Annotated in this window: 54 protein-coding genes and 1 pseudogene (1 of these 55 running past the window's edge); 21 read left to right on the forward strand and 34 right to left on the reverse strand. The window is 74.0% G+C overall.

What is annotated here, in order from left to right:
* From C8054_RS32115 to C8054_RS25160, 4 genes and pseudogenes are all read right to left on the reverse strand, one after another.
* A pseudogene (locus tag C8054_RS32115) lies at positions 1 to 2,201 on the reverse strand (hypothetical protein); the annotation flags it as partial.
* Between the two features lie 47 nt (positions 2,202 to 2,248).
* Entirely contained in the window at positions 2,249 to 2,569 is a 321-nt protein-coding gene (gene cutA / locus C8054_RS25150; RefSeq protein ID WP_107160928.1) for a divalent-cation tolerance protein CutA, read from the reverse strand.
* Between the two features lie 56 nt (positions 2,570 to 2,625).
* On the reverse strand, positions 2,626 to 3,648 hold the full coding sequence (locus C8054_RS25155) for a 1-acyl-sn-glycerol-3-phosphate acyltransferase (protein WP_107160930.1): 1,023 nt from the start codon (positions 3,646 to 3,648) through the stop codon (positions 2,626 to 2,628).
* Positions 3,648 to 4,481: a patatin-like phospholipase family protein gene (locus tag C8054_RS25160; protein WP_107161051.1), complete on the reverse strand. Its 834-nt coding sequence runs from the start codon at positions 4,479 to 4,481 to the stop codon at positions 3,648 to 3,650. Before C8054_RS25160 ends, C8054_RS25155 begins: the two co-directional genes overlap by 1 nt.
* Before the next feature lie 175 nt (positions 4,482 to 4,656).
* On the opposite strand from C8054_RS25160, the gene C8054_RS25165 reads away from it, so the two are divergent.
* A complete protein-coding gene (locus C8054_RS25165) occupies positions 4,657 to 6,168 on the forward strand; it encodes a serine/threonine-protein kinase (RefSeq protein WP_107160932.1) in 1,512 nt (503 codons plus the stop codon).
* A 4-nt stretch (positions 6,169 to 6,172) separates the two neighbouring features.
* Here the strand turns inward: C8054_RS25165 and C8054_RS25170 are convergent, their stop codons facing one another.
* From C8054_RS25170 to C8054_RS25205, 8 genes are all read right to left on the reverse strand, one after another.
* Entirely contained in the window at positions 6,173 to 7,234 is a 1,062-nt protein-coding gene (locus tag C8054_RS25170; protein WP_233220180.1) for a glycosyltransferase family 4 protein, read from the reverse strand.
* 267 nt (positions 7,235 to 7,501) lie between these two features.
* Positions 7,502 to 9,067: a S1C family serine protease gene (locus tag C8054_RS25175; RefSeq protein WP_107160936.1), complete on the reverse strand. Its 1,566-nt coding sequence runs from the start codon at positions 9,065 to 9,067 to the stop codon at positions 7,502 to 7,504.
* Between the two features lie 62 nt (positions 9,068 to 9,129).
* Entirely contained in the window at positions 9,130 to 10,677 is a 1,548-nt protein-coding gene (locus C8054_RS25180) for a cell wall metabolism sensor histidine kinase WalK (protein ID WP_107160938.1), read from the reverse strand.
* On the reverse strand, positions 10,674 to 11,375 hold the full coding sequence (locus C8054_RS25185; protein WP_107160940.1) for a response regulator transcription factor: 702 nt from the start codon (positions 11,373 to 11,375) through the stop codon (positions 10,674 to 10,676). Before C8054_RS25185 ends, C8054_RS25180 begins: the two co-directional genes overlap by 4 nt.
* A gap of 63 nt (positions 11,376 to 11,438) precedes the next feature.
* A complete protein-coding gene (locus C8054_RS25190; RefSeq protein WP_107160942.1) occupies positions 11,439 to 12,059 on the reverse strand; it encodes a PadR family transcriptional regulator in 621 nt (206 codons plus the stop codon).
* A complete protein-coding gene (locus tag C8054_RS25195) occupies positions 12,056 to 12,895 on the reverse strand; it encodes a DUF4097 family beta strand repeat-containing protein (protein ID WP_107160945.1) in 840 nt (279 codons plus the stop codon). The genes C8054_RS25190 and C8054_RS25195 overlap by 4 nt, the downstream gene beginning before the upstream one ends.
* A gap of 251 nt (positions 12,896 to 13,146) precedes the next feature.
* Positions 13,147 to 14,145: a 1-acyl-sn-glycerol-3-phosphate acyltransferase gene (locus C8054_RS25200; protein WP_107160947.1), complete on the reverse strand. Its 999-nt coding sequence runs from the start codon at positions 14,143 to 14,145 to the stop codon at positions 13,147 to 13,149.
* Positions 14,142 to 14,921: a GNAT family N-acetyltransferase gene (locus tag C8054_RS25205; RefSeq protein ID WP_107160949.1), complete on the reverse strand. Its 780-nt coding sequence runs from the start codon at positions 14,919 to 14,921 to the stop codon at positions 14,142 to 14,144. The genes C8054_RS25200 and C8054_RS25205 overlap by 4 nt, the downstream gene beginning before the upstream one ends.
* Positions 14,922 to 15,081: 160 nt before the next feature.
* Here C8054_RS25205 and C8054_RS25210 point away from each other — a divergent pair, with 160 nt between their 5' ends.
* The 5 genes from C8054_RS25210 (at position 15,082) to C8054_RS25230 (ending at position 21,900) form a co-directional block, all read left to right on the forward strand.
* Positions 15,082 to 15,738, forward strand: a complete 657-nt coding sequence (locus C8054_RS25210) for a hypothetical protein (protein ID WP_107161053.1) — start codon at positions 15,082 to 15,084, stop codon at positions 15,736 to 15,738.
* 140 nt (positions 15,739 to 15,878) lie between these two features.
* Positions 15,879 to 16,817, forward strand: a complete 939-nt coding sequence (locus C8054_RS25215) for an ABC transporter ATP-binding protein (RefSeq protein WP_107161055.1) — start codon at positions 15,879 to 15,881, stop codon at positions 16,815 to 16,817.
* The gene (locus C8054_RS25220) at positions 16,814 to 17,638 is read left to right on the forward strand and encodes an ABC transporter permease (RefSeq protein ID WP_107160951.1); all 825 of its coding nucleotides are present in this window, start codon (positions 16,814 to 16,816) and stop codon (positions 17,636 to 17,638) included. Before C8054_RS25215 ends, C8054_RS25220 begins: the two co-directional genes overlap by 4 nt.
* Positions 17,639 to 17,908: 270 nt before the next feature.
* On the forward strand, positions 17,909 to 21,655 hold the full coding sequence (locus C8054_RS25225) for a multifunctional oxoglutarate decarboxylase/oxoglutarate dehydrogenase thiamine pyrophosphate-binding subunit/dihydrolipoyllysine-residue succinyltransferase subunit (RefSeq protein WP_107160953.1): 3,747 nt from the start codon (positions 17,909 to 17,911) through the stop codon (positions 21,653 to 21,655).
* Positions 21,656 to 21,720: 65 nt separating this feature from the next.
* Complete coding sequence (locus tag C8054_RS25230) at positions 21,721 to 21,900, forward strand: DUF6104 family protein (protein WP_089009804.1); 180 nt, start codon at positions 21,721 to 21,723, stop codon at positions 21,898 to 21,900.
* A gap of 96 nt (positions 21,901 to 21,996) precedes the next feature.
* Here C8054_RS25230 and C8054_RS25235 read toward each other — a convergent pair whose 3' ends face one another.
* Positions 21,997 to 24,099 carry a bifunctional polysaccharide deacetylase/glycosyltransferase family 2 protein gene (locus C8054_RS25235; RefSeq protein WP_233220181.1) on the reverse strand — a complete coding sequence of 701 codons (2,103 nt, stop codon included), beginning with the start codon at positions 24,097 to 24,099 and terminating at the stop codon, positions 21,997 to 21,999.
* A 172-nt stretch (positions 24,100 to 24,271) separates the two neighbouring features.
* Positions 24,272 to 24,823, reverse strand: coding sequence for a hypothetical protein (locus tag C8054_RS32120; protein ID WP_158273888.1), 552 nt, complete (start codon positions 24,821 to 24,823; stop codon positions 24,272 to 24,274).
* Positions 24,824 to 25,049: 226 nt separating this feature from the next.
* Here C8054_RS32120 and pta point away from each other — a divergent pair, with 226 nt between their 5' ends.
* Positions 25,050 to 27,119, forward strand: coding sequence for a phosphate acetyltransferase (pta, locus tag C8054_RS25245; RefSeq protein ID WP_107160958.1), 2,070 nt, complete (start codon positions 25,050 to 25,052; stop codon positions 27,117 to 27,119).
* Positions 27,116 to 28,228, forward strand: coding sequence for an acetate/propionate family kinase (locus tag C8054_RS25250; RefSeq protein WP_107160960.1), 1,113 nt, complete (start codon positions 27,116 to 27,118; stop codon positions 28,226 to 28,228). The genes pta and C8054_RS25250 overlap by 4 nt, the downstream gene beginning before the upstream one ends.
* Before the next feature lie 282 nt (positions 28,229 to 28,510).
* Here the strand turns inward: C8054_RS25250 and C8054_RS32365 are convergent, their stop codons facing one another.
* Positions 28,511 to 28,684, reverse strand: a complete 174-nt coding sequence (locus C8054_RS32365) for a hypothetical protein (protein ID WP_199199909.1) — start codon at positions 28,682 to 28,684, stop codon at positions 28,511 to 28,513.
* 181 nt (positions 28,685 to 28,865) lie between these two features.
* On the opposite strand from C8054_RS32365, the gene C8054_RS25255 reads away from it, so the two are divergent.
* The 3 genes from C8054_RS25255 (at position 28,866) to C8054_RS25265 (ending at position 31,705) form a co-directional block, all read left to right on the forward strand.
* Positions 28,866 to 29,948, forward strand: a complete 1,083-nt coding sequence (locus C8054_RS25255) for an alpha/beta hydrolase (RefSeq protein ID WP_107160962.1) — start codon at positions 28,866 to 28,868, stop codon at positions 29,946 to 29,948.
* Between the two features lie 139 nt (positions 29,949 to 30,087).
* A complete protein-coding gene (locus C8054_RS25260; protein WP_107160964.1) occupies positions 30,088 to 30,621 on the forward strand; it encodes a nucleotidyltransferase domain-containing protein in 534 nt (177 codons plus the stop codon).
* A 118-nt stretch (positions 30,622 to 30,739) separates the two neighbouring features.
* Positions 30,740 to 31,705: a dienelactone hydrolase family protein gene (locus C8054_RS25265; RefSeq protein ID WP_107160966.1), complete on the forward strand. Its 966-nt coding sequence runs from the start codon at positions 30,740 to 30,742 to the stop codon at positions 31,703 to 31,705.
* Positions 31,706 to 31,757: 52 nt separating this feature from the next.
* Here the strand turns inward: C8054_RS25265 and C8054_RS25270 are convergent, their stop codons facing one another.
* The 3 genes from C8054_RS25270 to C8054_RS25280 all read right to left on the reverse strand — a co-directional run bounded on the left by C8054_RS25270 (position 31,758) and on the right by C8054_RS25280 (position 34,459).
* On the reverse strand, positions 31,758 to 32,720 hold the full coding sequence (locus C8054_RS25270) for a zinc-binding dehydrogenase (protein ID WP_199199910.1): 963 nt from the start codon (positions 32,718 to 32,720) through the stop codon (positions 31,758 to 31,760).
* Between the two features lie 76 nt (positions 32,721 to 32,796).
* Positions 32,797 to 33,972 (reverse strand): NADP-dependent malic enzyme, encoded by a 1,176-nt coding sequence (locus tag C8054_RS25275; protein WP_107160968.1) that lies wholly within the window; start codon positions 33,970 to 33,972, stop codon positions 32,797 to 32,799.
* A gap of 151 nt (positions 33,973 to 34,123) precedes the next feature.
* A complete protein-coding gene (locus tag C8054_RS25280) occupies positions 34,124 to 34,459 on the reverse strand; it encodes a S24 family peptidase (RefSeq protein ID WP_107160970.1) in 336 nt (111 codons plus the stop codon).
* Between the two features lie 53 nt (positions 34,460 to 34,512).
* Between C8054_RS25280 and sodN the strand changes: the two genes are divergently transcribed.
* Genes sodN through C8054_RS25295 form a run of 3 tightly spaced genes read left to right on the forward strand, consistent with a single transcriptional unit; the run spans position 34,513 to position 35,878 of the window.
* Positions 34,513 to 34,917 carry a superoxide dismutase, Ni gene (sodN, locus tag C8054_RS25285; RefSeq protein WP_107160972.1) on the forward strand — a complete coding sequence of 135 codons (405 nt, stop codon included), beginning with the start codon at positions 34,513 to 34,515 and terminating at the stop codon, positions 34,915 to 34,917.
* Positions 34,914 to 35,474 (forward strand): GNAT family N-acetyltransferase, encoded by a 561-nt coding sequence (locus C8054_RS25290; protein WP_107160974.1) that lies wholly within the window; start codon positions 34,914 to 34,916, stop codon positions 35,472 to 35,474. The genes sodN and C8054_RS25290 overlap by 4 nt, the downstream gene beginning before the upstream one ends.
* The gene (locus C8054_RS25295; protein ID WP_107160976.1) at positions 35,471 to 35,878 is read left to right on the forward strand and encodes an ATP-binding protein; all 408 of its coding nucleotides are present in this window, start codon (positions 35,471 to 35,473) and stop codon (positions 35,876 to 35,878) included. The genes C8054_RS25290 and C8054_RS25295 overlap by 4 nt, the downstream gene beginning before the upstream one ends.
* Here C8054_RS25295 and C8054_RS25300 read toward each other — a convergent pair.
* The gene (locus tag C8054_RS25300; RefSeq protein WP_107160978.1) at positions 35,872 to 36,279 is read right to left on the reverse strand and encodes a hypothetical protein; all 408 of its coding nucleotides are present in this window, start codon (positions 36,277 to 36,279) and stop codon (positions 35,872 to 35,874) included. The genes C8054_RS25295 and C8054_RS25300 overlap by 7 nt on opposite strands.
* A 43-nt stretch (positions 36,280 to 36,322) precedes the next feature.
* Here C8054_RS25300 and C8054_RS25305 point away from each other — a divergent pair, with 43 nt between their 5' ends.
* Together C8054_RS25305 and C8054_RS25310 are read left to right on the forward strand one after the other, a co-directional pair.
* A complete protein-coding gene (locus tag C8054_RS25305; protein WP_107160980.1) occupies positions 36,323 to 37,273 on the forward strand; it encodes a diacylglycerol kinase family protein in 951 nt (316 codons plus the stop codon).
* 442 nt (positions 37,274 to 37,715) lie between these two features.
* Positions 37,716 to 37,973 carry a WhiB family transcriptional regulator gene (locus tag C8054_RS25310; RefSeq protein WP_013288358.1) on the forward strand — a complete coding sequence of 86 codons (258 nt, stop codon included), beginning with the start codon at positions 37,716 to 37,718 and terminating at the stop codon, positions 37,971 to 37,973.
* 99 nt (positions 37,974 to 38,072) lie between these two features.
* On the opposite strand, the gene C8054_RS25315 is transcribed toward C8054_RS25310, so the two are convergent.
* The 4 genes from C8054_RS25315 to C8054_RS25325 are packed head-to-tail and all read right to left on the reverse strand — an operon-like array spanning position 38,073 to position 41,411.
* Entirely contained in the window at positions 38,073 to 38,810 is a 738-nt protein-coding gene (locus C8054_RS25315) for a sirohydrochlorin chelatase (RefSeq protein ID WP_233220178.1), read from the reverse strand.
* On the reverse strand, positions 38,792 to 39,550 hold the full coding sequence (locus C8054_RS25320; RefSeq protein ID WP_107160982.1) for a phosphoadenylyl-sulfate reductase: 759 nt from the start codon (positions 39,548 to 39,550) through the stop codon (positions 38,792 to 38,794). Before C8054_RS25320 ends, C8054_RS25315 begins: the two co-directional genes overlap by 19 nt.
* Positions 39,547 to 39,705: an IS1 family transposase gene (locus C8054_RS32370; RefSeq protein ID WP_146179967.1), complete on the reverse strand. Its 159-nt coding sequence runs from the start codon at positions 39,703 to 39,705 to the stop codon at positions 39,547 to 39,549. Before C8054_RS32370 ends, C8054_RS25320 begins: the two co-directional genes overlap by 4 nt.
* Entirely contained in the window at positions 39,702 to 41,411 is a 1,710-nt protein-coding gene (locus C8054_RS25325) for a nitrite/sulfite reductase (protein ID WP_107160984.1), read from the reverse strand. The genes C8054_RS32370 and C8054_RS25325 overlap by 4 nt, the downstream gene beginning before the upstream one ends.
* Before the next feature lie 552 nt (positions 41,412 to 41,963).
* Between C8054_RS25325 and C8054_RS25335 the strand changes: the two genes are divergently transcribed.
* On the forward strand, positions 41,964 to 43,619 hold the full coding sequence (locus C8054_RS25335) for a glycosyltransferase family 39 protein (RefSeq protein ID WP_107161065.1): 1,656 nt from the start codon (positions 41,964 to 41,966) through the stop codon (positions 43,617 to 43,619).
* Positions 43,620 to 43,635: 16 nt separating this feature from the next.
* On the opposite strand, the gene C8054_RS25340 is transcribed toward C8054_RS25335, so the two are convergent.
* Together C8054_RS25340 and C8054_RS25345 are read right to left on the reverse strand one after the other, a co-directional pair.
* Entirely contained in the window at positions 43,636 to 45,198 is a 1,563-nt protein-coding gene (locus C8054_RS25340; RefSeq protein WP_107160988.1) for a PAS domain-containing sensor histidine kinase, read from the reverse strand.
* Positions 45,199 to 45,222: 24 nt separating this feature from the next.
* Complete coding sequence (locus C8054_RS25345; protein WP_107160990.1) at positions 45,223 to 46,251, reverse strand: SIS domain-containing protein; 1,029 nt, start codon at positions 46,249 to 46,251, stop codon at positions 45,223 to 45,225.
* A gap of 183 nt (positions 46,252 to 46,434) precedes the next feature.
* Here C8054_RS25345 and C8054_RS25350 point away from each other — a divergent pair, with 183 nt between their 5' ends.
* On the forward strand, positions 46,435 to 48,048 hold the full coding sequence (locus C8054_RS25350) for a tetratricopeptide repeat protein (RefSeq protein ID WP_107160992.1): 1,614 nt from the start codon (positions 46,435 to 46,437) through the stop codon (positions 48,046 to 48,048).
* 44 nt (positions 48,049 to 48,092) lie between these two features.
* On the opposite strand, the gene C8054_RS25355 is transcribed toward C8054_RS25350, so the two are convergent.
* Positions 48,093 to 49,682 carry an MDR family MFS transporter gene (locus C8054_RS25355; RefSeq protein ID WP_107160995.1) on the reverse strand — a complete coding sequence of 530 codons (1,590 nt, stop codon included), beginning with the start codon at positions 49,680 to 49,682 and terminating at the stop codon, positions 48,093 to 48,095.
* A 119-nt stretch (positions 49,683 to 49,801) separates the two neighbouring features.
* Here C8054_RS25355 and C8054_RS25360 point away from each other — a divergent pair, with 119 nt between their 5' ends.
* Positions 49,802 to 50,371: a TetR/AcrR family transcriptional regulator gene (locus tag C8054_RS25360; RefSeq protein ID WP_107160997.1), complete on the forward strand. Its 570-nt coding sequence runs from the start codon at positions 49,802 to 49,804 to the stop codon at positions 50,369 to 50,371.
* A gap of 16 nt (positions 50,372 to 50,387) precedes the next feature.
* Here the strand turns inward: C8054_RS25360 and C8054_RS25365 are convergent, their stop codons facing one another.
* From C8054_RS25365 to C8054_RS25395, 8 genes are all read right to left on the reverse strand, one after another.
* Positions 50,388 to 50,927 (reverse strand): GNAT family N-acetyltransferase, encoded by a 540-nt coding sequence (locus C8054_RS25365; protein ID WP_107160999.1) that lies wholly within the window; start codon positions 50,925 to 50,927, stop codon positions 50,388 to 50,390.
* Positions 50,924 to 51,139: a biotin/lipoyl-binding carrier protein gene (locus C8054_RS25370; RefSeq protein ID WP_091068708.1), complete on the reverse strand. Its 216-nt coding sequence runs from the start codon at positions 51,137 to 51,139 to the stop codon at positions 50,924 to 50,926. Before C8054_RS25370 ends, C8054_RS25365 begins: the two co-directional genes overlap by 4 nt.
* 58 nt (positions 51,140 to 51,197) lie before the next feature.
* Complete coding sequence (locus tag C8054_RS32375) at positions 51,198 to 51,434, reverse strand: hypothetical protein (RefSeq protein ID WP_199199915.1); 237 nt, start codon at positions 51,432 to 51,434, stop codon at positions 51,198 to 51,200.
* Positions 51,435 to 51,554: 120 nt separating this feature from the next.
* A complete protein-coding gene (rsrA, locus tag C8054_RS25375; RefSeq protein ID WP_107161067.1) occupies positions 51,555 to 51,842 on the reverse strand; it encodes a mycothiol system anti-sigma-R factor in 288 nt (95 codons plus the stop codon).
* A gap of 2 nt (positions 51,843 to 51,844) precedes the next feature.
* Positions 51,845 to 52,651 (reverse strand): sigma-70 family RNA polymerase sigma factor, encoded by an 807-nt coding sequence (locus C8054_RS25380; RefSeq protein WP_107161001.1) that lies wholly within the window; start codon positions 52,649 to 52,651, stop codon positions 51,845 to 51,847.
* 342 nt (positions 52,652 to 52,993) lie between these two features.
* Entirely contained in the window at positions 52,994 to 53,608 is a 615-nt protein-coding gene (locus tag C8054_RS25385; RefSeq protein ID WP_107161003.1) for an alpha/beta family hydrolase, read from the reverse strand.
* Positions 53,609 to 53,744: 136 nt separating this feature from the next.
* Positions 53,745 to 54,137 carry a WhiB family transcriptional regulator gene (locus C8054_RS25390; protein ID WP_107161005.1) on the reverse strand — a complete coding sequence of 131 codons (393 nt, stop codon included), beginning with the start codon at positions 54,135 to 54,137 and terminating at the stop codon, positions 53,745 to 53,747.
* A 211-nt stretch (positions 54,138 to 54,348) separates the two neighbouring features.
* On the reverse strand, positions 54,349 to 55,056 hold the full coding sequence (locus tag C8054_RS25395; protein WP_107161007.1) for an SOS response-associated peptidase: 708 nt from the start codon (positions 55,054 to 55,056) through the stop codon (positions 54,349 to 54,351).
* Positions 55,057 to 55,158: 102 nt separating this feature from the next.
* Between C8054_RS25395 and aroA the strand changes: the two genes are divergently transcribed.
* Positions 55,159 to 56,460, forward strand: a complete 1,302-nt coding sequence (gene aroA, locus C8054_RS25400; protein ID WP_107161009.1) for a 3-phosphoshikimate 1-carboxyvinyltransferase — start codon at positions 55,159 to 55,161, stop codon at positions 56,458 to 56,460.
* 204 nt (positions 56,461 to 56,664) lie between these two features.
* Positions 56,665 to 56,930, forward strand: the 5' end (the start) of a protein-coding gene (rsgA, locus tag C8054_RS25405; protein ID WP_107161069.1) for a ribosome small subunit-dependent GTPase A. It continues 622 nt past the right edge of the window; only the first 266 of its 888 coding nucleotides appear in the window; its start codon is at positions 56,665 to 56,667; its stop codon lies beyond the right edge, outside the window.

Genomic DNA, 56,930 nt, shown 5'->3' on the forward strand with positions numbered 1-56,930 from the left:
GGCCGAGGAACCAGTCGGTGATCGGGGTCGGCGGCACCGGCCCGACCACGCGGCCCTGCTCGGCGTCGACTCGGGCGATGGAGCCGACCGCCTGCGCCAGCTCGGCGACCGTCGGATACTGGAAGGCCACCGGCGGCCAGCGCCAGCAGCACTCCCGCCGCGGCGTAGAGCGCCACCGGTTCCCGGCCCGGCACGACCAGCGGCCCGAGGCCGAGCGCGGCGAGCGCCACCGCGAGCGCCGTCGAGGCGTACCCGGTCAGGTCGGGCCACCGGCGGCGGACCGCCGGCACGGCGACCACCGGCACCACGACGGCGACCGCCCCGCCCCGCAGTTGCCACCAGGTCGGCGCGTCCAGGCCGAGCAGCGCGACGGCCACCGCCGCCGGTACGGCGAGCAGCGCCACGGCCAGCGCCAACCCGGCGACGACCGGCTGGGCGCCCGCACCGCGCCGGCCGAGCGCCGCCACCGCAACGCCGAGCACCGCCGTCACCGCGAGCACCGCGACGGCGCCGGCCGGCGCGGCGCAGCCGACCAGTAGCGCGTGCCCGACCAGCAGCGCGCCGGCCGACGCGGCGACTCCGACGACGACCCGACCCCGGCGCGGCCGGGCCACGGCGCCCAGCAGCAGCGCGGCGGCCACCGTGAGGTCGGCGACCAGCACCGCCGGCCACGGCGTGCCCACCACGGCCGGCGCGGCGAGGACGGTCAACCCGGCGGTCACCACCCCGACCAGCGGCCGGGCGGCCCGGGGCGTCAGCAGCGCCACCGCGCCGGCGACGAGCAGCAACGCGGGCGGCAACTGCCAGCCCCAGGAGGGAACGGGCCCGCCCGGCCGGTCCCGGAGCGCGGCGACCGCGACCGCCGCGGCCGTCACCCCGGTCAGCACGACGGTGGCCTGTCCCAGCCCGGCGGCCACCGCGAGCGCACCGATCCGCGGCCCGGTCCGTAGCCGCGCCGGAAGCGCCCGGACCGCGCCGGCCAGCACCGCTACCGTGAGCCCGGCCGCGAGCAGCAGCAGCCCGGGACGCTCGGCGGCGACCGGACGCACCAGCGCGGCGGCCAGCACGGGCACCAGCAGCCCGGTGGCCACCGTGCGCCACGTCCGGCCACCGGCCGCGTTCGCGCCCGCGACCAGGGCGAGCGCCACCACCAGCAGCGGACCACCGGCCAGCAGCGGGGTGCCGGCCGCGCGGCCGACCGCCAGCGGCACCAGCGCGAAGCCGGCGGCCAGGGCCAGCGCCGCGCCGTGCCCGAGCCAGCCCAGCACCTGCCCGGCCCACACCGCCCCGCCCGCCGGGCCCGTGCCGGCGCCGCCCCCCAGGCGCGCGCCGCCGGCACGGGCGGTCCGGCGGCGCAGGGCGACCACCACCGCCAGGTCACCGAGCGCCAGCACGGTCAGGGCCAACGCCCAACCGGCCGCCGCCGGCCGGGCCGCCGCCACCGCCAGCGGCAGCACCGGCTGGGCCGCCAGCCACGCCGCGAACCACGGCGCGGTCAAGCGGCTGAGTCGCCCGTAGCCGGCCGCCACGGCAGCGCTGCCGGCCGCGACCAGCGCGGCGTACCGGCTGCCCGGCCAGGCGGCCACCCCGAACAGGTCCACCGACCAGGCGGCGTACCCGTCCAGGAGCACCAGCAGCAGCCCCACCGCGGCGATCGTCTCGGCGGTGCCGCGCAGCCCGCGCGCTCGGGCCAGCAGCGGCGCGGCGAGCGCCAGCACGGTGACGGCGAGCAGGATCAGCGCCCGGCCGGCCACCCCGAACGCGGCCCAGGCGACCGCGGTGAAGACGATCGCGGCGGTGCCGAGCAGCAGCCCACCGAGCACGAAGAGCAGTCCCTGCACCGCCCGGCCGGACGTCTCCGCGCCACCACCGGCGCGGGCCGGTCCGGCGACGGCCGGCACCGGCCGCATCGGCTGAATCGGCTGCGGTGCCCCGGCGGTGACCGGCCGGGGCGCGGGGATCTCCAGACGGATCCGCGCCGCCAGCGCCGCCCGTCGCTGCCGGACCGTGGACAGCCGGCCGGCCAGCTCCTGGTACGCGACCCGGGCCGCGTCCACCCGCGGAGTCAGCGCGGCGATCTCCCGGTCCAGCCGGACCACCTCGGCGGCGGGCGGGTAGGGCGGGCGACCGCAGGCGCGGCAGCCGGCGACGAGGTCGGCCGGTGCGCCGCACCCGGGGCAGGGGTAGCCGGTGTTCTCCACCCGGTCAGCCTCGCCGGTGGCGGGGCGGGCGGACAGAGTAGGGGTACCTAGGGCCGGGTGTGTTCGCGTACCCAGGCGGTGTAGTCCGGGTTGCCGCTGTCCTCCCGGGCGACCAGGATCTCCGGCACCTCGTACGGGTGGCTGGCCCGGATCTGGTCGACGAGCGCGTCCACCCGGTCCGGCGTGGTCTTGAAACGCACCGACCACTCGGCGGTGGTCTGGATCGCCGACTGCCACCAGTAGGTGCTGTCCACCGGGCCGCCGACCTGGGCACACGCCGCCAGACGGCCGGCGACGGCCGCAGCCGCCAACACGTCCGCCACCCGGCGGGCGTCCACCACCGTCGTCACCACGCAGATCTGGTCCACCAGCGCACCCTACGCGGAGTCCGGGCCGCGCTGCCGTATCCGGGCGCGAAAGCCGCTCAGGCGTCGGTCGTGCCGTCCCGGGTGGCGGCGATCCACTTGTCGATCCGGGCCCACCAGTCGAACAGCCAGTCGATGCGCTCCTGCTCGCCGGCGGGGATCTCCTCCGGCGGCACGGACCAGAACCGCATCACGATCCGCTTGTCCATCGGCAGCTCACGCCACACGTCCGCGACCGTGAGCAACTGGTCCAGGCCGGTGTGCGCCACGAAGATCACCCCGGCGTCCGGCGCGGCGTCCAGCGCGGCCAGCAGTCCACCGGGCTGCGGGGCGAGCACGTGCTGCATCCGCTCGGCCCGCAGCGCCATCCGCTCCAGCCCGAGCGACCGCAGCCGGGCGATCGCCCGCAGCCGGCGCGACGGGGTGAAGTTGCCGCCCTCCGGGAAGATCACGAAGGCGTCGTCGTCGTCGAGGCCGGTGGCCAGGTGACTGATCTGCCGTACCGCCGCGTCCCGGCCGTCCGCCCCGGGCGCGATGAACCGGTTGGGCAACCGGTTGAGCAGCACGTCGATCGCCGGGTCCCACTGGAGGCTCTCCTTGAGCACGATCCGGGGCTCCCGGTGGAACCAGTTCACCAGCGCGTGGATCAGGATGAACGAGTCACCCGGCCCGGCGTGCCGGCAGAGCACCAGCTCGGGGCGGCCGGGCAGCGCGGTGTCCGGGTCGGTGCCGACCACGTCGATGCTCAGCCGCAGCGTCCACCGGGCCTGCCAGAACAGCACCCGCAGGAAACGGCCGGCGACCATGTAGTGGGCCCGCTGGAACGCCGGCGAGCGTTTGTACCTGCCGAACCCGGAGGCCAGCCAGAGCACGAAGAGCGTGAGCAGCGCAGCGGCGTCCCAGACCAGGTAGACGGTGCCGATCCAGAGCAGCCGCAGCGGGCGCAGCCGCCCCGGCACCAGCGGCGACGCGGCCAACGCCAGCAGCGCCCAACCGGGCAGCGTGATGACCACGGCGACGGCGAGCAGCACGACGCCGGGCGCGAGCAGCAGCCGGCGCAGCCAGCGGGGTGGCAGCGGCATCAACGCTCCAGCGCGGTGTCCAGGTAACGGCGGGAGGCGGTGTACGCCCGGCTGATCCGCCGCCCCACGGCCGCCATGTCCCGGTACGCCCACGGGCTGTCGTCGCGCGGATCCAGCCCGCCGGTCGGCAGCACGTGCACCTCGACGCCGTCGGGCAGCGCCGCCATCTCCCGGGCGAACCGGTGCCGGCGGGCGACCTCGAACGCGACCTGGGCGACCTCCCACGGCCGACGCGGCGGGCTCAGCTCGCGCTCGATCCGGCCCACCTGGAGCACGAAGATCCGCGTCGCGCCGGCCGCCACCGCCTCGCCGACCGGGATCGAGTTGACCACGCCGCCGTCGATGTAGTGCTGGCCGGCGATCTGGGCGGGTGGCAGCAGCCCGGGCACCGAGGCGGACGCGAGCACCGCCGGCACCACCGGCCCGTCGGAGAACCAGTACTCGGCGGCGCGCTCGATGTTCGCCGCGCAGCACCGGAACGGCACGGCCAGGTCGGCGAACGTGGTCGCCTCACCCAGTTCGCTCTCCAGCAGACGCCGCAGCGGGCGGGGCGAGTGCAGGTGGGTCCGCGCGGCGAAGCGGCGTAGCTGCCGGGCGACCGAGTCGCCGTACACCTCGCTCGCCTCCGGGGAGGCCCAGAGCCGGACCAGCCGGTCGGTGACCGCCTCGGTCGGATCGGCGGCGACCAGGGCGCCGTTTACCGCGCCGATCGAGGTGCCGAGCACCAGGTCGGGCCGGATCCGGGCGCGGAACAGGGCGCGCAGCATGCCGACCTCGACCGCCCCCAGCACGCCCCCGCCGCCGAGCACGAACGCCACCGGACCGCCTGCCATGCCGTTCATCCTGGCACGGGCCGCGCGGTCCGGCCCGCCGTGCCCGGCCGGGCGCCCGGCCGGGCACGGTGCGCCACGGCCGACGCGCGGATCGTGACGGGCTTCCGGACGCCCGTTGACAGGCCGGACACATTCCCGCAACCTGGTAGCGCTCCCGAGCCCAGGCAGGTGCGAGGTGAAGGCGACACTCCAAGCCGGCCGTCTGCTGGCCCGGCGGTACCGGCTCATCGACCGGATCGGCGCCGGCGGCATGTCGGTGATCTGGCGGGCCCGCGACGAGGTGCTCGACCGGGTGGTGGCGGTGAAGGTGCTCGCCCCCTCGCTCGCCGCCGACGCCCGGTTCCGCGACATGGTGCGCGAGGAGGCCCGCTCGGCCGCGCAGCTCGACCACCCGCACGTCACCGCCGTGCACGACTACGGCGAGACGGTCGCGCCGGACGGCTCGATCACCTCGTTCGTGGTGATGGAACTGCTCAGCGGCGAGGAGTTGGAGCACCGGCTGACCGAGGGGCCGCTGCCCTGGGCGGCGGCGGTGGAGACGGGCGCGCAGGTGGCCGAGGCGCTGGCCGCGGCACACCGGCTCGGCATCGTGCACCGCGACGTCACCCCCGCCAACGTGATGATGACCGGCGTCGGGGCGAAGGTGCTCGACTTCGGCATCGCCACCCGGGTCGGGGCGCCGGACGAGGACGAGGACGGCGGCACGTTCGGCACCCCGGCGTACGTGGCGCCGGAACGGCTGGACGGGGCGCCGGCCCAGCCCGCCACCGACGTCTACTCGCTGGGCGTGCTGCTCTTCGAGACGCTGACCGGCCAGCCGCCGTACCCGGCGGACACCTGGGAGCAGCTCAGCGCCGCGCTGGCGGAGAACGCGCCACCCACGCTGGACGACGTACCGGGGCTGCCCCGACCGGTCGCGGAGATCTGCCTGCGTTGCCTGGCCCGCGATCCGCGGGACCGGCCCACCGCGCACCGGGTCGCGGCCGTGCTCCGCGACCAGTTGCTCCCCGCCGATCCGCAGGCCGCCACCATGCTGGCGCCGACCATGACGCTGCCCGCGCTGAGCCGGGCGGCGGCCCCGCCGACCCAGCCGGTCCCGCCCGCCCCGGCGGCCCGGCCCGGTCCGGTGGCCCAGCCCGGTCCGGCGGCTCAGCCCGGTCCGGTGGGCGACCCGGCGCCGGTCGGTGGGCCGGGCCGACGTCGCGTCCTCGCGCTGGCGGGCGCCGGCGTGGTGCTGGTCGCCGCCGCCGCGTTGCTGGTGCCGGCGCTGACACCGGACCGGTCGGTCCAGCCCCGGGTGCTGCCGACCGCCGGGCCGGTGGAGACACCCACCGGCGCGCCGATCGGTGACGGGGACCCGACCACCACACCGCCGCCCGAGCCGACCCGCGCGCCGGCCACCACCGTCCCGGCCGCGCCGACCGACGAGCCGGCGGACGCGGCCGAGCGGGTGGACGGGCTGATCGAGGCCGGGCTGACCGACGGTCAGATCCGCAGCGACGTCGGCGTGGACCTGCGCAACCTGCTGCGCAACGCGGTGGCCGCGAGCGGCGAGGACGAGGTGACCGCCGCGGTGGAACGGCTCCGCGGCAAGATCGCCGAGCGCCGACGCGAGGGCAGCATCACCCCCGGGTACGCGCGGCAACTCGACGCCGCGGCGGCGGCGCTGGTGGTCGGGCGCACCTGACCGGTCAACGGACGACGAGCCGCGCGACGGCCCGCGGACCGTCCGCCGTCGCCCGCCCGGCCAGGAAGCCCCGGTACACCGCCTCGTAGCCGGCGGCCATCCGCTCCACCGAGAAGCTCTCGGCGACGTGCGCGACGCAGTCGGCCGGGTCCAGGTCGGCGACCGCGCGCAGCGCCGCCGGCAACTCGTCGGCGTGGTCGCACACCAGCCCGGTGACGCCGGACCGGACCAGTTCCGGCACCGCACCCCGGCGCAGCGCCACCACCGGCGTACCGGTCGCCATGGCCTCCACCATCACCATGCCGAACGGCTCCGCCCACTGGATCGGCATGATCAGGCACCGCGCGTCGAGCAGCAGCCGCAGCACCGCCTCGCGCTCGGCGTTCACCACCAGCGTGACGTCCTCGCCCAGCAACGGCTCCACCACCTGCTCCAGGTAGCGGCGCTCGGTCGGCTCGTTGCACTTGCCGGCCAGGGTGAGCGGCAGCCCGGCCGCCCGGCAGGCCCGGATCGCCACGTCGGGGCCCTTGTCCGGGCTGAACCGGGCGAGCCAGAGCACCGGTCCGGCCCCCGGAGCGCGCTTGTGCGGGAAGTCCCGCAGCGGCATCGCGTTGTGCACCGTGCCGACCCACGGCAGGCCCGGGTTCGCCCGGCGCTGGGCGTGCGAGATCGCGATCAGGCCGACCCCCCGGTCGGTGTTGCTGAGCACGGTGCCGTACTCGCCGACCGGGTTGCCGTGCACGGTCGCCACGGTCGGCACCCGGCGGCGGCCGGCCACCATCGGGCCGATGGTGCTGTGGTCGTGCACCAGGTCGAAGTCGGCCGGGTCGACCAGGTGGTCCACGTGCGCCAGATGGGCCAGCTCGGGCAGCGACTCACCCAACCGGTCGAACTGGAGTTCGGCACAGGTGGAGACGAACTCGGCGGCGGTGCCGTGCTCGGTGCCGGCGCCGAACAGCGTCACCGCGTGCCCGCGGTCGATGAGCGCGTCGACCAGCCCGGCCACCAACGTCTCCAACCCGCCGTAGCCGGGTGGCGGCACCGACAGCCACGGCGGGACCACCATCGCGATCCGGAGCGGCCCGGCCCGCACCCGGTCAGGCGGTGGCTGGTCGACGGCCACGAGTCCCTCCCCCGCTGGTCCCCGGCGTACCCGATCGGCGGCGGGTTCCCGACGCGGCACGCGGTAAACGGCGACCGCGCCCGGACCGGTCACCCGGCCGGTGACCTGCTCACCCGGACCGGGTGAGACACGAAGAGGGGCGGTGGGCGACGAAGCCAACCCCCTTGGCTCCGTCGCCCACCGCCCCGGGAGGGAGGTAGGTCCTGCGGACTATGACGTTTCGGCGAGCGTCACGGTTGCCGTCTCGTCGGATCCGTTTCGCTTGAACTGAAGTTCGACCCGGTCGCCGACCTTGCCGGCCTGCACGGCACCGACCAGGTCGTTGGAATCGTTGATCACCTTGTCGCCGAACTTGGTGATCACGTCGCCCCGCTGGATCCCGGCCTTCTCGGCGGCGCTGCCCGGGGTGACCGCGGCGACCATCGCGCCGCCGTCCTCCGCGGCGTTCACGCTGACCCCGAGCGACGGGTGGCTGATCTTCTCGCCGCGCTGGAGCTTCTCGGCCACGTCCTTGGCCTTGTTGCTCGGGATGGCGAAGCCGACACCGATGTTGCCGTTGCTGCCCTGCCCGGCGGTGGCGATCGCGGTGTTGATGCCGATCACCTCGCCCCGGGTGTTGACCAGCGCGCCGCCGGAGTTGCCCGGGTTGATCGGGGCGTCGGTCTGCAACAGGCCGGAGATCGAGCTGGCCCCCTGCTGCGGGGTCTGCTGCTGGCCGCCCTCACCGGCGGAGATGGTGCGGTCGCGGGCGCTGAGGATGCCGGCGGTCACCGAGCCCTGCAGGCCGAGCGGGCTGCCCAGCGCGAGCACCTGGTCACCGACCTGCATGCCGTCGCTGTCGCCGAACTTCGCCGCCTTCAGGTCGCTCACGCCGCTGGCCTTGACCACCGCGAGGTCGGTCTTCGGATCCGTACCGACGATCTTCGCCGAGGCGTTCTTGCCGTTGGCGAAGACCACCTTCACCGTGTCGCCGCTGGCGGAGGCGACCACGTGGTTGTTGGTCAGCACGAACCCGTCGGCGCTGAGGATCACCCCGGAGCCCTCACCGCTGTCCGTCATGATCGTGACGATGCTGTCCTGCACGGCAGCCGCGATCTTGGGCAGGTCGGCGCTGTTGATCACCGGAGCTGCGGAGTAGGTGCGGGTGACGCCGCCACCGTCGTCGAGCGCGAGGGCCAGCGCGCCGCCGGCCACGCCCGAGCCGAGCATCAGGGCCAGCGCCAACGCGCCGGCGCCGACGAACTTGCCGGCCCGACTGGGCCGCGCCGGCTGCTGCTGGCCCCACGGCGGGACCGGCTGCCCGGCCTGGTGCGGCTGGTGCGGGGGGTACGGCTGCGCCTGGTACGTCGGCACGGGCCCCCCGGCGTGCGACGACGGGTAGCCGGAGCCGCTCTGCTGCGCCCACCCGCTCTGCTGCGGCGACCCGTACCAGTTCTGCGGCTGCCCCGAGGCGGGGTACGGCGACGCGGAGGGCTGGGCGTACGGGCTGCCGGACGGCTGGGCGTACCCGCCACCCGGCGCGTACGGACCCGCCGACGCGGCGGACGACGGCGCGTACGGGTTGGTCGGCGTGTCGGACGACGGCGCGTACGGGTTGGCCGGCGCGTCGGCGTGGGCGGTGGTTCCGGCGGCCGGGGAGTCGGCCGGAACCGACGCGGCGGCCGGAGTGGAGTCCGATGTCCCGCTCTCGACGCGGGGCAGCTCGGCGGTGTGGTGCGACGGCTGGGCGTCGGCAGGTGCCGGCGACCGCTGCGGCTCGGTCTCGTGGTCGGTCATGACTACAGCTTTCCCCGTGGCACTGTCACCAGCCTGGAATCCGCCTGAATGTTTTCTGTAAGTCACTCGCCCGACTCCGACGTCTCCGGCAGCAGCGGCAGTTTCACCCGGAACGTCGCCCCGCCACCCGGCGTGTCGACCACCTCGACGGTGCCGTGGTGCGCCGCCACCAGCGCGGCGACGATGGCCAGGCCGAGGCCGGTGCTGGTCGGCCCGGCGGCCCGCCGGGTCCGGGCGGCGTCCACCCGGTAGAACCGCTCGAAGACCCGCTCGGACTGCTCCGGGGTCAGGCCGGGGCCGGTGTCCGCCACCTCCACCACCGCGACGTTCCCCGCCTCGGCCCGCAGCCGCAGCGTGACCGCGGCGTCCGGCGGGGTGTGGGTGAGCGCGTTTGTCATCAGGTTGCCGATCACCTGCCGCAGCCGGGCGTCGTCACCGAGCACCACCAGCGGGCCCGCGCCCGGTTCCAGCTCCAGCTCGACCTGCCGTTCCGGGTCGACCACCCGGGCCGCCTCCACCGCCTCCGAGGCCAGCACCGGCAGTTCCACCGGGGCCAACGCGATCGGCCGTTCCCGGTCCATCCGCGCCAGCAGCAGCAGGTCCTCGACCAGCAGCCCCATCCGGGACGCCTCGTCCTCGATGCGGCGCAGCAGGTCGGCGGTCTGCTCCGGGGCCCGCGCCGCGCCCTGCCGGTACAGCTCGGCGAAGCCCCGGATGGTGGTCAGCGGTGTCCGCAGTTCGTGCGAGGCGTCCGCGATGAACTGCCGCATCCGTTCCTCGGACCGGCGGGCCCGCGCCTCGGACGCCTGCGCCAGGGCGGCGGCGTCCCGGGCACCCGTCTCGGCGCTGCGGGCCGCCGCCTCGGAGGCGGCCCGCGCGGTGAACGCGGCCTCGATCTGGGCCAGCATCGCGTTCAACGCCCGGGAGAGCCGGCCCAGCTCGGAGGTGGGGCAGGCCCGCCCCTCCTCCGGGTCGGGCACCCGCCGGGTCAGGTCGCCGCCGGCGATGGCCCCCGCGGTCCGCTCGATCTCCACCAGCGGCTTGAGACTGGTACGCACGATGCCCGCGCCCACCGACGCCAGGATGATCAGCACCGCGCCGCCCACCAGCAGGTCTATCCAGATGAGCTGCCGGACGGCCTGGTCGACGTCGGTCAGGTGCTCGCCGATCAGCGCCATCTGCCCGTTCGGGAGCGGGGTGTAGAGCACCCGCCACCGCACCGAGCTGTCCCGGGCCCGCACCGTGGAGGGGTCGCCGACTCGCTCCCGGAAACCGGCCGCGTTCGCCGGCCACGGGGGCAGGTCGCGTTCCTCGAAGCGACCTTCGTCGAAGGAGTATTTCGCGATCTCGCCGGTGTCGAGGTCGGTCAGCACCACGAGGTAGTCGCTCGGCAGCGTGATGCTGCCACTCGGCGGGAGCGACTGCACCCGGTTCACCGAGTTCCGCAACTCGGCGTCGATCTGCCCGACCAGGTAGCTGTGCAGGAAGTAGGCGGTGGAGACGCTGATCACCAGCAGCGCCGCCGCGACGAGCGCCAGGACGGAGGTGACCAGCTTGAGCCGGAGCGGGATCCCGCGCAGCCAGCTCTTCGCGTCGTGGACGGCGCTCACGCCGCCGGCTTGCGTAGCACGTACCCCACCCCACGCAGCGTGTGGATCAGCCGGGGCTGGGTGTTGTCGACCTTGCGGCGCAGGTAGGAGATGTACGACTCGACGATGTTGTCGTCGCCGCGGAAGTCGTAGTTCCAGACGTGGTCGAGGATCTGCGCCTTGCTGAGCACCCGGTTGGCGTTGAGCATCAGGTAGCGCAGCAGTTTGAACTCGGTCGGCGAGAGCTGCACCCGCTGGCCGGCCCGGTGCACCTCGTGGGTCTCCTCGTCCAGCTCAAGGTCGGCGAACGTGAGCCGGGACGGCGCCTGCTCGCCGGTCGCGGTGCGCCGCAGCACGGCCCGGATGCGGGCGGTCAGCTCCTCCAGGCTGAACGGCTTCGTGACGTAGTCGTCGCCGCCCAGCGTCAGCCCGCGGATCTTGTCGTCGGTGGCGTCCCGCGCGGTCAGGAACACCACCGGGGTACGCGTCCCGCCCTCGCGGAGCATCCGGATGACCTCGAAGCCGTCGAGGTCGGGCAGCATCACGTCGAGCACGACCAGATCGGGCCGGTGGTCCTTGGCGGCGTGCAGCGCCGCGCTGCCGCTGGTCGCGGTCGCCACGTCGAAGCCCGCGAAGCGCAGGCTCGCGGAGAGCAGTTCGAGGATGTTGGGATCGTCCTCGACGACGAGCAGTCGAGCCTCGGTGTGGGTAGCCGCCATGGCCCCATCATCCGTGCTCCGGCTGCGGTCGCGCTGGGTGGTGGCTGGAAACAACCTGTGAGCTCAGCGGAGCAGTCGCCGCAGCCCGTCGAGCGCGCCGTCGAGCAGCCGGATCGCGGTCCGGAGCTGGTTGTCGCTGAGCCGCCCGGCCCGCACCAGCGCGCCGACCTCGACGGTGAACGCGGCCAGCCGCTCGTCGAACTCGACGAGCAGCGGCGCCTCCGCCGGTCGGGCCGCGCCGTCGTGGTCGCCGGGCCGGGTGGCCGGTGGCGGCGTCCAGCGGCCCTGCCGGGTCTGCCGGGTCACCTCGCGCAGCTCCCGCTTCAGGTCGCGCACCGAGCCGCGTACCTCGGTGCGGATCTCACCGGCCAGCGCGGAGAGGTCCTCGACGGAGGCGCTGATGTCGGCCTCCAGCGTGGCCAGCTCGTCGGCGCGTTGGCGCAGCTCGGCGCGGCCCGCCTCGGTGATCTCGTAGACCTTGCGCCCACCCACCGCGGTGTGCGTGACCAACTCCTCCACCTCCAGCCGTTGCAGGCGGGGGTAGATCGTGCCGGCGCTGGGCGCGTACAGGCCGAGGAACCGCTCCTCCAGCAGGCGGATCAGCTCGTAGCCGTGCTTCGGCCCGTCGTCGAGGAGCTTGAGCAGGTAGAGCCGGAGCCGCCCGTGGGTGAACACGGCGGTCACGGCAGGTCCTCCACGTCGTCGGCGTCCGCGACCGGACGGGCCAGCAGCGCGATGCTGCCGGACGTCGCGGACGCCCAGAGCTTACCCGCGCCCCCACCCAGCACGCCGTGGCTGTCCTTGACCGCGCCGAACCCGTGCTGGCCGCCGCAGATCTGCGGAAATCCGCTGGTGATCCGGCCGGAGGTGGTGTGCAGGTGCACGCTGAGGTCGCTGTCCTCGCGGACCCGGACGGTGATGCTGCCGGAGATGGCGCTGAGCCGGATCTCGCTGCCCCGTGGGTTGTCCAGGTCGCAGGTGATCGAGCCGGAGACCGCGTGGGCCCGCACCCGTTCGGGCGCGCTGTCGGCCAGGATCAGCTCCCCGGAGACCGTCTCCAGGTCGAGGTCGCCGCCGATGCCGAGCGCCTCCACCGGGCCGGAGACCACCTTGGCGGTGGTGCGTCCGCGCAGCCCCATCAGGGTGACCTGGCCGGAGGTGACGTCGACCCGGGTGTCCCGGCGCAGCCCGGAGGCGACCAGCGCGCCGTCGACCAGGTGCAGGTCGGCGAGCGCCTGGGCGGGCACCGCGACCGACACCTCGGCGCGGAACCGGCGGCGGAGCTGACCGAGCCACCAGAGCACCCCCGGCCAGCGGGGCATCCGCTCGTGCCGGACGGTCAGCCGACCGTCGCGCAACTCGACCACGATCGGCCGGCGGCTGATCCGGGTGACGTCGACCCGGGCCGGGCCGTCGGTGGCGACCACGTTGAGCCGGCCGCTGACCAGCCGCACCTCCAGCCGGGTGACCGGCTCGTCGAGCGTGAGCCGGCGCGGGCTGTCGACCGTCCAACTCGCCATGGCGTCCTCCCCTCGCCGACGTGCCGGACGGCACGTCGCGTGACGGGAGAAGCATAACGCGATACATCGCGACTGAACAAGACTGTGTCGCGTCCCCAACGCGTCGCATCACCGTCGCATCGCCGTCGCATCGCGAGATCTTGGAAGAAAATGGCCCCCATAAGGGCCGTTTCCTTCCAAGATCTACTGCCGTCCCAGCGGGCGGAAGATCCATCTCTGCTGGTGGCGGTATTCGGTGAAGGGACCGCTGGTCAGGCCACCAGATCGACGCCCGGCTCGCCGGGCACCGGCGTCGCGGGGACCGAGCCCGTCGCCGGGACCGAGCCCGTCGCGGGGACCGAGCCCGTCGCCGGGACCGAGCCCGTCGCCGGGACCGAGCCCGTCGCCGGGACCGAGCGGGAGACCGGCGGCCGGGTGGGCCGGGCCGGGAGGAACGCGGCCGGGTGGATCGCGGTCTCGGCGGCGCGGGCGAGCAGCCGCCGGTCCGCCCCGTCGGCGGGGTGCAGCGCGGCGGTCACGGTCACCGACACGGTCAGGTCCCTCGCGGCCAGCACCCGGCCCAGCGAGGCCCAGAGCGTCTCCTCGCCGAGGAAGGCGGGCAGCGCGCTCGGGTCACCGGCGTACCGGTAGCCGATGCCGAGCGGCACCACCGGCGCGCCGGCGACCACCGCGGCCTCGAACACGGCCGGGCGGAAGCCGCGCGTGGGGCGGCAGCCGGACGTCACGCCGCACCACGTCGTACCCTCCGGGAACGCCATGACCGGATGCCCGGCACGCAGCGCGTCGGCCACCTGGGTGACGGTGGCCGGCAGGTCACGCGGCCGGGACCGGTCCACGAAGACGGTGCCGGCCGCCGCGGCGAGCACGCCCACCACCGGCCAGCCCCGCACCTCGCGCTTGGCCAGCATCCGGGCCGGCGACACCGCGAGCACCGCGAGGACGTCCAGCCAGGAGACGTGGTTGGCGACCAGCAGCGCGCGGCGGCGCGGCGGCCGGCCCCGGACCACCAGCCGCACCCCGAGGGTCCGCAGCGTCGCGCGGGCCCAGCCGCGCAGCGCGGCCCGCCGGTCGGCCGCCGGCAGCAGCGGCAGCATCGCGGCGAGACCGGCCCCGACCAGAAGCAGTCCGAGTACGCCGAGCAGCCGGCCGGCCCGCCGCCACGCCGACACGTCCGGGGCGGCCGGCGGTGGCAGGCACGCCGATCCGCACCCGGAGACGGGCCGCCACAGGTCGTCGCCGAGCGGCGTCACGGTCCCACCTCGCCGAGGAAGTGGCGCAGGTGACGCGGGTTCATCCGGTCCAGCGAGAAGAGCACGTAGAAGTCGGCGCAGCCGAAGTCCGGGTCGTACGCTGGCTCGCCGCCGATCCAGGCGCCGAGCCGCAGGTAGCCGCGGAGCAGCGGCGGGACCAGCGCCCGGCGCTCGGCCGGGGTGAGCGCCGCCGGTACGGGTGCGGCCGACGCCTCGGCGAACCAGGGCCGGCGCGGGGTCACCCGCAGCGGCGGCGGGGCGAGGTACCGCTCGGTGACCTGCGCCCACACCTCGGCGGCGGCGGTCCCGCCGTCGGCGACCGGCACCGAGGCGCAGCCGCCCAGCCAGCGGGAGCCGCGCAGGTGGAGGTAGCGGCAGATGCCGGCCCACATCAGGTTGATCACGGCGCCGGTGCGGTGGTCGGGATGCACGCAGGAGCGGCCCGCCTCGACCAGGTCGTCGCGCAGCGGGGCCAGCGGCGTCAGGTCGAACTCGCCGTCGGCGTACCGGCGGTCGGTGCGGCCGGGCGGCAGCAGGCGGTAGGTGCCGACCACCTCGCCGGTGTCCTCGCGCAGCACCACCAGGTGGTCGCAGTGGGCGTCGAACCCGTCGGTGTCCAGCCCGGCCGCGTCGGGCGGCAGGGTGGCGCCGAGTTCGCCGGCGAACACCTCGTGGCGCAGGCGTTGCGCGGCCGCGACCAGCGTCGGGTCGTCGGCGATCAGTAGGGTGTAACCGCTGGTCGTGATGGGTGCGCCAGCGGCGTGCAGAACAGCCATGGGTCCTGTGTAGGGGCCCCGGGTTGCCGGACCCGGGGGGACGGGTGTCGATCCGGTGAACGCCGGTCGGCGGCGGCGTGCGGACCCGGGCCGGCGGGTGTGCGAGGCTGCCGGGCGACCACCGGCGACGACGCCGGGGGACCATCATCCGGAGGTGCACGTGCTGGTCGAGGCCCGCTTCCACGGCCCGGACGGTTCCGGCAACGGCGGCTGGAGCGCCGGGATCTTCGCCGCGCTGATCGACGACCGGGGGCCGGTGCAGGTCACCCTGCGCCGGCCGCCGCCGCTGGACACGCCCCTGACCGCCGCCGACGGCGGCATCCACGACCCGGCGGGCCGACTGGTCGCCGAGGTACGCCGGGTCGAGCCGGTGGACGCGGTGGTGCCGCCGGTGGACCCGGCCACGGCCGAGGCCGCCGCGCGGGCATACCCCGGTCTGGTGGACCACCCGTTCCCCCGCTGCTACGTCTGCGGCCCGGACCACCCGGACGGCCTGCGGATCTTTCCCGGCCGGCTGCCGGACGGGCGGACCGCCGCGCCGTTCCGCGCCCCGGCCGACGTGGTGCCCGCGACGGTCTGGGCGGCGCTTGACTGCCCGGGCGGCTGGGCGGTGCTCTCCGCCGGCCGCCCGTACGTGCTGGGCCGGATCGCCGCGCAGGTCACCGCGCTGCCCCGGCCCGGCGACGCGTGCGTGGTGACCGGGCTCGCGGTCGGCGGCGAGGGGCGGAAGGCCGAGGTGCACACCAGCCTGTACGGTCCGGACGGCGCGTTGCTCGGCCGGGCGCGCGCCACCTGGATCGCGCTCCCGGCCGGCTGATCTCCTCCCTGAGGATGACGGCGCGTACACATCCCGCCTGATTGACCCGGTTGCACCGGGTTGGAAGGCTGAGCGGGGCGCCTCCGCAACAGGCGTCCCACCGGCGTGCGTCCAGCGCGCCGGGGCAGGAGAGGAGAATGATGTCCGACGGGCAGCCACGCCCCAGTGCCGCGACCGGCCAGATCATCGTGTCCGGCTTGACCAAGCAGTACAAGAACGTCCGCGCGGTCGACAATCTGTCGTTCACGGTCGAGCCGGGCCGGGTCACCGGCTTCCTCGGCCCGAACGGCGCCGGTAAGACGACCACGCTGCGCATGTTGCTCAACCTGGTCACGCCGACCGCCGGCACGGCCACCATCGGCGGCCACCGGTACGCCGACCTGACCGACCCGCTGAGGACGGTCGGCGCGGTGCTGGAGGCGTCCAGCGCGCACAAGGGCCGCACCGGCATCAACCACCTGCGGGTGATCTGCGCGGCGGCCGGCCTGCCGAAGTCGCGGGCGGACGAGGCGTTGGCCTTGGTCGGGCTCTCCCCGGCGGCGAAGCGCAAGTTCAAGGGCTACTCGCTGGGCATGAAGCAGCGGCTCGGGATCGCCGCCGCGATGCTCGGCAACCCGCAGGTGCTGATCCTGGACGAGCCGGCCAACGGCCTGGACCCGGAGGGCATCCGCTGGATGCGGGGCTTCCTCAAGGGCCTCGCCGCCGAGGGCCGGACGGTGCTGGTCTCCAGCCACCTGCTCTCCGAGATGCAGCTCCTCGCCGACGACGTGGTGATCATCGCGGCCGGCAAGCTGGTCCGGCAGGGCCCGGTCGAGCAGGTGATGGGCTCGATGACGCACGGCGCCCGGATCCGGGTGCGCACTCCGCAGGCGGACGAGCTGGCCGCGGCGCTGCGCGAGCAGTCCGCCACGGTCGAGACCGACTCGCACGGCGCGCTGCTGGTCAGCGGCGTGGACGCGCCGACCGTGGGCCGGGTCGCGCTGGCCGCGAAGGTGGAGCTGCACGAGCTGACCACCGAACGTCCCGACCTCGAAGGGGTCTTCCTGGAGCTGACGGCCGGAAAGGCGGAGATCCGATGACGCTGGTCCGATCCGAACTGCTCAAGATCCGTACCACCAGCACCTGGTGGGTCTTCGGGCTGATCAGCCTGCCGTTGTGGGCGCTGGCGCTGGGCTTCAACTGGTTGCAGACCGACGCCCTGACCAGTGGGAACGTGGGCGACGTGTCGGCCGACCAGGCCGACCAGATCCAGGCGGTCTCCAGCGCCGACAGCATCGCCGCCAACCTCTACACCAACGGCCAGTTCTTCGGCCTGCTCATCGTGATGCTGCTCGGCATCGTGGTGGTGACCAGCGAGTTCTTCCACCAGACGGTGACCACCACGTTCCTCACCGCGCCGCACCGCACCGCGGTGATGCTGGCCAAGCTGGCCGCCGCCGGCGTGCTGGCGCTGTTCTTCTGGATCGTCACCACGGTGCTCAACCTGATCTTCGCGCCGTTGATCCTGAACGCGGTGGACGTCGGCTCGCAGCTCGACAGCGGGGCGGTCTGGCGCGCGGTCGCGCTCAACGGGCTGGCCTACCTGCTCTGGTCCGTGCTCGGCGTCGGGCTCGGCGTGCTGATCCGCAGCCAGATCGGCGCCACCGTGACCGGCATCCTGCTCTACCTGGGCGGCACCATCGGCGCGGCCATCGCGATCGGTCTGCTGGCGGAGCGGTTCGGCGACTGGATCAACGAACTCCAGTTGCTGGTGCCGTCGCTGGCCTCCGGCCTGATGGTGAGCGGCGCCGAGATCCCCGGCAACCCACCGCGCTGGGCCGGCGCCGCGGTGCTGATCGGGTACGCGGTGGTCACCGGCGTGATCGGCGTGCTGACCATCCGGCGGCGCGACATCTCCTGACCCGTCGTGCGGATTCGGCCCCGGTCGGTGACCCCGTGTCACCGGCCGGGGCCGTCGTCGTCCAGGTCGTCGTCTAGCAGGAGTCGGGCGAACACGCAGCGTTTGGCGAACTTCTGGCATCTTCTGTGAAACGGGCCACCAGCCGGAGGCGAGAATGCCGGTGGCAATCGCACGGCGTAGCCTGGGATCCGTTCCCTGTGCGCCGGAGTGCCGGGCACGGGGCCCCACCGCGTGACATTCACAACCGCGTGAAAGAGGCGATTAGCGGCCGTGTCGACCCAGCAGACATCGCAGGAGAACCCACTGGCGGGTTTCGGCCCGAACGAGTGGATCGTCGAGGAGATGTACCAGCGCTACCTCGCCGACCCGTCGAGCGTCGACTCGGCCTGGCACGACTTCTTCGCCGACTACCGGCCGGCGCCGGGCGCGGCGACTCCGCGGCCGGACGGCCAGGCCAAGCCGACCACCAAGCCCGCCGCCGAGCCGGAGCCCGCCGAGCAGCAGGAGGCCGTCGCCACGGTCACCGAGCAGCCGGCCCCCGCCAAGGCCGCGCCCGCGCCGGCGAAGCCCGCCGCGAAGCCGGCGGCGAAGGCGCCCGAGCCGGCCCCGGCGAAGAAGGCCGCTCCGGCGAAGCCGGCCGCCGCCAAGGCGCCGGCCGCGAGCGCCGCCGGCACCACCCCGCTGCGTGGCGTCGCCGCCAAGATCGTCCAGAACATGGACGCGTCGCTCGCCGTCCCGACCGCCACCAGCGTGCGCGCGGTCCCGGCGAAGCTGGTCGTCGACAACCGCATCGTCATCAACAACCACCTGGCCCGTGGCCGCGGCGGCAAGGTCAGCTTCACCCACCTCATCGGCTACGCGATGGTCCGGGCGCTGATCGAGCACCCGGAGATGAACAACTCCTTCGCCGAGGTCGACGGCAAGCCGGCGATGCTCCGGCCGGAGCACGTCAACCTGGGCATCGCCATCGACCTGGCCAAGCCGGACGGCTCCCGCAACCTGGTCGTGCCGTCCATCAAGGCCTGCGAGCAGATGGACTTCCGGCAGTTCTGGCAGGCGTACGAGGACGTGGTCCGGCGCGCCCGCCGCAACGAGCTGACCATGGAGGACTACTCCGGCACCACCATCTCGCTGACCAACCCGGGCGGCATCGGCACGGTGCACTCGATCCCGCGCCTGATGCAGGGGCAGAGCGCCATCATCGGCGTCGGCGCGATGGAGTACCCGGCCCCCTACCAGGGCATGAGCGAGGCCACCCTGGCCGACCTCGCGGTCAGCAAGGTCATCACGCTGACCAGCACGTACGACCACCGCATCATCCAGGGCGCGCAGTCCGGCGAGTTCCTGAAGGTGATGCACGAACTGCTGCTCGGCGAGCGCGGCTTCTACGACGAGATCTTCACCTCGCTGCGCATCCCGTACGAGCCGGTGCGCTGGATGCGCGACGTGGCCGTCGACAGCGAAGGCCAGATCAACAAGACCGCGCGGGTGCACGAGCTGATCCACGCGTACCGGGTGCGCGGTCACCTGATGGCCGACACCGACCCGCTCGAGTTCAAGATCCGCAAGCACCCGGACCTCGACGTGCTCCAGCACGGGCTCACGCTGTGGGACCTGGACCGCGTCTTCCCGGTCAACGGTTTCGCCGGCAAGCAGCGGATGAAGCTGCGTTCGATCCTCGGCGTGCTGCGGGACTCCTACTGCCGCCGGGTCGGCATCGAGTACATGCACATCCAGGACCCGGAGGAGCGGCGCTGGATCCAGGAGCGGGTCGAGCGCAAGTACGAGAAGCCCAGCTCCGACGAGCAGAAGCACGTGCTCAACCGGCTCAACGCGGCCGAGGCGTTCGAGACGTTCCTCCAGACCAAGTACGTCGGCCAGAAGCGCTTCTCGCTGGAGGGCGGCGAGTCGCTGATCCCGCTGCTCGGTGAGGTGCTGGAGTCCTCCGCCGAGGCCGGGCTGGACGAGGTCGTCATCGGCATGGCCCACCGCGGCCGGCTCAACGTGCTGGCCAACATCGTCGGCAAGCCGTACGAGAAGATCTTCTCCGAGTTCGAGGGGCACCTCGACCCGCGGTCCACGCAGGGCTCCGGCGACGTGAAGTACCACCTCGGTCAGAACGGCAAGTTCACCACGCCGGACGGCGACCACGCGGTCAAGGTGTCGGTGGTGGCGAACCCGTCGCACCTGGAGGCCGTCGACCCGGTGCTGGAGGGCATCGTCCGGGCCAAGCAGGACCGGATCGACCTCAAGCTGGAGGGGTACACCGTGCTGCCGCTGGCGGTGCACGGTGACGCCGCCTTCGCCGGCCAGGGCGTGGTCGCCGAGACGCTCAACCTGTCCCAGCTGCGCGGCTACCGCACCGGCGGCACCGTGCACGTGGTGGTCAACAACCAGGTCGGCTTCACCACCGCCCCGGAGTACAGCCGGTCCAGCCTCTACAGCACCGACGTGGCCCGGATGATCCAGGCGCCGATCTTCCACGTCAACGGCGACGACCCCGAGGCCGTGGTCCGGGTCGCCCGGCTGGCTTTCGAATACCGGCAGGCGTTCAACAAGGACGTCGTGATCGACCTGGTCTGCTACCGCCGGCGCGGGCACAACGAGGGCGACGACCCGTCGATGTCCAACCCGCAGATGTACAAGATCATTGACTCGAAGCGGTCGGTCCGGAAGCTCTACACCGAGGAGCTGATCGGGCGCGGTGACATCACCGTGGAGGACGCCGAGGAGCTGCTGCGGGACTACCAGGCACAGCTCGAACGCGTCTTCAAGGCCACCCGGGACGCGGCCACCACGCCGCGCCAGCTCAGCCGCCCGAAGCGGGCGGACGAGCCGGAGCCGCAGGTCGACACCGCGACCGACGCCTCCGTGGTCAAGGCGATCGGCGAGGCGCACGTCAACCTGCCGGAGGGCTTCACCCCGCACAAGCGCATCCAGCAGCTCCTGGAGCGGCGCCGGAAGATGTCCGTCGAGGGCACCATCGACTGGGGCTTCGGCGAGATCATCGCGTTCGGCGCGCTGCTGCACGACGGCGTCACCGTCCGGCTCGCCGGGCAGGACTCGCGTCGCGGCACGTTCGTCCAGCGGCACGCCTCGATCGTCGACGCCCGCACCGGCGACGACTACCTGCCGCTGAAGACGTTCACCGCCGACGGCGAGCGGTCCCGCTTCTTCGTGCACGACTCGCTGCTCTCCGAGTACGCCGCCATGGGCTTCGAGTACGGCTACTCGGTGGAGAACATCAACGCGCTGGTGGCCTGGGAGGCCCAGTTCGGTGACTTCGTCAACGGCGCCCAGTCGGTGATCGACGAGTTCATCTCCTCCGGCGAGGTGAAGTGGGGCCAGCGCTCCGCGATCACCCTGCTGCTGCCGCACGGCCACGAGGGCCAGGGACCGGACCACACCTCCGGCCGCCCGGAGCGGTTCCTCCAGCAGTGCGCCGAGGACAACATGCGGGTGGCCATCCCGACCACCCCGGCGAACTACTTCCACCTGCTGCGTCGCCAGGCGCTGTCGCCCAAGCGCAAGCCGCTCGTGGTGTTCACGCCGAAGTCGCTGCTGCGGCACAAGCTCTGTGTGTCGTCGGTGGAGGACTTCACCACCGGCACGTTCCAGCCCGTGCTGGCCGACACCGCCGCCCCGGCGCCGGAGCAGGTCAAGCGCGTGCTGCTCTGCTCGGGCAAGGTCTACTACGACCTGTTCCAGGCCCGGCAGGAGCGCGGCGTCACCGACACCGTGATCCTCCGGATGGAGCAGCTCTACCCGCTGCCGGTCGACGAGGTCCGGGCCGCGCTCGCGCAGTACCCGAACGCCGAGGACTTCGCCTGGGTCCAGGAGGAACCGGCCAACCAGGGCGCCTGGTCGTTCGTGGCGCTCAACCTGCTGGAGCACCTGCCCGAGGTCCGGCTGCGCCGCATCTCCCGGCCGTCCGCCGCCGCCCCGGCGGTCGGCTCGGCGAAGATGCACGAGGTCGAGCAGAACGCGCTGATCGAGGCGGCCCTGCCCCGCCCGTGACACCCACCGCACGCGGCCCGTCCCTCCACCGGGGCGGGCCGCTGCCGTACGACGAGAGGACGACCGTGTACTTCACCGACCGTGGCATCGAGGAGCTGGTCGAGCGCCGGGGCGACGAGCAGGTCAGCCTGGAGTGGCTGGGCGAGCGCCTGCGCGACTTCGTCGACCTGAACCCGGAGTTCGAGACGCCGATCGAGCGGTTCGCCACCTGGCTGGCCCGCCTGGACGACGAGGACGACGAGTGACGTTTCGCGGTTGACCGGTGCCGCCGCGCGCCGCCGAGCCGGTCGGCGGGCCCGACGTCCCCGAGCCCCGGACGACCACGCCGGCGGGACCGACGCTCAGGCGGCGGCCCGCCGCGCGGTCGCGTCGAGATTTCCGGTGCGCCGCAGCTTCTGCCAGCCCAGCCGGCCACCGGTCAACGCGGTGACCACCGACTGGATCAGCACCAGGTACATCAACTGCCGGTAGACGAACTGCTGCAACGGCAGCACCCACAGCACGCCGAGCTTCTCCCGGTCCAGCCGGAACGCCACCACCGCGGTCACGAACTGCACCGCGAGCATCGCCAGCCAGGCCACCACGGTCTCGGTCCGGTCCAGGAAGACCAACCCGTACACCGCGAGCAGGTCGATCACCGGGGCGGCCAGCGGCAGCAGCACGCCGAACAGGGTCAGGAACGACAGGCACCGTCGGGTGAACCGGCCCGACGGGCCCCGGTCGAGGACCGCCCGGCGGTGCTTCCACATCGCCTGCATGGTGCCGTAGCTCCACCGGTACCGCTGCTTCCACAACTGGCCGAGCGTGGCGGGCGCCTCGGTCCAGGCACGGGCGCTCTCCTCGTACACGATGTGCCAGCCGGCGCGGCCCAGCGCCATGGTGATGTCGGTGTCCTCGGCCAGCGTCTCGTCGGTCATGCCGCCGACCTGCTCCAGCGCCGTCCGCCGGAACGCGCCGATCGCGCCGGGCACGGTCGGCATGCACCGCAGCGTCTCGTAGAGCCGGCGGTCCAGGTTGAAGCCGATGACGTATTCGACGTGCTGCCACTTGGCGATCAGGCTCCGCCGGTTGCCGACCTTGACGTTGCCGGCCACCACGCCGACCCGGGGGTCGGCGAACGGCTGCACCAGCCGGCGGACCGCGTCCGGCTCGAAGACGGTGTCGCCGTCCACCATGACGATCAGCTCGTGCCGGGCCAACGCGACGCCGGTGTTCAACGCGCTCGGCTTGCCGCCGTTGGGCTTGCGCACCACCCGGACGTTCGGCAGGCGGAGCGCCGCCACGATGTCGGCGGTGCCGTCGGTCGACCCGTCGTCGACGACCACGACCTCGATGCCGCCGGGGTGGTCGCCGCCCGCGAGGGAGCGGACCGCCGCCGCGATGCCCTCCTTCTCGTTGTACGCGGGCACGATCACCGACACCGGGTCGGTGACCGGCGGGCCCCAGGACCAGTCGTGCCGACGGCGGCGGGCCGCGTGCCGCAGGGCCAGCACGAAGAGCAGCAGGGCCCGGCCGACGGTGAGCCCGCCGACGACCACGAAGAAGACGCCGAACAGCCCGAACATGCCGTCGGCCACGCGTACCGCGCCGACCAGCACGTCGCCGCGCCAGCGGTCGGCGCGCGGGGCGGCGACCTGCCCGCCCACCGGGTCGGTGACGCCGGCCTCGGCGAGCGTCCGGCGGAGACCGTCGCCGACCGTGGTGAACGTGTAGCCGCGCTGCTGCATCATCGGGATGTACCGGTCCAGCGCGGTCACCGTGCCGGACCGGTCGCCGCCCGCGTCGTGCCACAGCGCGATGGTGCCCGCCGAGCCCGCCGGGGTGGCGTTGGCCAGCATCGCGTCGACGGAGGGCTTCTCCCAGTCCCGGCTGTCGACGTCGTTCACCACGGTCAGGTAGCCCAGCTCGCCGGCCTGCCGCAGCATCGGCCAGTCGCGGTCGGTGTAGGCGTCCGCGCTTGACGAGTACGGGAAACGCAGCAGCGAGGTCCGGACGCCTGTGGTGCTGGCGATGGCGAGCTGGGTCTGCGCGTACTCCAGCTCGCGCCGCCAGCCGGGCAGGGCGGCCAGGTCGGGATGGGTGAACGTGTGCACGCCCAGCTCGTGCCCCTCGGCCACCATCCGGCGGGCCAGCACGGGATTCCGGACGACCTGCGTGCCGATGACGAAGAAGGTGGCCTTCACCTGGTACTTGTCCAGGACGCGCAGTACCTCCGGCGTCCACCGGGCGTCCGGACCGTCGTCGAAGGTGAGCGCCACGGTGCGCGGTGGCAGCCGGTGCGACTGGGTTCGGCCGGTCGCGCCGACGTTGACGATGGGGCCGCCCTCGACCACGGAGGTGGACACCTCCCGCTGGCTGCCCGGGCCGGTCCGTTCCCCGGGCACGAACGCGGCGTTGGCGTACGCCTCGACGAAGAGCAGGCCGCCCAGGATGACCAGGACCATGGCGAGGATGGCCCAGCTCGGTCGCGGCACGATGCGCCGGTTGTGGGACCGGCGGGCGGCGACCAGCTCCCGGGCGTCCAACGCGACGGTGGGAGCGTCGGCGGGCCGTTGCCCGGCGCGCTGCCGGCGGACGGCGGCGACCCGCCCCGGATCGAGGCGGGCGGTGGGCTCGTCACTCACCCGTGGTCCCGGCCGGCTCGGCCGGCTCGGCCGGCTCGGCCGGTGGGTCGACCACGGGCGGCGGCGGGCTGGTGGTGGTCGGCGCGGTGGTGGTCGGCGGCGCCGTGGTGGCCGGTGGGGTGGTCGTCGGCGGCCTCGTGGCCCGGGGCGTGGTCGTCGGGCTCCCGCTCGGCGACGGCGAGGCGGTGGGGATCCGGGCGGTGCTGCCACCCGGGCTGGCGGTGGGGGCCGGGGGCCGTGCCGGCGCGGTGCGGGTGGGCGGGGGCACGGCCGTCGCGGACGGCGTGACCGCGGTGGTCGGGGACGCCGGTGGGGCGGGCGGCGGCGGCTTCTCCTCGGCGGTCGCCTCGACGAACGGGATGACGGTGTCCGGGGTGATCGGCCCGCCGGCGAAGCTGATCCCGACCAGCACCGTGTAGACCACGCCGGCCGCGCCGGCGCAGTAGGCGACGCGACGCAGCCGCCGACGCCGACGCCCGGTCGAGTCGACGAAGACGGGGGGCGGTTCGGGGGCGACGGGGATCAGGTCGGTCGGGCCTTCCACCTGAATAACTATAGATACGAAAAAACCCCACCTTCTCCCCCACCCCCACCCTGACCAGCCACAACAGACCCCCGCCCCGCCCCACCCCCCACGCGATCTTGCAGTTGCCGCCCCGGCGAAGGCCGCTTCTGGGGCATGCGCGGGGCCGTAACTTCAAGATCGCGGGGTGGGGAGGGCGGGGACAAGGACCCGGGCGGGGGGATGGGCGATCTTGTAGCGTGAGGTCGTGGCGCGCAGCGTGTACCTGACCGGCGTGGGGTCCGGCGGAGGAAAGTCGACGGTGGCGCTCGGCCTGGCCGAGCTGCTGTCCCGGCAGGTCGAGCGGATCGGGGCGTTCCGGCCGCTGGTCGCCGGCGGTGACACCCCGGACCCGATCCTGACCCTGCTCACCGAGCGCTACCGGGTGGAACTGCCGGTCGACGAGCTGCACGGCGCGACGTACGCCGAAGCCACCGCGCTGGTCACGAACGGCCGGCGGGAGGAGCTGATCTCGGCGATCGTGGCCCGCTACCGGGAGGTGGAGCGGCGCTGCCCCGCCGTCGTGGTGGTCGGCAGCGACTTCGCCGACGGGGACGGCGCCGGCCCCCGTGAACTGGCCTTCAACGCCCGCCTGGCGATCGAGTTCGGCAGCGTCGTGGTGCCCGTGGTGGACGGGTTCGACCAGCCGCCCGAGGCCGTCGCGGCGGCGATGCGCGGCGCGTACCACGATCTGGCCGACCTCGGCGCGACAGTGGTGGCGGTGGTCGCCAACCGGGTGCCCGGCCCGATGACGCTGCCCGAGCTGCCGGTCCCCGCGTACGCGATCCCGGAGGTGCCGACCGTCTCCGCGCCGACGGTGGCCGAGGTGGCGACCGCGCTCGACGCCACCCGGCTCGCCGGCGACCGGGCCGCGCTGGACCGCGACGTGCTCGACTACGTGGTCGGCGCGGCGCACGTGCCGACGCTGCTGGAGCACCTCACCGACGGCGCACTGGTGATCACCCCGGGCGACCGGGCCGACCTGCTGGTCGCCGCCGGGGCCGCCCATGTGGCCGGTCAGGTGTCGCTGGCCGGGCTGGTGCTCACGCTCGGTGAACAGCCCGACCCGCGCGCCATGCGGCTGGTCGAGCGGATGAACACCGGGCTGGCGGTGCTGTCGGTGACCAGCGACAGCTACGACACGGTCGAGGCGTCCAGCCGGATCGAGGGCCGCCCCAGCACCGCCAACCCGCGCAAGGTCGAGGCGGCCCTGGGCGCGTTCGAGCGCTGCGTGGACACCGACGACCTGGCCGCCCGGCTCCGGGTCACCCGCTCCGCGCGGGTCACCCCGCTGATGTTCGAGAACGACCTCATCGACCGGGCGCGGGCCCGACGTCGCCGGCTGGTGCTGCCCGAGGGCGCCGAGGAGCGCATCCTGCGCGCGGCGGAGGTGCTGCTGCGCCGCGGCGTCGCCGAGCTGACGCTGCTCGGACGGCCGGACGAGATCGCCCGGCGGACCCGCGAACTGGGCGTCGACGTCGGCGACGCGCAGCTCGTCGACCCGGCGGCAAGCGAGTGGCGCGACGAGTTCGCCGCCGCGTACGCGGAGCTGCGCGCCCACCGGGGGATGACGCCGGAGCTGGCGCACGACATCGTGGCGCAGCCCAACTACTTCGGCACCATGATGGTGCAGGCCGGCCGCGCCGACGGCATGGTCTCCGGCGCCACCCACACCACGGCCGCCACCATCCGGCCGGCCTTCGAGATCATCCGGACCGTGCCCGGCGTCTCGGTCGCGTCAAGCGTCTTCTTCATGCTGCTCGCCGACCGGGTGCTGGTCTACGGTGACTGCGCGGTCAACCCCGACCCGGATGCCGCCCAACTCGCCGACATCGCCCTCTCCTCGGCCGACACCGCGGCCCGGTTCGGCATCGAGCCGCGGGTGGCGATGCTGTCGTACTCCACCGGCAGTTCCGGCGCGGGCGCGGACGTGGAGAAGGTCGCGGCGGCCACCGAGCTGGTCCGGAAACGGCGGCCGGAACTGCTGGTCGAGGGGCCGATCCAGTACGACGCGGCGATCGACCCGCAGGTCGCCGCCACCAAGCTGCCGGACAGCCCGGTGGCGGGTCGGGCCACCGTGTTCATCTTCCCGGACCTGAACACCGGCAACAACACGTACAAGGCGGTGCAGCGCTCGGCCGGCGCGGTGGCGGTCGGCCCGGTCATGCAGGGCCTGCGCCGACCGGTGAACGACCTGTCCCGGGGCGCGACCGTGCCGGACATCGTCAACACGGTGGCGATCACCGCCATCCAGGCCGCCGCGGAGGCGTCGGAATGAGCCGCATCCTGGTCCTCAACAGCGGATCCTCGTCGGTCAAGTACCGGCTGTACGACGGCGACGAGGTGCTCGACAAGGGCACCGTGGAGCGGGTAGGCGAGCCGGGCGGCGGGCCGGCCGACCACGAGAGCGCGGTCCGGGAGATCATCGAGCGGCTCGACCTCGACGGGCTGGCCGGCGTCGGGCACCGGGTGGTGCACGGCGGGCGGCGGTTCAGCGCCCCGGTACTGATCGACGACGCGGTCGTCGCCGGGATCGAGGACCTCGTCCCGCTGGCCCCGCTGCACAACCCGGCCAACCTGGCCGGCATCCGGGTCGCCCGGGAGGCGCTGCCGGACACCCCGCAGGTGGCCGTCTTCGACACCGCGTTCCACCACACGCTCCCTGAGGCCGCCGCCACGTACGCGATCGACCGGGCCACCGCCGAACGGTACGACGTACGCCGCTACGGTTTCCACGGCACCTCGCACGCGTACGTGTCGCGGCGGACCGCCGAACTGCTCGACCGGCCGTACGCCGAGCTGAACACCATCACGCTGCACCTGGGCAACGGGGCGAGCGCGTGCGCGGTGCGGGGCGGTCGCAGCGTGGCCACCTCGATGGGCATGTCCCCGCTGGAGGGCCTGGTGATGGGCACCCGCAGCGGCGACCTCGACCCGACAGTCATCTTCCACCTGCGCCGCGAGGCGGGGATGGGCGTGGACGAGATCGACGACCTGCTCAACCACCGCAGCGGCCTGCTCGGGCTGACCGGAGTCAACGACATGCGGGAGGTGCTGGCCCGCCGCGACGCCGACGACCCGGCGGCGGCACTGGCGTTCGACGTCTACTGCCGGCGGATCACCGGCTACGTGGGCGCGTACTACGCGCTGCTCGGGCGCGTCGACGCGATCGCGTTCACCGCCGGGGTCGGCGAGCACGCCGGCCCGGTGCGGGCCGCGTCGCTGGCCGGCCTGGAGCGGCTCGGCATCGCCGTCGACCCGGCCCGCAACGACGGCACCGGTGACCGGCTGATCTCGCCGACCGGTGCCGAGGTCGCGGTGCTCGTGGTTGGCACCGACGAGGAGCGGGAGATCGCCCGGGAGACCCGCGAGGTGCTCGCCGCCTGATCGCGGTCGACGCCACCGCGCCGAGGTGTCGTCGTCCCGGCGCGTCCGACGCCACGCCGACATCCCGGGCGTCCGACGCCACGCCGACATCCCGGCGCGGACAGCGCCACGGCGTGCCGACATGGCCAGCGCCACGGCTCAGCGGACAGCGCCGCGCAGACACCCCGGCGCGGACAGTGCCACGACGTGCCGGCGCGGACAGTGCCACGACGTACCGGCGCGGACAGTGCCACGACGTACCGGCGCGGACAGCGCCACGGCTCACCGGCCGTGGCGGCCGGGTCAGCCCAGGGCGACCCAGGCGACCAGGGCGACGACCACCACGGCTGCGACGGCGAGGCCGGCGATCAACGGCAACCGGGACGGCGCGGGCGCCGCCGCGGTCGGCTCGGGCGTGTCCACGAAGGCGCGGAACTGCGCGGTGTTGCCGCTGGGGTCGGTGTAGTTCTCAGCCATGCGGGTGACCCTAGCGAAGCCCACCGCCCACCAGTGCCCCGCCGGGCCGGAGTCGGCCCGCTCGGGCGGCCGGGGCCGGCGAACCCCGGCCGGGTGGTGGAGGCGTGGCCCGGCCGGGTGGCGGGGGCAGCCGCCCGGACGGCGGGCGCGGTCGGCCCGCTCGGCTGCCTACCGTGCAGGCATGACGGGGCGGCGGCTGGTGGCCGTGTTGACGACGGCGCTGCTGGCCGGCTGTGGGTCGGCGGTCGCCACCACCGGCCCGGTCCCGGCCGGCGTCCGGACCGCGCCGGAGCACCCGTACGCGGTGGGGATGCGGCAGTTCACCATCGACCCGGACGGCCGTCGTCCCCTGCCGGTCACCGTCTGGTACCCGGTGGACCCGGCTGCCTTCCCCGACCCGGTCACCGCCCTCCCCGCCACGCCGCACCCCGCCGGCACCCGGGGGCCGCGCTCCCCCAAACCGCGCTCCCCCGAACTCTCCGGACCTCGCTCCCCCGCCCCCTCGGGACGGGGCCGGGGGGCCGTTCCACCGAGCCCCGGCACGGAGACCGGGCCGGTCGTCCGGACGCGGGCGCCGGTGGCCGCCGGTCGGTTCCCGGTGGTCGTCTTCAGCCACGGACTGCGCAGTCTGCCCGCGCTGCACGCGCAGCTGACCACCCGCTGGGCCGCCGCCGGTTTCGTGGTGGCGGCACCCACCTATCCCCGTACCAACCTGCGCGCCCGCGCCTTCACCCGCGACGACGTCCGCAACCAGCCGGCCGACGCCCGGCGACTGGTCCGGCACCTGGTCCGCCTGGGTGCCCGCCCCGGCGACGCGCTCGGCGCGCACCTGGCCGTGGACCGGTTCGCCGCGGCCGGGCACTCGGCCGGTGGCCACACCACGCTCGGCATGTTCGTCGCCGGGCGACGGCCCCCGCTGCGGGCCGGGATCGTGATCGCCGGTGGCCGGCCGGTCGCCGGCCTCGCGCGACCGTCGACGCCGATGCTGTTCGTGCACGGCGCCGCCGACCGGATCGTGCCGGAGTCGATCGGCCGGGCCGCGTACGCCCGCTGTCTCGGGCCGGCCGCCTTCCTCAGCCTGCCCGGCCAGGGTCACGGTGAGTACCTGAACCCGGGCCGCCCCGGCTTCACCGAGGTGCTCGCGACCACCACGGACTTCCTCCGCTGGACGCTCTACGCCGACCGGACGGCGCTGCGCCGCCTCCCCACCGACGCGACCACCCCCGGCGTCACCACGTTCACCACCCGCGCCCTCCCCACCTGACCTCCCCTCCCGTCCTCCCCTCGGTGATCAAGGAGTTGGCGTCACCCGGGTCGGCGATCGCGGACGCCAACTCCTTGATCACCGGGGCCAGGCGGTCGGGACAGTGGGAAGGGGCGGAGCTGGGGTAGGTTCGGGCTCAGTGGAGGGGCTGGTGGAGCGGCAACTGGGCGCGATCCGCGAGGTGGTCGAGTTGGCCGGCGCGGACGGCATCGAGGTGTGGCTGCGCGGCGGCTGGGCGATGGACTTCCACCTCGGGGCCGTGAGCCGGCCGCACGTCGACGTCGACTGGTACTGCTGGCGTCGCGACGCCGACCGGCTGGCCGACCGGCTCGGCGGGCAGGGCTGGCGAGCCGACCCGCGGATGCCGGCCGCGCAGCAGCTCGACCTGCTGCGGGGCGACGTCGAACTGAGCTTCGCCTACCTGGAGCGGGACGCGGCGGGCCGGGTGGTGGTCGGCGCCGGGCCGTGGGCGGGCACGCCCCTGCCGGCGGGGATGCTCGACGCGCCGGCCGGCCGGATCGGGTCGCTCACCGCACCGGTGATCAGTGTCACCGCGCAGATCGAGTTCAAGGAGATGTTCCCGGTCTGGATGCCGGAGCGGCCCCGCCGCGCGAAGGACGCCGCCGACCTGGCCCGCCTCCGGGCCTCGGTCGGCGGCCGTCCGGCGGGCTGACCGACCGCCGCTCGCCGCCCTAGGTGTTAAGCGGGGGCCCCTCCTCTACCGCAGGCGTTAACAGGGGGCCCCTCCTTACCCGCCAGTCCGGCGGGGGACGCGAGGCACAATCGAGGGCATGCGTTGTCGTCCCGTCGTTCTGGTCGCCGCCGTTGCCCTGCTCGGCGTCGGTCTGGCCGGCTGCTCGGAGCCGACCGCCCCGACCGGGCGGCCCGCCCCCGACACGTCTCCGAAGAGTGCCACCCCGACGCCCCGCGTACCCGCCGGCAAGGCACCCGCGACGAGCTTCGCGGTCGGCGTACGCCAGCTGAAGCTGAACCGCGACGGTGATCGACCGTTGCCGGTGTCCCTCTGGTATCCGGCGGCGGGCCCGGCCGGCGGCGCGGCGAAGCGGTCCCTCCCGGCGGCGGCCGGGCGGTTCCCGGTGGTGGTGTTCAGCCACGGGCTGGGTGCCCGGCCGGAGGACTACCAGGTGTTGCTGACGCGCTGGGCGGCGGCCGGGTTCGTGGTGGCCGCGCCGCGCTTCCCGCACACCGGGCGGGGCGGCGACGGCAATCCGCTCGACGTGCTCAACCAGCCGGCCGACGTGTCGTACGTGCTGAGCCGGGTGCTCGCGCTCGACGCGACGGCGGGCGATCCGCTGCGCGGCCGGCTGGACCCGGACCGGGTGGCCGCGACCGGGCACAGCGCCGGCGGGGTGACCACCATCGGGCTGTTCACCACCGGCCGGGACGAGCGGCTGGACGCGGGCATCGTCTTCGCCGGTACGGCGCTCGGCGTGGGCACCGCGTTCGCCGGCGCCGCCGCACCGCAGTTGTTCGTGCACGGCGAGGCGGACGAGGTGGTGTCGTACGCGGCGGGCAGGGCCGTCTTCGACGCGGTGCCGTGGCCGAAGGCGATGCTCAGCCTGCCGGAGGGTGACCACGGCCGGGCGCTGCTCGGCGACGGGGAGGCGCTGCGGGTGGTCGCCGACACCACTGTCGAGTTCCTGCGCTGGACGCTCTACGGCGACCCCACCGCAAAGACCCGCCTCCCCGCAGACGCCACCCGAGGCAACCTGGCCACCCTCGACGACCGGCTGTAAGGCGGGGCCCCTTGTTAACGCCTCCGGTAGAGGAGGGGGCCCCGCTTAACACTCACGCCGTGTGGTCGACGACCACCTTGCCGAAGACCTCGCCGGAGTGCAGCCGGGCGAACGCGTCGGAGATGTCGCTGAACGGCACCACCCGGTCCACCACCGGCCGGACGCCGTGCTCGGCGCAGAACGCGAGCAGCTCGGTCAGCTCGTCCGGGGTGCCCATGGAGGTGCCGAGGATCTCCAACTGCATGGCGAAGACGCGGCGCAGGTTGACAGCGGGCTCGTGCCCGGCGGTCGCGCCGGAGACCACGATCCGGGCCATCGGCGCGGCCGACTTCAGCGAGTGGTCGAACGTGGCCGCGCCGACCGTCTCGATCACCACGTCGACCCGTTCCGGCAGACGCGCGCCGGGCTCCAGCGCGGTGGCGCCCAGCGCGGTGATCCGCTCCCGCTTGGCGGCGTCGCGGCTGGTCGCGTACACCCGCTTGCCGAGCGCGACGGCGAGCGCGACGGCCGCGGTGGCCACGCCCCCGCCGGCGCCCTGGACCAGCACCGACTCGCCGTCGGCGACGCGGCCCTTGGTGGTGAGCATCCGCCACGCGGTGAGCCAGGCCGTGGGCAGGCACGCCGCGTCGGTCGCCGCCAGGCCGTCGGGCAGCGGCAGCAGATTCATCCGGGGTACGGCGACCAGCTCGGCGAACGTGCCGGGGAAGTGCTCGGAGAGGATGGAGACGCCGCGCGGGTCGCCCGGGGTGGGCACCACCGGGTAGATGACCACCTCGTTGCCGTCCGGGTCGGTGCCGACCGCGTCGCAGCCGAGGATCATCGGAAGCTGGCCGGCGGTCAGGCCCACGCCACGCAGCGACCAGAGGTCGTGGTGGTTGAGCGAGCTGGCCCGCACCCGCACGGTGACCCAGTCGTCCTGCGGGTGGACCGGCTCGGGACGGTCGCCGACGGCGAGCGCGGCGAGCGGGTTGTCGGCGTCGAAGGCCGAGGCATAGGCGGCACGCATGATCGGCACGGTAACAAGCTGAGCGGGCGTTAAGAAGGGGCCCTTCCTATGCGAAATGCGATAAGAAGGGGCCCCTCCTTACACCTCAGTGGCGGGCGACCCCGTCGCGGCGCGCGGCTTCGGCGACCGCCTCGGCCACCGCGGGGGCGACGCGCGGGTCGAGCGGGGACGGCACGATCGCGTCCGCGGTGAGCGACTCGGCCACCACGCCGGCGATGGCGTCGGCGGCGGCCACCTTCATCCCGTCGGTGACCCGGGTGGCCCCGGCGTCCAGCGCGCCCCGGAACACGCCCGGGAAGGCGAGCACGTTGTTGATCTGGTTGGGATAGTCGCTGCGCCCGGTGGCCACCACCGCGACGTGCCGGGCGGCCACCTCGGGGTGCACCTCCGGCGTGGGGTTGGCCAGCGCGAAGACGATGCCGCCGGGGGCCATGCCGGCCACCGCCGCCTCAGGGATCTGCCCACCGGAGACGCCGACCAGGACGTCCGCGCCGCGCAGCGCCTCGGTGATGTCGCCCTGGCGGCCCTCGGCGTTGGTCAGCTCGGCCAGCTCGGCCTTGGTGCCGGTCAGCTCGCGGTGCCGGCCGATGATGCCGCGCGAGTCGCAGACCACCACCCGGGCCGGGTCGACGCCGCCGGCGATCAGCATCTTCGTCACCGCCACGCCGGCCGCGCCGGCGCCGCTGACCGCGACCCGCAGGTCACCGAGCTTGCGGTTGAGCAGCGTCGCCGCGTTGCGCAGCGCGGCCAGCACCACGATCGCGGTGCCGTGCTGGTCGTCGTGGAAGACCGGGATGTCGAGCGCCTCGTCCAGCCGGCGCTCCACCTCGAAGCAGCGCGGCGCGCTGATGTCCTCCAGGTTGATGCCGCCGAACGAGGGCGCGAGCGCCTTGACCGTCGCCACGATCTCGTCGACGTCCTGGGTGTCCAGGCAGACCGGTACCGCGTCCACGCCGCCGAACTGCTTGAACAGCACCGCCTTGCCCTCCATCACGGGCAGCGCGGCACGTGGGCCGATGTTGCCCAGGCCGAGCACGGCGGAACCGTCGGTGACCACGGCGACGGTGTGCGACACCCAGGTGTAGGTGTCGACGAGCGCGGGGTCGGCGGCGATCGCCTCACAGACCCGGGCAACCCCCGGGGTGTACGCGAGGGAGAGGTCCTCCCGACTGGTCAGCGGCACGGTGGAGGTGACGGCCATCTTGCCGCCGAGGTGGAGCCGGAAGACGGGATCAGCGGGGTCCGGGGTGGACGCAGACATGGTGACTCCAGGATCTGTCGAGCAGACGGACCGGCCGGCGCGGTCGGCGGTGGTCAGCGACCGGCGGGGCGGCGGTGCGGGGGTCACCCGGGCACGTTCCGAGCATAGCCACGCACCGGCTCCCAGGATGTGAGCGGGGTCATATCCATGGCTACCCCTGCCGGCCCCTGATCCGTCCCGGACGCGGCCACCACCGCGCCACCACCCGGCCTTGGACGTCGGCCACGCCGTACGCCCGGGAGTCGTCGGTGACCAGGTCGTTGTCGCCGCGCAGCCACCAGCCGCCGTCCCGTGGCTCGACCGCGCGCTTCACCACCAGCAGGTCCGGTCGGCTGCGGAAGACCGCGACCACCACGTCGCCGGCGCGGACCGGCCGGCCACCGGTGCGGACCAGCACCGCGTCGCCGTGGCGCAGCGTCGGCGACATGGACGGGCCGGTGATCAGCACGGGCAGCACGGGTTTCACCTCCCGCCCGCTGGAAAGCATCTCCAGGAGTAATGTCGTCTTGGATCATCGCAAACATCCCATGGAGGACCCTGATGCGCCTTCCCCGCATCCTCACGCCCCGGGTGACCGCCAGTGCCCACTGTGACCTGCCCTGCGGCGTCTACGACCCGGCCCAGGCCCGGATCGAGGCCGAATCGGTCAAAATGATCTGCGAGAAGTACCAGGCGAACACCGACCCGGAGTTCCGGACCCGCGCCATCCTGATCAAGGAGCAGCGGGCCGATCTGGTCAAGCACCACCTGTGGGTGCTCTGGACCGACTACTTCAAGCCGGCGCACTTCGAGAAGTACCCGCACCTGCACCAGCTCTTCAACGAGGCCACCAAGCTGGCCGGTGCGGCCGGCGCCAAGGGCGGCACCGACCCGGCCAAGGCCGACGAGCTGCTCTCGAAGATCGACGAGATCTCCAAGATCTTCTGGGAGACCAAGCAGGCGTGACCTCGCCTGGCACGGCACCGACGATCCGGCCGGTACGTCCCGAGGACGTACCGGCCGTCGTCGCGATGGTGCACGAACTTGCCGCGTACGAGCGCGCCCCGGAGCAGTGCCACCTCACCGTCGAGCAGCTCCACGCGGCGCTCTTCCCGAGCGCTCCGGCGCTGTTCGGGCACGTCGCGGTGGACGCGGCGGACGAACCGGTGGGCTTCGCGCTCTGGTTCCTCAACTTCTCCACCTGGGCCGGTGTGCACGGCATCTACCTGGAGGACCTCTACGTCCGCCCGGACGCCCGGGGCACCGGCGCCGGCCGGCAACTGCTGGCCACGCTGGCGGCGATCTGTGTGGAGCGCGGCTACCAGCGGCTCGACTGGTGGATGATCAACTGGAATCCGGCGGCCCGCTTCTACTCGTCCATCGGGGCCACCCCGATGGACGAGTGGACGCCGTACCGGCTGGCCGGGGCCGCGTTGCGCGACCTCGCCGCGCGGGCGACGCCCGCGCCCACGCGCCCGGCCGCCCGACCGGGTAGAGTCCCGCACCGGGGGGATGAGGCGTGACTCAACTGACCGGGCAGCCGACGACGGACGACGACGTCGTGCACCTCACCGTGCCCGCCGACGGTGGTTACCTCGGCGTGCTCCGCACCGCCACGGCCGGGCTCGCGGCCCGGCTCCAGTTCGCCCTCGACGAGATCGAGGATCTGCGCATCGCGGTGGACGAGGCGTGCGCCATGCTGCTCGCGATCGCCACCCGCGACGCCGAGCTGGAGTGCCGCTTCGCGGTCACCGAGGACGCGCTCACCGTCGAGGTGACCGTGCCGACCGTGCGGGGCGCCACGCTGCCGTCCGAGTCGTCCTTCGCGTGGAAGGTGCTCACCGCGCTGACCACCGGGGCCGGCGCCAAGGCGGTCGACGGTCGCGCCACCATCTCGCTGCTGACCCGTCGCGCCGGCGGCTATTGAGCGTCCGGTCGCGCGCCGAAGCCGAGCGCCCGGTTGGTGGGACCGCTCACCAGCAGCGCGACCATGCCGACCCCGAGCGCCATCAGCGGCAGCCCGAGCCAGCCGAGCCCGCCGGAGATCATGTACCACCCGATCGGCAGCAGCATGAGCTGGAGCACGATGGCCGGTGCGCGGGCGCCGGACCGACGCCGGGACAACGCGCCGCCGAGCGCCCAGAGCACGACGGCCCCGGCCACCGCGAACGCGGTGATCAGCAGCGCGGACGTGAGGTCCGTGGTGCGGGCGGTGAGGTCGGACCAGATCAGCCACACCGCGATCAGCCCGAGCGCCACCGCCTCGACGCGCAGCAGGAGCACCGCCGCGCGCAGCGGGCCGGGGGCCGGGTCCGAGTCGATCGTCACGGCCGTCACGATACCGGTGGGTAGGCGCGGTAATGTGCCGCCCATGCGGGCCGTCCTGGTGGTCAATCCGAAAGCCACCACCACGAGTGAGCGCAGCCGGGACGTACTGGTCCGGGCGTTGCGTAGTGAAGTCGACCTGTCGGTGCGCTACACCCGCCGGCGGGGCCACGCCATGGATCTGGCCCGGGAGGCCGCCCAGGAGGGCGTCGACCTGGTGGTCACGCTCGGCGGTGACGGCACCGTCAACGAGGTGGTCAACGGGTTGATGGCGGCGGAGCCGCCGACGTTCCGCACCGGGCCGACCTCGGCCGAGCGACTGCCTGCGCTGGCCACCGTGCCGGGTGGTTCGACGAACGTCTTCGCCCGCGCGCTCGGGCTGCCGCGGGAGTGGCCGGACGGCACCAGCATGATCCTGGAGGGGTTACGCCTGGGTCGGTCCCGCACGATCGGGCTGGGCCGGGCGGACGACCGCTACTTCACGTTCTGCGCGGGCTTCGGGTTGGACGCGGCGGTCATCCGCCGGGTGGAGCAGGCCCGCAAACGGGGTCGGGTGTCCACCCCGGCGCTCTACTTCCGGTCCACGGCGAGTCAGTACTTCGTCGGCTCGGACCGCCGCCACCCGTCGATCACGTTGGAGCGTCCGGGTGAGGCGCCGGTGACGGAGCTGTCCACCGCCATCATCCAGAACACCGCGCCGTGGACGTACCTCGGCGACCGGGAGATCAACCCGAACCCGGAGGCGTCGTTCGACCTCGGGCTGGATGTGCTCGCGCTGCGACAGCTCAAGGTGGCCAGTACGGCACGGACAGTGACGCAGTTCTTCTCCCGGCAGCCCGATCCGCACGGCAAGCAGGTGCTCCGCCTGCACGACTTGCCGGAGTTCACACTGCTCACGGCGCGTCCGCTGCCGTTCCAGCTGGACGGGGACTACCTCGGCGAGCGGGAAAAAGTCAGATTCACCTCCGTACCCGCCGCACTGAGAGTAATCTGCTAGGCCTCGGGTATCCCCGTCGGTTGACGCGGACCCCACCGCGAGGGTGAGGGCCGCCACGCCGAGGAAGGATGCCGGAAATGTCAGCAACGTCACGCAGACCGTACTATATTGATCCTCGACTGTGGCACGCCGGGTAACGAGAGCCCTCGCAAACCGGGACAAACGGGTGGTGAGGCCGCTCACTGTTCGGAGTTTTTCCGAGCGTCACCCTTGACATCGCTGTAGTTCGTGAAAGTATTCACAAGCGAACTCGTGTTACCGGGACATTGCCTGGATATGCTCGTCAGGTTGAGCTGTTCCAGCAGGTCCAGGGGCCCGCAGCCTGCTCACGCAGAGCCGAATTGACGGATGCTGACCGTCACCGATCGGCAATGCGGATGCATATAGGAATAGCAACGAAGCGTTATCTGGCCACCCACTAAGAATGAGGAGTGTTGCCGCCATGGACTGGCGCCACGATTCGGTCTGCCGCGACGAGGACCCGGAGCTGTTCTTCCCGATCGGGACGTCCGGCCCGGCTCTCCTGCAGGTGGAGCAGGCCAAGGCCGTCTGCCGGCGCTGCCCCGTGACCGACCAGTGCCTGCAGTGGGCGCTGGAGTCCGGTCAGGACGCCGGCGTCTGGGGCGGGATGAGCGAGGAGGAGCGCCGCGCGGTCAAGCGCCGCGGCGGTCTCCGGGTACTGCGCGCTCACTCCGCCTGACCCACTCACGCCGCACGCCCCGGCCGGGATCCCGGCCGGGGCGTTCTGCTGTTCCGGAAGCCGGTCAGGCCCGGGGGCGTCCGCGCTCCGGGCCGCCGCTCAGGCCGCCGCCACCACCCGCTGCCACACCAGCTCGGCAAGCTCCGGGAGGTCGGTGAGCGGGTCGGCGACCGCCACCGCACCGGCCGAGCGCGCCGCCGCGCGTACCCCGTCGTGGAACCGGCCCGGCGCCAGGAAGTAGGCGGCCACCGCGACCCGGCGGGCACCCGCCGCGTGCAACCGCCGCACCGCGCCACCCACCTCCGGAGGCGCCGCCGAGGCGTACGACACCCGGCAGGGCACGCCCAGCCCGGTGCCGAGCGCCGCGGCGACCCGCCCCACCGAGGCCCGCGCGGCGGCGTCCCGGGTGCCGGCCGCGGCCAGCACCACCGCGTCCGCGTCCGCACCGGCGGCCTCGTCCAGCCGGCGTCGCAGGCCGGCCAGCAGCCGACCGTCGACCACGCCGCCGGTCGGCCCCAGCACCTCGGTCACCCGCACGTCGAGGCCCGCGCCGGCCGCCGCGACCGCCGCCGGGATGTCCACCTTCCGGTGGTACGCGGCGGTCAGCAGCAACGGCACCAGGACCACCCGGGAGTGCCCGTCGGCGGCCAGTCGCCGCAGCACGTCGGCCGGCCCGGGATCGGTGTGGTCGAGCCAGGCCGGCAGCACCGACCGGCCGGGACAGCCGGCGCCCACCGCCCGGGCCAGCGCCCGCGTCGCCTCCGCCGCGCGCGGGTCACGGCTGCCGTGCGCCACCAGCACCACCGGTGACGCGTCGGTCAGGTGTGCAGGCCGCACTCGGTCTTCTCGAACATCGCCCAGCGCCCGGCCCGCGGGTCCTCCCCCGCCTTCAGGCGGCGGGTGCACGGCCAGCAGCCGATCGAGCCGTAGCCCTTGGCGAACAGCTCGTTCACCGGGATGTCGTGGCGGGCCACGTACGCGTCCACCTCACGCTGCGTCCAGGCGGCGATCGGGTTCACCTTGACCTTGCCGCGACGCGGGTCGAACCCCACCACCGGCGTGTTCGCGCGGGTCGGCGACTCGTCCCGGCGCAGCCCGGCGGCCCAGGCGTCGTACCCGGCCAGCGCCCGTTCCAACGGCTCCACCTTGCGCAACTGGCAGCAGTCGTCCGGGGACCTGTTGAACAGGCGGGGCCCGTACTGGCCGTCCTGCTGGCCGACGGTCATCCGGGGACGGATCGAGCGGACCCGCACCGGCATCCGCCGGGCCACCTCGTCGCGCACCCGGAGCGTCTCCGGGAAGTGCAGCCCGGTGTCGAGGAACACCACGTCGACGCCGGGCGCGACCCGGGAGACCAGGTGCGCCAGCACCCCGTCGGCCATCGAGCTGGTCACGCAGAACCGCTCGCCGAACGTCCGCACCGCCCAACGGGCGATCTCCAGCGCGGGCGCGTCCGCCAGCTCCCGCCCGGCCTCCTCGGCCAGCGCGCGCAGCTCCGCCGGGTCCCGCCGCGCCGGGTCGGCCGGAGCCGCGCCGCCGACCAGACCCAGACCGGCGGCGGAGACCAGGCCGGTCACCGGGCCACCGCCCGGCTCAGCAGCCCGGTGAACTTCACCGAGAAGACCCGCGCGCAGGCGTGGCACTCCCAGGCGCCGTGCCCGGCCTCGTGCGGTCGCAGGTCCTCCTCCCCGCAGTACGGGCAGTAGAGAGGCGCAGATCGAGCGTCACTCACCGGAGCTCCTCCTCGTCGACTCTGATGACCCAGTTGGCGAAGCTCTCGCCGTCGGTCCGACCGGCCAGGTAGCGGCGGGCCAGCCGTTCCACGTACTCCGGAAGCTCGTCGGCCGTGGTCTTCAGGCCGCGCAGCTTGCGGCCGAAGCCGGCGGTCTGCCCGGCGGCCATGCCGAGGCCGCCGCCCAGGTGCACCTGGAAGCCCTCGACCTGCCGCCCGTCCGGACCGACCACGAGCTGGCCCTTGAGCCCGATGTCCGCGACCTGGGTACGGGCGCAGGCGTTCGGGCAGCCGTTCAGGTGGATGGAGATGTCCGCGTCGAAGTCCCGCAGCCGCTCCTCCAGCCGGGCCACCAGCTCCTCACCGCGCCGCTTGGTCTCCACGATGGCCAGCTTGCAGAACTCGATGCCGGTGCAGGCCATGGTGCCGCGCCGCCAGGCCGACGGCCGGGCCTCCAGACCGATCCCGCGCAGCGCCGTCACCAGCTCCTCGGTCCGCTCCGGCGCGACGTCCAGCACCAGCAGCTTCTGGTACGGGGTGAGCCGCACCCGGCCGCTGCCGTGCGCCTCGACCACGTCGGCCAGCGCGGCGAGCTGGGTGCCGGACACCCGGCCCACCACCGGGGCCGCGCCGACGTAGTTCGCGCCGTCGCGCTGCGGGTGCACGCCGATGTGGTCGACCGGCTTCGCCGGCAGCTCCGCGGCCGGCCCGTCCAGCAGCGCCCGGCCCAGGTACTCCTTCTCCAACACCTCGCGGAAGTGCTCCACGCCCCAGTCCGCGACCAGGAACTTCAACCGGGCGCGGTTGCGCAGCCGGCGGTAGCCGTAGTCACGGAAGATGCCGACCACGCCGGCCCACACGTCCGGCACCTCGTCCAGCGGCACCCAGACGCCGAGCCGCTTGGCCAGCATCGGGTTGGTGGAGAGCCCGCCGCCGACCCAGACGTCGAAGCCGGGACCGTGCTCCGGGTGTTCGACCCCGAGGAGCGCGATGTCGTTCGCCTCGTACGGCGTGTCGACCAGCCACGAGATCGACGTCTTGAACTTGCGGGGCAGGTTGGAGAACTGCTTGTCGCCGACGTACCGGCGGACGATCTCGTCGATGGCCGGGGTCGGATCGAGCACCTCGTCCCGGGCCACGCCGGCGACCGGGCTGCCGAGCACGATCCGGGGGCAGTCGCCGCACGCCTCGGTGGTCTGCAGGCCGACCGCCTCCAGCCGGCGCCAGATCTCCGGCATGTCCTCGACCCGGATCCAGTGGTACTGGATGTTCTGCCGGTCGGTGATGTCGGCGGTGTCCCGGGCGAACTCACGGGAGATCTCCGCGACCACCCGGAGCTGGGCCAGGCTGAGCTGACCGCCGTCCACCCGCACCCGGAGCATGAAGAACTCGTCCTCCAGCTCGTGCGGCTCCAGCACGGCGGTGCGCCCGCCGTCGATGCCGGCCTTGCGCTGGGTGTAGAGCCCCCACCAGCGGAACCGGCCGCGCAGGTCCTGCGGGTCGATCGAGGCGAAGCCCCGGTGGGCGTAGATGTTCTCGATCCGGTCCCGCACGTTCAGCGGGTCGTCGTCCTTCTTGATCCGCTCGTTGGGGTTGAGCGGCTCGCGGTGCCCGAGCGCCCACTGGCCCTCGCCGCGCGGCCGGCGGGGTGCCCGGGCGACGGGAGCCGAAGCGTCCGAGCGGGTGGGGGTGCTGCTGACCGCCATCGCGGCGTCCTCCGTTGTCTGCTGCGGTGCCTGGGAGCGCGGACGCGGCGGCCGGCCCTGGGGAGGGCCGTGGACGGCGGTGTCGCTGACGGCCGGCGCGGAGCGCCCGAGACAAATGGGTCGGGCGTCGTCAGTGGGCCGGACAGATCGCGCTGCGCACGCGGCCGTAGTCGACGTGGCGACGGGCCACGAAGCGGCGGACGACAGCGGCGGTCATGTGCCTCATGCTGCCACACCGCCGGACCACCGGCTAGCGGCCGCCCCGCCGATCCCACATCACGGACGTCCCACCTCGATCGACGACCGTCCACCCCTCACCCCCCGTGACCAGCATCACTTCCCTCACCCGTTCTCCACCCCACCCCAACCCACCCCCGCGCCACCCCCAGGGCCCCCTCCCCCGGTCGATCATGAAGTTGGCGGCGACAAAAGGGACGGCGGACGCGGCCAACCTCATGATCGACGAGCCGGGAGGCCTCGGTGGGGGCCCGAGCCGGGGGGAATTGGTGGAGCGGGTCGGCGGGGGTGGGCGGGCGTGTGACGCTGCGGAGTGTGAGCGCGTTCACCGAATCTGCGCCGGGTCGGGGTCGGGCCGGTCGGCCGGTGTGGGCGGTCCCCGGGCTGGTCACGCTGGCGATCACGCTGGTCGGGCTCGGGCACGCGCAGCCCTGGCGGGACGAGTTGGCCACCTGGAGCGCCGCGACCCGCCCGCTGCCGGACCTGGCCCGGCTGACCCGCACCATCGACGCCGCCACCGGACCGTACTACCTGCTCATGCACGGGTGGACCACGCTGGCCGGCACCTCCCCCACGGCGCTGCGGCTGCCCTCCGCGCTCGCCATGGCGGCCGCCGCCGCGCTGACCGCCCGGCTCGGCGCGCGCCTGGCCGGCGACCGGGCCGGGCTCCTGGCCGGGCTGCTGTTCGCCGTCCTGCCCGCCACCTCGCGCTACGGCCAGGAGGCCCGCCCGTACGCGCTCGCCACGCTGCTCGCCGTGCTCGCCACGCTGCTGCTGGTCGACGCGTTGCGCCGGCCGTCCCGGCGGCGCTGGGCCGGGTACGCGGTCGCGGTCGCCGCCCTCGGCCTGCTCCACCTGGTCGCGCTCACGGTGCTCGCCGCGCATGCCGTGGCGGTGCTGCTGACCGCCGCCCGCGGCCCGACCGCCGCCGGCCTCGACCCGACCGACCAGCCCCGACCCGACGTCCTCGACGCGCCCCCGCCCGGCGACCCGGGGGCGGCAGCGGTGCACCTGGCCGGCGGGGCGGCACCGGCGTCCGGCCGGCGGGTGCTCGCGTGGTGGCTGCTGGCGCTGCTACCGGCCGGCGCGCTCGTCACCCCGCTGGCCTCGACCGCCCGGGGCCAGCGCGGCCGGCAGCTCGACTGGGTCGATCCGGCCCGCCTGCCGGACCTGGCGTCGTTGCCGGGCGGGCTGGCGCAGAGCGGCGTGGTGGGCGGGTTCCTGCTGGGACTCGCCGCCCTCGGGACGGTTCGGCTCGGTCGGCGGGCGCTGTTGCCCGGAGCGGCGGCGCTGCTGCCGGTTCTGCTGCTCTTCACCGCCGGCACGCTGATCCCGCTCTGGGTGACCCGCTACCTGCTCTTCATCGTGCCGTTCGGCTGTCTGCTGGCCGGGGCCGCGCTGGCCGCGGCGACGCCGGAGGGCACCCGATCGGCCGTGGCGGGACCACTCGAATCAGCGCCGCCCGGCACAGCACCGCGCGGAACGAGGCCGGGCGGGACCGGGCTCGGGGCGGCGCTGGCCGTGATCGTCCTGGCCGGGCTGCTCGGGCTGCCCGATCAGGCGGCGTTGCGGCGTACCCACGAGTGGCCCCGCAGCGCTCCGGTCGACTACGCGGGCGCGGCCGGGATCGTCGCCGCCGGTGAACGACCGGGCGACGCGATCGTGTACTCCCCCCGGGACGGCTGGCTCTTCCCGGATCTGGGCCTGGCGTACCACCTGGGGTCCCGGCTGCCCCGCGACGTGCTGGTGGTCCGCGACCAGCGGGCGGACGCGAGCCTCTGGGCCACCGAGTGCGGCGACCCGGCGCGGTGCCTGGCCGGCGTGGACCGGGTCTGGCTGGTGGTCACCGGGCGCCGGGCGGATCCGCTGGCGGCGGTGCCCGGCGCGAAGGGCGAGGCGCTGCGGGACGGCTTCACGGTCCGCCAGGTCTGGCCCCGCCCGGGGCTCACGGTGGCGTTGCTCACCCGGTGAGGCGGGCGGGCGGGCGTCAGGGCGGTCCCGCCCGGCCGGTGAGACGGTCGGTGGTGCCGCGGGCCAGCGGGACGACGAGCGCCGCCTCGGTGCCACCGGCGGTGCCGTTGCGCAGCTCGATGGTGCCGCGCAGCTCGCCGGTGACGAGCGCCCGGACGATCTGGAGCCCCAGGTTGCCGCCGCGCTCGGCGTCGAACTGCTCGGGCAGGCCGCGACCGTTGTCGGTGACCGAGACGTGGAGCTGCTTGCGGTGCCGGTGCACCGAGACCACCACCTCGGGTCGCGGCGCGTCCGCCGGGGCTGGGGCGACCTCCTCGTCGGCCGGCGGGAAGCCGTGTTCCACGGCGTTGAGGAGCAGCTCGTTGAGCACCATCACCAGCGACGTGGCGATCTCGGCGGGCAGGACGCCGAAGCTGCCCCTGCGACGCATGCCGACGGTCACCTCGGTGGCGGCCACCTCGGTCGCGGCGCTGGCCACCCGGTCCACGATGCCGTCGAACTCGACCGCCTCGTCGCTGGACATGGAGAGCGTCTCGTGCACCAGCGCGATCGAGGCGACCCGGCGTACCGATTCCTCCAGCGCGACGCGGGCCTCCGGCATGGCGACCCGGCGGGCCTGGAGGCGCAGCAGCGCGGCGACGGTCTGGAGGTTGTTCTTCACCCGGTGGTGGATCTCCCGGATGGTGGCGTCCTTGGTGATCAGGGCGCGGTCCCGGCGGCGTACCTCGGTGATGTCGCGGACCAGCACCAACGCGCCGATCGGCACACCGGCGGGCATCAGCGGCAGTGCCCGGGTGAGCATGGTGGCGCCCCGCGCGTCGATCTCGCGGCGCGGCGGGGCCTCGCCGCGCAGCGCGGCGAGCACCGCGTTGCCGGCGTCGGTGCCCTCCAGGGGGTCGCCGGCGAGGCGGCGGTGCAGCTTGGCCAGGTCCTCCCCGACCAGGTGGGAGGCGAAGCCCAGCCGGCGGTACGCGGACTGCGCGTTCGGGCTGGCGTAGGTGACCTTGCCGTTGGCGTCGAGCCGCACCAGCCCGTCGCCGACCCGGGGTGCGGAGGTGGTCTCGCCCGGGTGCCGGGGCGGCGGGAACGTGCCGTCGGCGATCATCTGGGCCAGGTCGTCGGCGGTGGTCAGGTAGTTGAGTTCGAGCTGGCTCGGGGTACGCGCGGTGGAGAGGTTGGTGTCCCGCCCGACCACGGCGACCACCTCGCCGCCCTCCCCGTCGCCGGTGCGCAGCCGCACCGGGATGGCCTCGTGCCGGGCCGGCACGTCGCCGTACCAGACCGGGTCGCCCTCCCGCCAGATCCGGCCCTGCCGGTGGGCCACCTCCAGGTGCGCCACCTCGGGCCCGCCGACGATGCGGCCGACCTGGTCGTCGAGGTAGGCGGTCGGGGCGGTGGTGGGGCGCACCTGGGCCACGCAGAGGAACGTGCCGTCGCCGTCCACCGGCACCCAGAGCAGCAGGTCGGCGAAGGAGAGGTCGGACAGCAACTGCCAGTCGCCGGCGATCCGGTGGAGGTGGTCGATGTCGGCCGGCCGGAGCGTGGTGTGCTCCTCGGCGAGGTCACGGAGGGTGGACACGCCCCACAGCGTGCCACGCCCGGCTCACATCGTGGTCGTGACCTTCTTCAACCCACGCGGCGCGTCCGGGTCCTCGCCGCGGGTCAGCGCCAGCGCCAGCGCGAGCCGTTGCAGCGGCAGGATATCGAGCAGCGGCGCGTACCGCTCGTCGACCTCGGGGACCGCCATCCGGGTCTCCCCGACGTCGGCGGAGCCGACCACCACCACGTCGGCCCGGCGTTCGCCGAGGCGGGGCAGCACCTCCCGCATCGACGTGCCGCCGGGGCCGGAGCCGACCACGGCGAGCACCGGCACGTCCGGGTCGGTCATGGCGAGCGGGCCGTGCAGCAGGTCGGCGCCGGAGAAGGCGAGCGCCGGCAGGTACGACGTCTCCATCAGTTTGAGCGCCGCCTCCCGGGCGGTCGGGTACGCGTAGCCCCGGCCGGTGGTGACGAGCTGGGCGGCGAACCGGTAGCGCGGGGCGAGCCGGGCCGGGGTGTCGTCGGCGAGCGTGCGGGCGGCCAGTTCGGGCAGGCGGGCCAGCGCGGCCCGCTCGTCGGCGGGCAGCACGCCGTCGCCGGCGCGTACGCCCTCGACGAGCATGAGCAGCGCGAGCAGCTCGGCGGTGTAGGTCTTGGTGGCGGCGACCGCCCGCTCGTGGCCGGCGGCCACGTCGACGCTCAGCTCGGCGGTCTCCACCAGCGGCGAGTCGGGGTTGTTGGTGACGGCCAGGGTGAGCGCGCCGGAGGCGCGGGCCACCCGGAGCACCTCGGCGAGGTCGGGCGAGCCGCCGCTCTGGCTGACGCCGACGACGAGCGCGTCGGACAGGTCGGGGCGGGCGCCGAAGACGGTGATCGCGCTGGGCGAGGCGAGCCCGGCGGGCAGGCCGAGGCGGATCTCGGTGAGGTACGCCGCGTAGAGCGCCGCGTGGTCGGAGGTGCCCCGGGCGGTGAAGACCACGTGCCGGGGTCGTCGCTCGGCGACGGCCGCCGCGACCCGGGCGATGGCGTCCGCGTGCTCGGCGGTGAGCAGGCGCTCGTAGCCGGCCGGCTGCTCGTCGATGTCGGCGGCCATGCCGGCCCCTGGACGTGTCACCCCGCACCCCCTTCTGCGCGATTGCCGCGCGTTCGGTGCTCAGTCTTGCACGTTTGCGCCGCAGAAGGCAAAGCAATGAGCAGTAGTGCGCAGTGGATCACCACTTGTCGACAAGATCCCCTAGGCTTGCCCGGCTGACCGACCCGCCGGCGAGAGGACGACGTGCCCGAGGACGACGCCGCGCTCTCCGCGGAGGAGGAACTCGCGCTGGCCCGGCTGGCGCTGGGCGAGGGCGACCTCCGGCACGCCGCCGACCACGTGGCCGCCGCGCTGGTGCGCTCCCCCACGCTGCCCGAGGCGCACGAGACGCTCGCCCGGCTCGCCGCGGCCAGCGGCGGCGACCTGGATCTCTTCCCGCTCGGCCAACACGCCTTCGTCGGCGCCGTGGTGGCCCGGGCGCACCTGCTCGCCGCCGCCGGCCGCCCCGCCGAGGGGCTCGACCTGCTGGCCGCCGCCACCGGCTACGCACCCGGCGCGCCGTGGGCCGCCGTGCCCTGGGTGACCGCCGCCGACCTACCGGAACGGCTCGACCCGGAACGCGCCGCCCGGATCCTCATGCAGGTCTGCGCCGCCGCGCCCGACCCGGTCCCGCGCCGGCTGCGCGAGCCGCTCCAGCCGTACCTCACGCTGGCCCGCAACGCGATCACCGTGCATCCGGACCACCCGCTGCTGCTGGGCGCGGCGTCCGCGCTGGCCCGGCGGCTCGGCGAGGTCGCCCTCGCGGTCACCTGGGCCACCCGGGGGGTACGCGCGAAGCCCACCAAACTCGGCGAGGTGTGGCTCGGGTACGCGTACCGCAGCGCCGGCCGGACCGCCGACGCGCTGGCCGCGCTGGAACGTGCTGTCGCGCTCGACCCGGACGACCTGGCGGTCTACGCCGACATCGCCGGCACGTTGGCCGACCACGGCCGGCTCGACGCGGCGCTGAACTGGGTCGACCGGGCGCTGGCCAAGGACCCGACGTTCGACTGCGCCGTGCACACCGCGTACCGGCTGCGTTTCCTGCGCGACGGGAACGTGGACCACCTGGTGGCGCTCGCCGACTTCGTCCGCGACCACCCGGACGACACGCACGAGCACGGCGACCTCGCCGAGTGCTGCCGCGGACGGCCCTGGCTCGGCCAGGTGACCCCGGCCGCCGCCGACCAGCCGCCCGCGCCGGACGACGTCACGCGCCCGTCGGCCGACGCGGTGCTGCGGCTCCAGCAGGTGGCGCACCCGGCGTGGCCGCATCCTCCGGCCGCGTACGACGCCGCGGTCGGACTGGCCACGCTGGACCTGACCGAACTGCTCGGTCTGCTGGCGTACCCGCCGGACGCGCCGCCGACCGCGCTGGGCCGGGTGCTCGGCGGTCAGGACCCGGCGCTCTGGGCCCGGTGCGCGCAGGTCTGGGCGTGCCTCGGCCTGCTGCACCACCGCACCGACGAGCCGTGGGCGGAGTCGACCCGCCGCCGGGTGCTGCGGGACCTGGCCGGGGGCGAGCCGGGTGCGGTGCCCGAGGCGGCGCTGTTCGCCCTGATCACCGCCGCCTGGGTCGACCCCGCCGTACGCGCCGACGTGGCCGCGCTGGTGACCGGGCGGCTCGCCGAGGTGGCGGCCGGCCGGGTCCGTCGCACCCCGGCGGCGGTGTCGCTGGCGCATCTGGCGCGGGCCACCCCGGCCCTCGACGCGCCCGCCCGCGCGACGGCCGACGCACTGGTCGCCGCCGCCGACGCCGGCCCGCTGCGCCGGCTGTGGCGACGCGTCACCGGCCTGTTCCGCCGCGGGCGGCGTTAGGAGGGGCCCCGGCACCTCGCCTGGCGTCAACCGGGGCCCCTTTCTTACACCGGGGCCTTGCCGAGTGCGATCTCGGCCTCGTCCTCGGGGGTCGCGCCGGCCGGCGGGGCGTCGTTCGTCGCGCGCAGCGGCACCTCCTTGATGAACCAGGCGAGCACCGGGACCGCCACGGTGATGAAGACGGCCCAGAGGAACACGTGCGAGATGGCATCGGAGAGCGCGCCGAGCACCAGTTCCCGGGCCGGGCCGGTGAGCTTCTTCAGCGCCTCCAGGTCCATCGCGCCGCCCTCACCGCCGCCGCCACCGGCGAAGGCCGGACCGGCGGCCGAGTCGGCCAGCCGGTTGGCGAAGACGGCGCCGAAGAGCGAGACGCCGAACGAGCCGCCGATGGACCGGAAGAACGTGGCGGCGCCGCTCGCCGCGCCCAGGTCCTTCTGCTCGACGCTGTTCTGGGCGATCAGCATCGAGGTCTGCATCAGGAAACCCATGCCGACGCCGAGCACGACCATGTAGAGCGAGGACTGGGCCTTGCTGGTGTCCAGCTCGAGCAGGCTGAGCAGGCCCATGCCGACGGCCATCACCACGCCCCCGACGATCGGGAAGGCGCGGTAGCGGCCGGTCTTCGTGATCATGCGGCCGACCACCAGCGAGACCACCAGCATGCCGAACATCAGCGGGAGCAGCAGCAGGCCGCTGTTGGTGGCCGAGGCGCCCTGCACGGTCTGCTGGTAGAGCGGCAGGAAGTTCATCGCGCCGAACATCGCGAAGCCGAGCAGGAAGCCGATCACCGAGATGAGCGCGAAGTTGCGGTTGGCGAACAGGCCCAGCGGCAGGATCGGCTCGGGCACCCGCCGTTCCACCAGCGCGAACGCGACCAGCGCGACCACCGCCAGCGCGGCCAGCCCGAGGATCTGCGGCGAGGCCCAGTCGTACTCGTTGCCGCCCCAGGTGGTGACCAGCACGATCGCGGTGATGCCGACGGAGAGCAGCGCCGCGCCCAGCCAGTCGATCTTGTGCTCGGTGCGGTACTTCGGCAGGTGCATGGTGGTCGCGAGCAGCAGCAGCGCCACGCCGCCCAGCGGCAGGTTGACGTAGAACGCCCAGCGCCAGGAGAGGTTGTCGGTGATGAAGCCGCCGACCAGCGGGCCGGCCACCATGGCGATGGCCATGATGCCGGCGATCATGCCCTGGTAGCGGCCCCGCTCACGCGGCGGGACCAGGTCCCCGATGATCGCCATGACGCCGACCATCAGGCCGCCCGCGCCGAGGCCCTGGACCGCCCGGAACGCGATCAGCTCCATCATCCCGCTGTCGGTGCCGCCGAAGACGCCGGAGCCGGACATGCCGCACAGCGCGGAGCCGATCAGGAAGACGACCACCGCGGTGAGGAAGACCGCCTTGCGGCCGTAGAGGTCACCGAGCTTGCCCCAGATCGGGGTGGAGACCGTGGTGCCCAGCACGTACGCGGTGACCACCCAGGTGAAGTGGTCGGCGCCGCCGAACTCGAACACGATGCGCGGCAGCGCGGTGCTCACGATCATGTTGTCGAGCATCGCGAGCATCATCGCGATCATCAGGCCGAACAGGACGACGCGGACATTGGGTTTCGCGATGCCCGGGGCTGGTTGACTCATCGGTAGGCTCCCCCGCAGATCGGTGATCGACTTACTTGCCGCCCGGCTAGTTAACTTACTAGCCGCACGGTAAGCTGACTACGGGACGAACGTCAAGCGGATGGGAAGGTGTCGGTCGGGTGAGCGAGAGCACAGGCGGCACGCGGCAACGAATCCAGGCCGTCGCACTGGAGCTCTTCACCGAGCAGGGTTACGAGAAGACCTCGCTGCGGGAGATCGCCGAGCGGCTCAACGTGACCAAGGCCGCGCTCTACTACCACTTCAAGAGCAAGGACGAGATCGTCACCAGCTTCGTCGACGACCGGCTGCGCCGGATGGACGAGCTGATCGCCTGGGCCGCGGAACAGCCCGCCACGCTGGCGACCCGACGCGCGCTCATCGCCCAGTACGCCGACGCCATGTTCGCCGGCGAACTGCCCAAGGTGATGCGGTTCTTCGAACAGAACCAGACCGTGCTCAAGAGCCTCGCCGCCGGTCAGCAGATGCGTGACCGGATGATGCGGCTGGCCGGCGAGCTGAGCCGCGGCGACGACTCGCCGGCCGCCCAGCTACGCGCCGCGCTCACCCTGTTCGCGGTGCACAGCAGCTGGTTCGCGGTACGCGCACCGGGCGTCACCGACGAGGAACGCAAGAAGATCGCCCTCGAGGTGGCCGACGAACTGCTCGCGAAGATCGGCGACGAGCGCTGACGCGCCGCCGCGGCGGTCACGGCGCGTCGGTGCGGGCGCGGCGGTCGGCGGAGGTGGTCAGCACCCGACGCAGGCCGAGCAGCTCGATCCCGGGCTGCGGGGCCCAGTCCTTCTCCGGTGCGCGGACGAAGCCGAACCGGTCGTAGAGGCGCCACGCGGTCGCCGCCATGCCGGCACGTACGCAGATCACCACCGCCGAGCAGCCCAGCTCGGCGGCGCGCGCCACGCACGCCTCGACCAGCGCCACGCCGGCGCCCCGGCCCTGCGCGGCCGGATCCACCGCGAGCATCCGGAACTCCGCCTCACCGGGCCCGGCGAGTTCCGCGTACGGGCTGCCCGACAGCACGAACGTCACCGCGCCGAGCACCACGCCGGTGCCCCCGTCCACGGCCACCAGCACCTCACCGGTGGCCGCCCGGCCGGCCACGTCGGCGAGCACCGGCGCGTACCCGGTCTCGCCCTTGAGCTGGCCGTCCGCCTCGTACGCGGCCACCGTCAGGCGGGCCACCGCCGGGAAGTTCGCCGGCTCGGCGCGGCGGACGAGCGGGCGGGTCAACCGATCACCGCGATCAGGTCGCCGTCCTGCACCACGTCGCCCTCGTTGACCGCCAACTGCTGCACCACGCCGTCGGACTCGGCCACCACCGGGATCTCCATCTTCATCGACTCCAGGATCACCAGCGTGTCGCCCTCGGACACGGTGTCCCCGGCCGACGCGACGACCTTCCAGACGTTCGCCACCATCTCGGCGCGGATCTCCTCGGCCATCTTCCGGCCCTCCCTCTCCCCGATAGTCCTGCGAACGGTCATCCAATCATGACGCCGGTCACGTCGAATCTCTGACCACCGGCGCTCCGACTCGCCCCACCCCGTCCCGGGCGCGGTCGGCGGCACTAGCATCGTCCGGGTCGGCACCCGGGGTGGCCCGGGGACCGTACGCGACCTCCGCCGCGCTCGCCCGCGGCCGGACCGTGACCAGCACTAGGAGGCAGAGCATGGCGAAGAAGGCCCGGAAGAAGAAGGCCCGGAAGAAGAGCGGCGCCAACCACGGCAAGCGTCCCAACTCCTGATCACCCGATCAGCGCGAGGGCCGCATCGGCCCTGAACCGGCCCGTGGGCCGGACACACCGGTGGCCCGGGTCCGTGCGGACCCGGGCCACCGGCGTGTGGTCGGTCGTGCTCGTCAGTCGGCCAGCTCGCGGGACTCCGTGGTCTCGAAGACCACCAGCTCGGTCAGCCGCAGCCGCAGCCGCTCACGCAGCTTCTCCGGTGCGGCCTCGTTGCCGCAGCAGCGGGCGACAAGCGCCTTGACCTCCTGCTCGATGCCGTACTCGCGCAGGCACGGCCCGCACTCCTCGAGGTGGTGCCGGATCAGCGTCCGGCGCTCCTCGGCACACTCCAGGTCGAGGTAGAGGTAGACCTCGGCGAGCACCTCGTGGCAGTCCGTCTCGTGCGGTTGTCCACAGCTCACGGTCACACCTCCCGGCCGGCGGCAGCGGTCGAACCCTTCGACGGCGACGCGCTGAATCCGCGCTCCGCCGCGTATCGCTCGAGCAGCTTCCGCAGATTGCGCCGGCCACGGTGCAGGCGGGACATCACGGTGCCGATCGGCGTGCCCATGATGTCGGCGACCTCCTTGTAGGAGAAGCCCTCGACGTCGGTCAGGTAGACCGCCAGGCGGAACTCCTCCGGCAACTGCTGGAGGGCCTCCTTGACGTCGCTGTCCGGCAGCCGGTCGAGCGCCTCGGTCTCGGCCGAGCGCAGACCACTGGACGTGTGCGACTCCGCCTCGGCGAGCTGCCAGTCGGTGATCTCGTCGGTCGGCGCCTGCACGGGCTGGCGCTGCCGCTTCCGGTAGGAGTTGATGTAGGTGTTGGTCAGGATCCGGTACAACCAGGCCTTCAGGTTCGTGCCCTGCTCAAACTGGTGGAAGGCCGCGTACGCCTTCAGGTACGTCTCCTGGACCAGATCCTCGGCATCCGCCGGGTTGCGGGTCATCCGCAGCCCGGCAGCGTAGAGCTGGTCGACGAAGGGCATCGCGTCCCGCTCGAAGCGGGCCCTCCGCTCGTCCGTCTTCTCGGTGGTCAACCGCACATCCCCTCGCCTCGGATGCTTTCCCGCCGAGGATACGCGTACCCGCCTGGCGGCAGATTCACTTCCCGAGTGTGTGCCGGTGCTCACGGCCGACACCGATGCGGGCCACTCCGGCGCGTCGAGCAGCCGCCTGAGCTGCCGTTCGTCCCGTTCGTCCCGCTCCCGGCTCCGTGTCTCGATCGGCACCGGTCACCCCCCTCACGCTGGCGATGTCTTCCAAAGGGCTCAACGCGACCCACCGCCCCCGACATTCCACCGCCGTCCCGCCGGTGCGGTGATCATGAAGTTGACCTGGCGATTCGTCCGTCACGCGCACGCCAACGTGATGATCGACGCGACGGGGCCGGGGGTGGGGGTGGGGGTGGGGGTGAGTGGGGGTTCGCCGTTCCTGGTCCCAGCCTCGGCCGCGACCGGGAGCTGGGACCAGGAAGGGCCTGGGAGATGGCCCCGGGGCCACCCGGGTCGGGCGGCCGGCGCCACCCGGTGCAACGATCACCGCCGGACCGGGTCACGCGCCACGGCCGGCGCTCAGGACAGCCAACCCCGGACGGTGAGCCAGTCCCGGACCACCGCGGCCGTGCCGGCCGGGTCGATCCGCAGATCGTGCCGCTCCCCCGGCCGGATCACCACCTCGACCCCGGGCCCCGGAGCGGGTACGCCGAACGGGTCCCGGTCGCCGTTGACCACAAGCGTCGGCAGGCCGGTGCCCAGCTCGGCGGCCCGTGACCGGTCCGGCCGGCCGGGCGGGTGCAGCGGGAACGCCAACGCCACCACGCCCACCGCCCCGACGGCGCGGGCGGTCCGGCAGGCCACCCGGGCGCCGCTGGACCGACCACCCACCGCCCAGCGGCCGGCTTCCGGCAGTCGCCGGCGCAGCTCGGTCAGCACGGCGGTCCAGGCCTCGTCGAGGTGCCCGGCCGGCGCCGGCGCGCGCCGGCCGGCGACCCGGTACGGCTGGGTGACCAGGACCACGCCCGCTCCGGCGGCACGGACCGCGTCGCGGACCGCCACCAGATCGGGCGCGTCGACGTCACCGCCCGCGCCGTGGCCCAGCACCAGCACGGTGCCGCCGGCCGTGACCGGCGGGTCGAGCCGGATCCGGGCCGGCCCCCGGGGCGTGTCGATCTCGTCGTCGTGCGGCACCGGCCCATTCTGCGCACACCGGTCCGCCCGGCGGGAGCCGGACGGGCCCCACACCAGTTTCAGGCGCTCGCGCCGGGCGCCGCGCACGTGCCGTCGCCCGCGTTCCGGAGGACCGGAGCGCGGGCGACGGTCGGCGTCAGCTCAACGGCACCAGCGTGAGCAGGCGGTCCCGGACCGGCGGCCCGGGTTCGTCGGCCGCGTCCGGATCCGGCTGCACCTCGCTGCGCCAGGCGACCAGCATGGCTCGTCGCTCACGCGGCGTGGTGCCGCCCCAGACGCCGTGGCAGTCGCCCACCTCCAACGCCCAGGCCAGGCAGGAGCCCTGGACGTCGCAGGTGCGGCAGAGCGCGACTGCCGCATCGGCTGGTTCGTTCGGCGCCGGAAAGAACGTCTCCGGATCGACGCTCTGGCAGGTGCCTCTGGTGCGCCACGCCTCATCCTGTCGTCGCTCGCGCAAGGCCCGCAGCAGTCGCGGATCACGCCGCGCGGCGGCCACCTCGTGCGGGCGGGGCATGCGTGCCCGTGTCAATACACCCACCTCCCCCGTGGGACCGGCGAAGATCTTTCAGAGATCGATGACTGCCATTCGCCCCGTGCGAACAGACACCCATCACCGGCGCTGTGTTCTATCGCATTCGTACACGCGGGGACAAGGGTCTTCAGTAAACATGACTAAACGGCCGGGCGACGTTTCAGGCGCAACCCCGGCAAATCAGCACTCGACAATGTGCTGGATGTGGTCAGAACAGCGTCGGCTCGGCGCCCGCCTCCGCACCCTCCGGAACGACCCGGGCGATCAGCTCGGGACCGTCGTTGCGGACGTCGCCGACGGCCGGGGAGACCGGACGGATCTCCAACCCGGCGAGCTGCCCGGCGTCGGGCGGGACGAGCAACGCGGCCGGCTGGTCGGTCGGGCCGAGCCAGGCCGCCCAGCGCTCCCGGGGCAGCAGCAGCGGCATCCGGTCGTGCACCTCGGCCAGCTCGCCGAGCGCCGCGGTGGTCAGCACGCTGAACGTGAGCCGGGCCGCACCGGCCGACTCCCACACCGACCAGATGCCGGCGAGGGCCAGCACCGAGCCGTCCCGCGGGGTCATGAAGTAGGGCTGCCGGCCGCCGTCGGGACGGCGGACCCACTCGTACCACCCGTCGGCCGGCACCAGGCAGCGGCGGCGGGCGAAGGACGGCGCGTACGCCCGGCTGGTGGCGATCGTCTCGGCCCGCGCGTTGATCATGCGGGCGGCGCCGGACGCGTTGCGGGACCAGGACGGGAGCAGACCCCACCGGCCCAGCGAGAGCAGCCGGTGCCCCTCCGGCGCGAGCCGGACCAACGGCGCCCGATCGGTCGGGGCGACGTTGTAGTCGGGCCCGACCTCGCCGGTCGAGTCGACGGACTCGAACAGCGCGCTCAGGTCGCCCGCGCTCCGGGTCGTCGCGTACCTCCCGCACATGGCGCCCACGCTAGCCCCACCCGGCCGTTCCGGCTGTCCCGCCCAACGGGAGCGGGCCCGCGGGCCGGTCCCACCGGGCCGCCGGCTTGGCAGAATGTGAGCGTGGGGAATCTGACCGCTACGCGTCCGCCGCAGCCATGGACCGCGCCGACCGCGAGCGACCCGGTCGCCGCGACGCTGCGCCTGCCCGGCTCCAAGTCGATGACCGCCCGGGCGTTGGTGCTCGCGGCGCTGGCCAGCGGGCCGTCGACGCTCGACCGGCCGCTGCGCGCCCGGGACACCGAACTGATGGCCGGCGGCCTGCGCGCGCTGGGCGCCCACATGTCGATCTCCGACGACGACCGCTGGCTGGTCCGGCCGCACCAGCCGGTCGGTCCGGCGCACGTCGACGTCGGCCTGGCCGGCACCGTGATGCGCTTCCTGCCTCCGGTGGCCGGGCTGGCCGCCGGACGGGTCACGTTCGACGGCGACCCGCACGCCCGCACCCGCCCGCTCGGGCCGCTGATCGACGCGCTGCGCGCGCTCGGCGTCCGCGTCGACGCCCCGCCGACCGGCAGCCTGCCGCTCGTCGTCCTGGGCGCCGGCCGGGTGACCGGTGGCGAGGTGGTCATCGACGCCTCCGCGTCCAGTCAGCTGGTCTCCGGGCTGCTGCTGGCCGCGCCCCGCTTCGACCGGGGCGTGGTGGTCCGGCACCAGGGCCCGCCGGTGCCGTCCGCGCCACACGTGCGGATGACCGTGCAGATGCTGCGTGCCGCCGGGGCCGCCGTGGACGACACCACTCCCGACGTCTGGGTGGTCGAACCGGGCCCGCTCACCGGGCGCGGCTGGGAGATCGAGCCGGACCTCTCCGGCGCCGCGCCGTTCTTCGCCGCCGCGCTGGTCACCGGTGGCGAGGTCACCCTCCAGGGCTGGCCGCGCAGCAGCCTCCAACCGGTCGAGCGGCTGCGCGCGCTGCTGCAGCGGATGGGCGCCGAGGTGACGCTGGGCACCGGCGGGCTCACCGTGCGGGGCACCGGCACGGTGCGTGGGCTCAACGCCGACCTCTCCGACGTCGGCGAGCTGACCCCGGTGCTGACCGCGCTCACCCTGCTGGCCGACGGCCCGTCCCGACTGACCGGGATCAGCCACATCCGGGGCCACGAGACCGACCGGGTCACCGCGCTGGCGACGGAGTTCACCGCGCTCGGCGCCGACATCACCGAGACCCGCGACGGGCTGGAGATCCGGCCCCGCCCGCTGCGCGGCGGGACCTTCCGGACGTACGCCGACCACCGGATGGCGCACGCCGCGGCGGTGGCCGGGCTGGCCGTCCCCGGCATCGAGGTCGACGACGTGACGTGCACCTCGAAGACCATGCCAGAGTTCCCGGCACTATGGTCGGGGATGGTGACCGGCAAGAACTGACAGTGGGGGGACGCCCTGGCGACCAAGCGGCGGGAGTACGACGAGGACGACGTGCGGGTGCGCCCCGGCCGGTCGTCCCGCCCGCGCACCCGCACCCGGCCCCGGCACGCCGACGCGGTCGACGGGTTCGTGATCGCGGTCGACCGGGGGCGCTACACCTGCGTCCGGCCGGACGCCGGCCCGGACGACCCGGTCGTCACCGCCATGCGCGCCCGCGAGCTGGGCCGCAAGTCGGTGGTGGTGGGCGACCGGGTGGGGCTGGTCGGTGACGTCACCGGCGCGCCCGGCGCGCTGGCCCGCATCGTGCGCATCGCCGAACGCACCTCGGTGCTGCGGCGTACCGCCGACGACGACGAGTCCACCGCCGAGGGGCGGCTGGAGCGGGTGGTGGTGGCGAACGCCGACCAACTCGTGATCGTCAGCGCGCTGGCCGACCCGCCGCCGCGCACCGGGTTCATCGACCGCTGCCT

It is taken from the genome of Micromonospora sp. RP3T (assembly GCF_003027925.1).
Lineage (GTDB): Bacteria > Actinomycetota > Actinomycetes > Mycobacteriales > Micromonosporaceae > Micromonospora.

What these genes read in the sequence shown, in the direction of transcription:
- C8054_RS25155 (WP_107160930.1), bottom strand. Translation starts at nt 3,648, where the DNA reads ATGCCGCTGCCACCCCGCTGGCTGCGCCGGCTGCTGCTCGCGCCCGGC.
- C8054_RS25160 (WP_107161051.1), bottom strand. Translation starts at nt 4,481, where the DNA reads ATGGCAGGCGGTCCGGTGGCGTTCGTGCTCGGCGGCGGGGGCGTGCTG.
- C8054_RS25170 (WP_233220180.1), bottom strand. Translation starts at nt 7,234, where the DNA reads ATGGTGGTCCCGCCGTGGCTGTCGGTGCCGCCACCCGGCTACGGCGGG.
- C8054_RS25175 (WP_107160936.1), bottom strand. Translation starts at nt 9,067, where the DNA reads ATGACCGACCACGAGACCGAGCCGCAGCGGTCGCCGGCACCTGCCGAC.
- C8054_RS25185 (WP_107160940.1), bottom strand. Translation starts at nt 11,375, where the DNA reads ATGGCGGCTACCCACACCGAGGCTCGACTGCTCGTCGTCGAGGACGAT.
- C8054_RS25195 (WP_107160945.1), bottom strand. Translation starts at nt 12,895, where the DNA reads ATGGCGAGTTGGACGGTCGACAGCCCGCGCCGGCTCACGCTCGACGAG.
- C8054_RS25205 (WP_107160949.1), bottom strand. Translation starts at nt 14,921, where the DNA reads ATGGCTGTTCTGCACGCCGCTGGCGCACCCATCACGACCAGCGGTTAC.
- C8054_RS25215 (WP_107161055.1), top strand. Translation starts at nt 15,879, where the DNA reads ATGTCCGACGGGCAGCCACGCCCCAGTGCCGCGACCGGCCAGATCATC.
- C8054_RS25220 (WP_107160951.1), top strand. Translation starts at nt 16,814, where the DNA reads ATGACGCTGGTCCGATCCGAACTGCTCAAGATCCGTACCACCAGCACC.
- C8054_RS25235 (WP_233220181.1), bottom strand. Translation starts at nt 24,099, where the DNA reads ATGGTCCTGGTCATCCTGGGCGGCCTGCTCTTCGTCGAGGCGTACGCC.
- C8054_RS25250 (WP_107160960.1), top strand. Translation starts at nt 27,116, where the DNA reads ATGAGCCGCATCCTGGTCCTCAACAGCGGATCCTCGTCGGTCAAGTAC.
- C8054_RS32365 (WP_199199909.1), bottom strand. Translation starts at nt 28,684, where the DNA reads ATGGCTGAGAACTACACCGACCCCAGCGGCAACACCGCGCAGTTCCGC.
- C8054_RS25255 (WP_107160962.1), top strand. Translation starts at nt 28,866, where the DNA reads ATGACGGGGCGGCGGCTGGTGGCCGTGTTGACGACGGCGCTGCTGGCC.
- C8054_RS25265 (WP_107160966.1), top strand. Translation starts at nt 30,740, where the DNA reads ATGCGTTGTCGTCCCGTCGTTCTGGTCGCCGCCGTTGCCCTGCTCGGC.
- C8054_RS25275 (WP_107160968.1), bottom strand. Translation starts at nt 33,972, where the DNA reads ATGTCTGCGTCCACCCCGGACCCCGCTGATCCCGTCTTCCGGCTCCAC.
- C8054_RS25280 (WP_107160970.1), bottom strand. Translation starts at nt 34,459, where the DNA reads ATGCTTTCCAGCGGGCGGGAGGTGAAACCCGTGCTGCCCGTGCTGATC.
- sodN (WP_107160972.1), top strand. Translation starts at nt 34,513, where the DNA reads ATGCGCCTTCCCCGCATCCTCACGCCCCGGGTGACCGCCAGTGCCCAC.
- C8054_RS25305 (WP_107160980.1), top strand. Translation starts at nt 36,323, where the DNA reads ATGCGGGCCGTCCTGGTGGTCAATCCGAAAGCCACCACCACGAGTGAG.
- C8054_RS25310 (WP_013288358.1), top strand. Translation starts at nt 37,716, where the DNA reads ATGGACTGGCGCCACGATTCGGTCTGCCGCGACGAGGACCCGGAGCTG.
- C8054_RS25325 (WP_107160984.1), bottom strand. Translation starts at nt 41,411, where the DNA reads ATGGCGGTCAGCAGCACCCCCACCCGCTCGGACGCTTCGGCTCCCGTC.
- C8054_RS25345 (WP_107160990.1), bottom strand. Translation starts at nt 46,251, where the DNA reads ATGGCCGCCGACATCGACGAGCAGCCGGCCGGCTACGAGCGCCTGCTC.
- C8054_RS25355 (WP_107160995.1), bottom strand. Translation starts at nt 49,682, where the DNA reads ATGAGTCAACCAGCCCCGGGCATCGCGAAACCCAATGTCCGCGTCGTC.
- C8054_RS25370 (WP_091068708.1), bottom strand. Translation starts at nt 51,139, where the DNA reads ATGGCCGAGGAGATCCGCGCCGAGATGGTGGCGAACGTCTGGAAGGTC.
- C8054_RS25395 (WP_107161007.1), bottom strand. Translation starts at nt 55,056, where the DNA reads ATGTGCGGGAGGTACGCGACGACCCGGAGCGCGGGCGACCTGAGCGCG.